Source organism: Streptomyces sp. NPDC059917, assembly GCF_042730635.1.
GTDB lineage: Bacteria > Actinomycetota > Actinomycetes > Streptomycetales > Streptomycetaceae > Streptomyces.
Window position 1 is genome coordinate 56,806 of the sequence record NZ_JBHWLC010000027.1, and the last position, 40,542, is coordinate 97,347.

The 40,542-nt window shown below is 73.5% G+C and carries 11 protein-coding genes and 1 pseudogene (1 of these 12 only partly in view); 4 read left to right on the forward strand and 8 right to left on the reverse strand.

The annotated features are described in order from the left end of the window. Window positions 1–1,056, forward strand: the 3' portion of a protein-coding gene (locus ACFWAR_RS17960) for an aldehyde dehydrogenase family protein (protein ID WP_385778138.1). Its footprint begins 468 nt before the window's first position; the window shows 1,056 of its 1,524 coding nt (coding positions 469–1,524); the start codon falls outside the window, past its left edge; its stop codon occupies window positions 1,054–1,056. Between the two features lie 51 nt (window positions 1,057–1,107). On the opposite strand, the gene ACFWAR_RS17965 is transcribed toward ACFWAR_RS17960, so the two are convergent. Continuing rightward, window positions 1,108–2,034 carry a DMT family transporter gene (locus ACFWAR_RS17965; RefSeq protein WP_385778140.1) on the reverse strand — a complete coding sequence of 309 codons (927 nt, stop codon included), beginning with the start codon at window positions 2,032–2,034 and terminating at the stop codon, window positions 1,108–1,110. An 83-nt stretch (window positions 2,035–2,117) separates the two neighbouring features. Here ACFWAR_RS17965 and ACFWAR_RS17970 point away from each other — a divergent pair, with 83 nt between their 5' ends. The 3 genes from ACFWAR_RS17970 (at window position 2,118) to rfbB (ending at window position 5,236) form a co-directional block, all read left to right on the forward strand. After that, window positions 2,118–3,053, forward strand: coding sequence for a LysR substrate-binding domain-containing protein (locus ACFWAR_RS17970; RefSeq protein ID WP_385778142.1), 936 nt, complete (start codon window positions 2,118–2,120; stop codon window positions 3,051–3,053). 296 nt (window positions 3,054–3,349) lie between these two features. Next, window positions 3,350–4,219 carry a glucose-1-phosphate thymidylyltransferase RfbA gene (gene rfbA / locus ACFWAR_RS17975; protein WP_385778145.1) on the forward strand — a complete coding sequence of 290 codons (870 nt, stop codon included), beginning with the start codon at window positions 3,350–3,352 and terminating at the stop codon, window positions 4,217–4,219. Between the two features lie 42 nt (window positions 4,220–4,261). Beyond that, complete coding sequence (gene rfbB / locus ACFWAR_RS17980) at window positions 4,262–5,236, forward strand: dTDP-glucose 4,6-dehydratase (protein WP_385778148.1); 975 nt, start codon at window positions 4,262–4,264, stop codon at window positions 5,234–5,236. Between the two features lie 72 nt (window positions 5,237–5,308). Here the strand turns inward: rfbB and ACFWAR_RS17985 are convergent, their stop codons facing one another. The 7 genes and pseudogenes from ACFWAR_RS17985 to ACFWAR_RS18015 all read right to left on the reverse strand — a co-directional run. After that, window positions 5,309–6,892 carry an ATP-binding cassette domain-containing protein gene (locus ACFWAR_RS17985; protein ID WP_385778150.1) on the reverse strand — a complete coding sequence of 528 codons (1,584 nt, stop codon included), beginning with the start codon at window positions 6,890–6,892 and terminating at the stop codon, window positions 5,309–5,311. Then, window positions 6,889–8,568, reverse strand: coding sequence for a hypothetical protein (locus tag ACFWAR_RS17990; protein ID WP_385778153.1), 1,680 nt, complete (start codon window positions 8,566–8,568; stop codon window positions 6,889–6,891). The genes ACFWAR_RS17985 and ACFWAR_RS17990 overlap by 4 nt, the downstream gene beginning before the upstream one ends. Beyond that, complete coding sequence (locus ACFWAR_RS17995) at window positions 8,565–10,358, reverse strand: carbamoyltransferase (RefSeq protein ID WP_385778155.1); 1,794 nt, start codon at window positions 10,356–10,358, stop codon at window positions 8,565–8,567. Before ACFWAR_RS17995 ends, ACFWAR_RS17990 begins: the two co-directional genes overlap by 4 nt. A 113-nt stretch (window positions 10,359–10,471) precedes the next feature. Further along, complete coding sequence (locus ACFWAR_RS18000; protein ID WP_385778157.1) at window positions 10,472–20,458, reverse strand: SDR family NAD(P)-dependent oxidoreductase; 9,987 nt, start codon at window positions 20,456–20,458, stop codon at window positions 10,472–10,474. A 60-nt stretch (window positions 20,459–20,518) separates the two neighbouring features. After that, window positions 20,519–31,408, reverse strand: a pseudogene (locus ACFWAR_RS18005) (type I polyketide synthase); the annotation flags it as partial. Window positions 31,409–31,494: 86 nt separating this feature from the next. Further along, entirely contained in the window at window positions 31,495–38,043 is a 6,549-nt protein-coding gene (locus ACFWAR_RS18010; protein WP_385778159.1) for an SDR family NAD(P)-dependent oxidoreductase, read from the reverse strand. A 147-nt stretch (window positions 38,044–38,190) separates the two neighbouring features. Further along, window positions 38,191–40,542: SDR family NAD(P)-dependent oxidoreductase (locus ACFWAR_RS18015; protein WP_385778162.1), on the reverse strand; the 2,352-nt coding region annotated here is incomplete at its 5' end.

Here is a 40,542-nt window from a genome sequence, read left to right on the forward strand (position 1 = left end):
GGCGTGGTCGCCCAGATCATCCCGTGGAACTTCCCGATCCTGATGGCGGTGTGGAAGCTGGCTCCGGCGCTGGCGGCGGGGAACACGGTGGTCCTCAAGCCCGCGGAGCAGACCCCGGCCTCGGTGCACTACTGGCTGAGCCTGGTCGCGGACCTGCTGCCGCCGGGCGTGGTCAACATCGTGAACGGCTTCGGCGAGGAGGCCGGCAAACCGCTCGCCTCCAGCCCGCGCGTGGCGAAGATCGCCTTCACCGGCGAGACCTCCACGGGCCGTCTGATCATGCGGTACGCGGCCGAGAACCTGAAGCCGGTCTCGCTGGAGCTGGGCGGCAAGAGCCCGAACATCTTCTTCGACGACATCTGGACCGTCGACGACGAGCTGCGCGACAAGGCGCTGGAGGGCTTCGCGATGTTCGCCCTCAACCAGGGCGAGGTGTGCACCTGCCCGTCGCGCGCCCTCATCGAACGCGGCCGCTACGGGGACTTCCTGGACGCGGCCATCGCCCGCACCGAACTGATCGTCCCCGGGCACCCGTTGGACACCGACACGATGATCGGCGCCCAGGCCTCGGAGGAGCAGCTCAAGAAGGTCCTGGCCTACCTGGAGATCGGGCAGCAGGAGGGCGCCAAGATCCTGACGGGCGGTCGGCGCATCGAACCGGGAGGGGAGCTGGCCGGCGGGTACTACGTACAGCCGACGATCTTCGAGGGCGACAACCGCATGCGGGTCTTCCAGGAGGAGATCTTCGGCCCGGTGGTCTCGGTGACCTCCTTCCAGGACTTCGAGGACGCCATCCGGATCGCCAACGACACCCCGTACGGCCTGGGCGCTGGCGTGTGGACGCGCGACGTGAACACCGCCTACCGCGCGGGCCGGGCGATCCAGGCGGGCCGCGTCTGGCAGAACTCCTACCACGCGTACCCCGCCCACGCGGCCTTCGGCGGCTACAAGCAGTCGGGCGTGGGCCGCGAGACCCACAAGATGATGCTGGACCACTACCAGCAGACGAAGAACCTGCTGGTGAGCTACTCGCCGAAGAAGCTCGGGTTCTTCTAGGGGTCCGGCGGAGCGGGGCGCGGGTGTGCCGCGGGCGGTGGGCGGAGGTCGTCAGCGGGGTGTTTGTCGGCGTGCGGCTCCGATGCCCGCCGTGACGACGAGTACGGTGCCCGCCGCCTGGACGACGGTCGGGGTCTGGGCGATGAGGAGCACCCCGGCCAGCAGGCTCACTGCGGGCTCCAGTCCGGCAAGGGTGCCGTAGGTGGTCTTGGTCATGCGCTGGAGCGCCTTCATCTCCAGCAGGAAGGGGACCAGCGGCATCAGTACGGCGATGCCCGCCGCCGCGGCGGCCACCTTCCAGTCGAGGTTCACGACCGCCCCCGGCGCCCCGAACGGCGCGGCGACGACCGCGGCCACCGTGAGGGAGAGGGCGAGACCGTGCTGCGCCGAGAACCTGCTGCCGACGTGCGCGGTGCCGATGACGTACAGCGCCCAGCAGACGGCCGACCCCAGCCCGAAGAGGACTCCCGCGGAGTCGGTCGCGCCGGTCCAGGGCGAGGTGAGGAGCAGGACACCGGCCGCCGCCAGCGCCAGCCACGCCAGCTCCCTGGGGCGCCGGGACCCGGCGACGGCCACGGCCAGCGGTCCGAGGAACTCCAGCGCCGTCGCCGTACCCAGTGGCAGCCGGGCGGCGGACTCCGAGAACAGCAGCATCATGCCCGCGCTGACCGCTCCCAGGGCCACGGTGACGAGCAGGTCGGCCCGGGAGGCCGCGCGCACCACGCGCCACAGGGACCGGCCGGTGAAGGCGAGCAGGAACACGGCGGCGAAGGAAAGGCGCAGCCAGGTCGTACCGGCCGGGCCGAGGGAGTCGAACAGCTCGGTCGCCAGGGCGCCGCCGGTGTGCAGCACCGCCATGGCGACGAGGAGGAGCACCGCCCCGGGCAGACCGCGCGGCCGGTCGGCGGCGGGCGGCGTCGGGCCGGGGGTGGCGGCGACCGGGTGAGGTGCCACGACGGGGGCGGCGGAGGCGTTCATCCCGCCATTGGAGCGGGAGCCGTTCCCTGCTGTCCACGGGCTAATAGTGGCGCCAATGGCCACCATTGGCGGATGATCGCCGTATGGCACCCCAGGACGTGCGCCCGCTTCCGGATCTCGGCCGACTTCGGCTGCTCGTGGAGCTGGGCCGCCTGGGCACCATGGCCGCGGTGGCCACGGCCACGGGGTACGGGACCTCGGCCGTCTCCAAGCACCTGGCCGTGCTGGAGACGGAGGTCGGCGCACAGCTGCTGAGGCCGGTGGGACGGCGGGTCCGGCTGACGCCCGCGGGCGAACGGCTGGCGGAGCACGCGGTCGCCATCCTCGCCGCGGTGGAGGAGGCGCGGGCGGAGCTGAGCGGCGGGGCCGAGCCGGCGGGGCGCGTGCGGCTCGCGAGCTTCTTCACCGCGGTCGAGCCGGTGGTGCTGCCCATGCTCGCGCGGCTGGGGACGGCGTATCCGCGGATCGAGGTCGAGACCTACGAGCACGAGCCGGACCACACCATCGCTCTCGTGCGCTCGGGCGCCATCGACCTCGGCGTGGTCTACCACTACAGCCTGGTGCCGCGTACGGTCCCACCGGAGCTCAGCGTCCGGCAGGTGGAGGAGCAGCCGCTCTTCCTCGCGGTCCCCGCCCGTCACGCGGACGCCGGGCGGCCCGTCGCGCTGACCGAACTGCGGGACTTCGCCGGAGCGGGATGGATCGCCAATTCGCGCGGCACCGATGACGACGAACTCGTCCAGCGGGTGTGCGCGATCGCCGGTTTCGCGCCGCGCATCGCGCATCGCATGGACAGCCTGCACCTGGTGAACAGCCTCGTCGGGGCGGGCCTCGGAGTGGCCCTGCTCGCCGAGTCGGGAATCGAGCGGGACCGTACCGATGTCGCCTTCCGGCCCCTCGACCCCCTGGCCGGTACCCGCCGCACCTCGCTCCTGGTGCGCTCCGGCCAATGGTCCTGGCCTCCCCTCGCAGCCGTGACCTCGCTCATCACCGAGCACATGGCGCGAGGCCGGGAATAGGGCGCTTTTCAGGCCACTGGCCGATATACAACGGCCTTACCGCGAACGTCGCCACCCTGCCGAATACTTAGGCATGAACGGGGCGAAGAGAAATCGCGCGGGCGCCGCGAGAGAGTCCAAGGTCACGTTGACAGCGACGAGCCGGAACTCTACGCTCGCATTCAAGCAACGGAAAGATCAAGTCGCTCTGAGCACATTACGCCACCTCGAGAGACTTCGTTAGCGGCAGCGCCCAACGCGGACTGAGCCGACTTTCCCTACCCCATTATTCCAGCAACTTACGGAAATGTGGTCGCATGAAGGGCATAGTTCTGGCCGGAGGCGCCGGCACCCGGTTATATCCATTAACCCACGCCGTCTCGAAGCAAATGCTTCCGGTGTACAACAAGCCGTTGATCTACTACCCGCTCTCGGTGCTGATGCTGGGGAAGATCCGAGACATCCTGATCATTTCCTCCCCCCAGTACTTACCCGCCTTCCAGGAACTCCTGGGAGACGGCAGCCAGCTCGGAATAAATATCGAGTACGCCGAGCAGGCGGAGCCGAACGGAATTGCCGAGGCCTTCATCATCGGAGCCGATTTCATCGGCTCGGATCCGGTGACGCTCGTATTGGGCGACAACATCTACCACGGCCCCGGATTCGGCAGACTGCTCCAGGCGGAGATGGAGAATCTCGACGGCTGCGTGCTGTTCGGCTATTCGGTCGGCGACCCCGAGCGCTACGGCATCGGCGAGGTCGATGCCGACGGGCGCTTGATCTCCCTCCAGGAGAAGCCGATCGCACCCAAGTCCGACCTGGCCATCACGGGTCTGTACGTGTACGACAACGACGTGGTGGACGTGGCCAAGAACGTCCGCCCCTCGCCGCGCGGCGAGTTGGAGATCACCGATGTGAACCGCGTCTACCTGGAGCAGGGCAGGGCCAGGATGGTCAACCTCGGGCGCGGTTTCGCCTGGTTGGACACCGGTACCCACGACTCGCTGCTCCAGGCCTCGCAGTTCGTCCAGACGCTGGAGCAGCGCCAGGGCGTGCGGATCGCGTGTCTGGAGGAGATCGCCTTCCGCATGGGCTTCATCGACGCCGCGGCGTGCCACGAACTCGGCAGTCAGCTGGCGAAGACGGATTACGGGAAGTACCTGATGGAGATTTCTCAGCACCACTGATGTCTCCCCCTCCCCAACCGACTCCACATGAAGAGGTGGCCCATGCGCATACTTGTCACCGGGGGTGCCGGGTTCATCGGCTCGCACTTCGTCCGGCAGACCGTGCAGAACGATTACCCGGAACTGGCCGGATCCGAGGTGACCGTGGTCGACAAACTGACCTACGCGGGCAGACGAGAAAATCTCGCACCGGTGTCCGCGAGCCCCCGCTTTCGATTCGTCGAAGGCGATATCTGCGACACGCGCCTGATGACGCAATCGATGCGGGGCATGGATCTCGTCGTGCACTTCGCCGCCGAGTCCCACGTCGACCGTTCCATATCCGGGGCCGAGGAATTCGTACGGACCAACGTGCTGGGTACGCAGGCACTGCTGACCGCCGCATCGGACACCGGGGTGGGCAAATTCGTCCACGTGTCGACCGACGAGGTGTACGGCTCCCTGGGCGCCGACGAAGAGCCGTGGACGGAAGAGAATCCGCTCGCCCCGAATTCCCCCTACGCCGCGTCGAAGGCGTCCGCCGACCTCATGGTGCTCGCTTTTCACCGCACCCACGGGCTACCGGTGTGCCTCACTCGGGGATCCAACACCTACGGCCCGTACCAGTACCCGGAAAAGATTATTCCGCTGTTCGTTTCCCGTCTGCTGGCCGGACAGAAAGTGCCGCTCTACGGCGACGGCGAGAACATTCGTGACTGGCTGCATGTCCACGACCACTGCCGGGGCATCGCACTGGTGGCCGCGGGCGGAAAGTCCGGGGAAATCTACAACGTCGGTGGCGGAACGGAACTGACCAACCGCGCGCTGACCGAGCGGTTGCTCGAACTGGTCGGCGCGGACGCCTCGATGGTGGAACGGGTGGCCGACCGCAAGGGTCACGACCGGCGGTACGCGATGGACATCTCCAAGATCTCCGACACCCTGGGCTACCGGCCCGCGGTGGACTTCGACGAGGGCCTCGCGGCGACGGTCGACTGGTACCGCCGCCACCACGGCCTCTGGCAGGGCGCCGCGTAGTCCCGCCCCGCCTCCACGAAGAGGGGGCCGGGTCACCGCCGTGCAGGCGGTGACCCGGCCCCCTCTCCCGTTTCAACCCGACACGGCGACGCGTGCGGTGGCTCGGGAGCCCTGCACCTCCACCAGCCGGTCGCACGACGGGAGTTCGCCGCCGGTGCCCGTCAGGAGCCAGCACGTGCGGTCCTGGGAGAGCCCGGTGAACAGCGCGGCCAGCTGGGGGTCGGCGTCGAACGGGTCCGTACCGGCCGTCGCGTCCACCACCACCAGGGAGGGATCGCCGGCCAGGGCGCGCAACAGCGCCAACCGCCAGCGGTCCGCCGCGGAGAGCGGCTCGATGGACGGCTCGGTGGACGGCTCGCTCGGCGGCTCGGAAGCGGTGTCCCGCGCGGCCACAGCGGCGCGCAGCCGGTTCAGGCCGTCCGGTACGCCGGGCCGGTCCGCCAGCCGGTCGGGGAAGGAGTCGAGCAGCCGGATGGCCTCCTCCCGCGTGTGCCCCGGGTCCTGCGGGTCGACCCGGGCGATGTGCCGGTCGACTACGGACGGGGCGAGGGCGCTCACGTCGACCCCGCCGATCCGCACCTGGCCGGACGTCGGCGTGACGTCGCCGGTCAGCAGGTCGCCGAGCAGCAGCCGGGTGCCGTCGGGGGTTCCGACGAGCGCCGTGGTCGTACCGCCCGGGATCTCGAACGAGACCGTGTCGAGTACGGTCGCCCCCTCGACCCGCAGGCTGACGCCGTCGAAGACGAGGTCCGTGCTGTCGGGCCAGTCGGCTCCCGGCCGGACCTCCTGCGGGCCGGTCCCGCCGGTGTCCAGCAACTTGCCGATGGTGGACATCACTTCACGTGCGTTCATGACGGTGCTGGTCAGCAGGACGGCTTCCATCATGGGCCGGTAGGTGAGTACCGACAGCACGATCAGCGCGACGCCCCTGGTTCCCGAGAGTCCGTCGCCGGAGACGGCCGCCGCGCAGACGCCGACGGCGGCGCACGCGGCGAGCTCGACCGCCCGCCACAGCAGGACCTCGCCGGTGGCGGTCGCCAGGAAGCCGCCCGAGCGGCCCGCACCCTGCTGCTCGTAACTCCTGCGGAGCCACTCCGCCCCGTCGGGCTCCTCCTTGCGGGACAGCAGCCGGGCCGCGAGCAGGGAGCACAGGGCCAGCGCGAGCAGCCCCGCCGCCAGCGTCAGAGCGATCTTCAGGTTGACGAAGGCGCTGATGACGATCACGGTCAGTGGTGTGGCGGCCGCGGCCACCAGCGGCCGCATGACATGGGCGGGAAGTCCCATCAGGACCACGACCGCGGTGCCGTCGAGCGCGGCCAGCCGGTCGGAGCGGCTCACTCCGAGCGCGCGGTTGGGCAGTTTCGCCGTGTGCTCGGCGACCTCCCTGTGCAGGATGGTCACCAGTGCGGCGCCCAGCTCGTTGCCGAGGGGCACGCTGCGGTAGTGGAGCACCGCGTACACCAGGCCGACGACCGCGAGGGCGGCGATCCAGCCCCAGGGCGCCGCCGCACCGGGGGTGAGCAGGGCCTCCGTGATGGGCACCACGAAGGTGAAGGCGACGCCCTGGACGACGGCGCCCAGGAGCAGGAACAGGCACAGCGACGTCAGTCCCCGTCTCCCCGAGACCTGCAAGAAGCGAGCGAGCACGGCCCTCATCGGGGCACCTCCTGGAGCGCGGGGGACCCTGCGGACCCGGTGGACGGGGCCACGGGGTCCGCAGCACGGCGCGGTCCCCCGACGGGGGCGAGCAACCCGGCGTACGGGCTGCCGGGACCGGTCAGCTCGTCGTAGCTGCCCGATGCCACCACCTTCCCGGCTTCGGTCACCACGAGCGCGCCGTCGACGACCGCGGGCGGCCCGGTGGCGACGACCACGACGGTCGCCCGGTCGCGCAGGTCGGCGACCGCCGCCCGGACGGTGTCCGGGGAGCCGGGGAAGGCCCGTTCGTCGAGCAGGACCACCTCGTGGTCCGCGGCGAGCAGCCGGGCGAGCGCGAGCCGCTGGAGCTCGGGGTACGACTGCGGCGCCTCGGCGCCCGCGATCGCCGCGTAGCCCCGGGGCAGCGCGGCGATCGTGTCGTGACAGCCGGCGGTGCGCGCGGCGCGTTCGGCCGCCGCGGCGTCGGTGTCCGTACGGTCGGCGGTGAGGTACGCGCCTATGGGGCCGATCACCACGGCCGGGTCGACCTCCACCGCGGCGAGCCGCTCCGCGGGGGTGTCGGCGAGCAGCCGGTCGATGACCGAGTCCGCGCCCGCGTCGGTGGTGGCGACGACGGTCAGCACCCCGCGCTCGGGCAGCTCCAGGGCGGGGCCCGGGACCGGCTCGGCCTGCGCCGCCGCACCGTCGGCGGTGTCGGGCGTACCCGTGGCGGCCGCGGCGCCGGATGCGAACCGGCCCAGGCGGGCCGCGGCCTTCTTGCCCTCCCCCAGCTCCTCGACGAAGTAGGTGATGGCCAGCAGAGGCGCGGCCAGTCCCGCGCCGACCAGCAGGAACGGGATCAGGTCGGCGGGGTCCAGCCACTGCGAGCGGGTCAGCAGGGTTCCCCCGAACAGCACGAAGACGAGCACGGTCAGGGGTGAGAAGGCGATCTCGGCCAGCGCCCGGCCGCCCAGCAGGGAGCCGATGCGGACCAGGAAGAACTCGCTGAACCGATCCGTGACGTCGGCCAGTCGGGCGGCGGAGCGCCGGGTCGCGGCGGCGGTGCGGGCCCGCGTGCCGGCCGGGTTGACGCGGTCCGGCAGGCCCACGGTGGGGCGCACCTCGTCGATGCCGCTGATGCTCGCCGCGTAGTCGCTCGCCATCTCGCGGAAGAACCGTGCGGAGATGAAGCCGAAGACGCCGAAGCCGATCAGGATCGGCGCCAGGGTGATGAGGGCCATCAGCCAGTCGACCCAGAACAGGTAGCCGATCGACAGGGCGAACACCAGGCAGGCCGACAGGAGTTCCGATCCCGCCCGGCCCACCATGACGCCCGTGGAGACGATGTCACGGCCCAGTGTGGTGCCGTGCTCCTTCCAGGCGGCGTGCAGCGGCCGGGCCGCGCGGGCGCCGCGCAGCCTGCCGGTGACCGCGCGGAGCAGTGCCTCCTGGGTACGGGCCCCCGCCTCCTTGCTCAGGACACGGCCCATCAGCTGGGCCGCTAACCCGGCGACCGCCGCGGCGGCGACCACGAGGACGAGCCGGCCGATCCGGCCGCCGTCGGGGTCGCCGTCGAGGAGTTCCCTGCACACCTCGATGACGGCCAGGACGGGGCCGACCGTGGCCACCGCCCCGACCGCTTCCAGAACGAGTGCCGTCCGGGCGCGCCAGACGGTTCCGGTGGGTGCGCTCATCGCTTGGTGACCAGGTAATCGCCGAGGACCAGGAAGTCGATGTCGGTGCTGAGGAAGCACTCGACGGCGTCCTTCGGGGAGTTGACGACCGGCTCGCCCGCGACGTTGAAGGAGGTGTTGACCAGGCACGGCACGTCGGTGCGCGCGGTGAACTCGCGCAGCAGCTCGGCCAGTCGGGGGTTGCTGTCGTCCGTCACGGTCTGGATGCGCGAGGTGGCGTCGACGTGCGTGGCGGCCGCGATGGTCTGCGTGTACTCGGGCTTCACCGGGAACACGAAGGTCATGTACGGCGAGCGCTCCTTCTTGCCCATCTCGAAGACCTTCGGCGCGTTCTCCTCCAGGACGATGGGGGCGAACGGGCGGAACGGCTCGCGGTGCTTGACCCGGGTGTTGATGATGTCCTTCATGTCCGCGTGGGACGGGTTGGCCAGGATGGAGCGGTTGCCGAGCGCGCGCGGGCCGTACTCGGTACGGCCCTGGAACCAGCCGATGACGGTCTTGCCGCTGAGCAGCTCGGCGGTCTTCGCGACGATCGCGCCGTCGGGGTGCTCCTCCCAGGTGACGCGGTCGGTGTAGGCCTCCAGGGTGGCGAGGGCCTCCTCGGCCGTGTACTCGGGGCCGAGGTAGGGCGTCTTCACGGGCACGAGCGGGACGTTCTGCTCGCGGACGACGTGGGCCGCCGCGCCGATGGAGATGCCCGGGTCGCTGGCGCCGAAGCTGACATCGGCGCGCTCGAACGGCAGGTCCTCCAGGAGCTTGGTGTTGTTGACGCAGTTGAGCGCCACACCGCCCTCGTAGATGAGGTCGCGCAGGTCGGTGACGTCGGCGAGGGCGCGCAGCTGGTGGGCGGTGACCACTTCGAGGGCCTGCTGGGCGGCGCTCGCGACCCGGACCTGGAACTCGAACTCGCCCCGGTTGTCGTCGTTGCCGCCGAAGATCTCGTCGAAGAGGGCGAGGTAGGCGCGGGGGCCGCGCGGGTCGTTGGCGAGGGCCAGGGAGTAGCGCCCGGGGCCGTCGAAGGTGACGACGTGGTTCAGGATCGGGTTGTCCTCCTGCGCCGGCGGCTCGCCGAACCCGCCGAGGCCCATGACCTTGTACTCGTCGTTGTTCGGAGTGAAACCGAGGTAGCGCGTGATCTCGGCGAAGAGCTGGGCGATCGAGTTCGCGGAGTCGATCGTGAACTGCTCGAAGACCTTCACCTCGCCGTCGCGGACCTCGCCCATGATGGCGCTGTCCGACTCGCCCTGGCCGTCGCTGATGATGAAGGCGGCGTCGTCGAAACCGGCGAAGGCGCGGCCGCAGGCGAGGTGTGCCCGGTGGTGCGCGACGGTGACGAGCTTGTCCTCGGCGAGCTCGAAGCCGGTGTTGCGGGCGAAGTCCTCGAGGATCGCGGTCTTGCCGAGCATGCCGGTGTAGAGCTCGCCGAAGTCGGACAGGGCCTTGAACTTGTACTCGGGCGGGATCGGCGCACCGGCGATGGTGGAGATGGCGGTGTCGGCGAACTCCGGGGTGAACCGCCAGCCGAAGGCGTAGTAGTCGACGTCGGCGAAGTCGAGCCCGGCCTGGTCGAGGACCCAGCGCATGGCGTTGATCGGGAAGGCGGAGGTCTTCTTCTGGCGGTTCATGCGCTCTTCCTCGACGGCGGCGACCAGCTTGCCGTCGATGAAGAGGGAAGCGGCCGCGTCGTGGCCGAGGAAGCTGTGGCGGTCGACGCTGTCCTGCGTGTAGCCGTAGAGCTTGCCGAAGATGTCGGCGGCGCGGGAGAAACCGTTGTAACCAAGAACTATCACTGCGCTGTCTCCTCTAGAACACGGATCTCTGTGAGCCGCGGTGTTCATGTGGTGGCCGGTGGAATCGGCCGTGGGAAGGGGCGGGGCAGAGCCGCGCTCTGCCCCGCGGTGGTTCAGATGTCCCGTTCCGCGAGCCATCCGCGGATCGCGGCGGTGGTCACGGCGATGTGGTCCTCCATGAGCGTGAAGTGGTCGCCCGGAGTGGTGACCAGCGTGTGCGGAAGGGACCAGGCGGCCCGCCAGCCGTCGTCGTCGAAGCCGTCGGCCTGGTACGGCAGGGGCTTCTCGGCGCCGACGAAGAGGGTCGGGGCCTTGGTCTCGGTGAGCGCGTACTCGTCCATCAGCGTGTGGTAGTGCCCCATCGCGCTGAGGCGGACGCCGGCCAACGCGCCGCTGCCGAAGAGGTGTTCGCGGGCGAAGAGGCCCTCCAGCATGGCCCGGCTCAGCTCTGCGGAGAACTGCGTACCGGCTTGGAAGGTGTCCAGGACGACGGTACCCGAGGGGCTGAGCCCCTCGCGCTCCGCCCGCGCGGCGAGGGCGTGGCCGATCAGCCCGCCCGCGGAGTGCCCGAGGAGTACGAAGGGCCGCGAACCCACGGCCGAGCGCAGTGCCTCGACCTGGAGACCGAGGAAGGCGTCGAAGGACTCCGGCACCAACTCTCCGTCCCTGAAGCCCGGGTTGACCAGCACCATCACATCACGTTCGCCCTGGATCTGCTGGGCGAGCCCGACGTACTGGAGAGGTCCCGCGGTCGCCGTGATGGCCGGGACGCAGACGAGAACCGCGCGGTCCTCGTCGCCCCTGGCGAGCCGGACGGGCTCCTGCAGGTGCTCCGCCGCGCTCTCCTGCCCGAAGGCGGCCCGCAGCCGGCCCGCGGCCCGGATGAGGTCCATGCCGGTCGACCCCGCCCTGCCGAGGGCGTGGGACTGCCGGTAGAGCGCCTCCAGGCTGTCGGAGGGCGAGGCGGGGGCGGCCGTGCCGGTGGGGCCCGCGTCGCCCGGCTCCGGTCCGGTGCCGATGAGGTCGACGAGGTGCGCGGCGAGGAGCGCCGTGGTCGGGTGCTCGAAGAGGGTGGCCGCGGCGAGCTCCAGGCGCAGCAGCGAGCCGAGCCTGGTGCGTATGTCGATGCCCGCCATCGAGTCCACGCCCAGGTCGAGGAACTCGGCTTCCACGTCGATGACTTCGGCGTCGCCGTGGCCGAGGACCGCGGCGAGCTCGGTACGGACGAGGTCCTCGACGAGCCGGGCCCGCCGGTCGGGCTCGGCGGCGAGGACGCGCGCGACGGCGCCCTGCCCCGTGTGCACGGGGCGGGCGGCGGGTCGCCGGGCGGGCGCCGCCGGGGTGGGGGCCTCGGCGTCCCGGGCGCGCCGGAACCCGGCGGTGGGCACCGCCCGAAGGGTCAGCCCGCGGGCCTCGGCGACCGGGCGACCGGTGGTGTCGGCCAGGTGGAGGCCGAGGGCGCCGTCGCCCGCGTCGGACAGCCGTACGCGCAGGCTCGTGTGGCCGGTGGCGTCGAGGACCCGTACGCCGCTCCAGGTGGCGGACAGCCACACCCGCGCGCCGTCCGGGTCCGCGTCCGTGTCCGCGTCCGTGTCCGTGTCCGTCGGTTGCTCGGCGGTGCGCGCGTGCAGCGCGGCGTCGAGCAGGGCCGGGTGCAGGCCGCCGAAGCCGTGCCCGGCGGCGAAGGCCTCGTCGGGCAGCGCCACCTCCGCGAGGAGGTCGGCGCCGCTGCGCCAGGCGGCGCGCAGCCCGCGGAAGGCGGGTCCGTGGAGATGGCCCCGCTCCTCCAACGCGGCATAGAGCGCGGTGGGTTCGAGGGCCTGGGCGCCGGGCGGCGGCCAGGTGCCGGACAGGGCGCGGAACTCCGAGGTGTCCACGGGGCTCGGCAGGACCGGCCCGACGACGGCGCGGGCGTGGCGGGTCCACTCCCCCGTCTCCTCCCCGGCCGCGGGTTCGGGCCTGGAGTGCACGGTCAGGGCACGCAGGCCCGCCCCGTCCGCCGCGCCGACCTGGACCTGGACGTGTACGGCGGCGTTCGGATCCAGGACCAGGGGGGCTTCCAGGGCGAGTTCGGCCACCCGGGCGCAGCCGAGCCGGTCTCCCGCGTACAGCGCCCAGTCGAGCAGGACGCTGCCGGGCAGCACGACGGTGTCCGCGACCGCGTGGTCGACGAGCCAGGGGTGGGTGGCCTGCGCGAGCCGTCCGGTGAGCAGGGCCGTGTCGCTCCCCGCGGGCTCGACCACACCGGCGAGGAGCGGGTGGTCGGCGGCCGTGAGCCCCACCGTGCCCGCGTCGCCCGCGGGCGTGGAAACGTCCAGCCAGTAGCGCTGGTGCTGGAAGGCGTACGTGGGGACGTCGGCGGGGCGCGCCGACGAGTCGAGCAGGGCCGCCCAGTCGACGGCGCCGCCGCGCGCCCACAGCGCCGCGGCGGTCGACAGCAGCGCGGGGCGGGCCCGGCGGCCCTGCCGCAGGGCGGCGGTGACCAGGACGTCGGGGCCTTCGGCCGCCGTGGCCTCCTCGACGGCGGTGGTCGTCGCCGCGGGGACGAGGGTGCCCAGCTCGACGAAGGCCTCGACGCCGTCGCCGAGGAGCGCCTTCACCGCGGCGTCGGGACCGGCCGGTTCGCCCAGGGTGCGGTACCAGTGCTCGGCGTCCAGGTCGCCGGCGGCGAGGCGTGCCCCGGTGGCGGCGGAGTACATCCGTACGCGTCCGTCGCGCGCGGTGACCCGGGCCGCCAGGGCCCTCACCTGCTCGCGCAGGGCGTCGGGGTGCTCGTGCTCGGTGAGCAGGCGCCCCTGTCCGGCGGCGAGCAGAGCGCCGTCGGTGCGGGACAGGAAGCCGGCGGCGCAGGCCGCGGCGATCTCGCCGCCGCCGAAGCCGACGACGGCGGCGGGGGTGATGCCGACGGCCGACCACATCTCGGCGAGCGACACCGTGGCCGCCCACAGGGCGGGGCGGGCGACGGCCGGGTCGGTCAGCCTGCCGGGCTCCTCGCGCAGGACGTCGAGGAGGGCGAAATCGGTGTGCGGGGCCAGGGCGGCGGCGCACTCGTCCATCGCCGAGGCGAACGCCGGTGAGAAGCCCAGGAGTTCGCGGACCGCCTCGGCCAGCCCTTCGGCCCGGTCGGGGAAGACGAACGCGGTCCTCAGCGATGCGCGGGCCACGCCGCGCGCGCCGCCGTCACCGGGATCGGCCCCGGCCGCGAGGGTGTCGAGAGCGGTCGTGAAGCCGGTGACGTCCTCGCCGAGGACGACGGCGCGGTACTCGAAGGCGGTACGAGCGGTGGCCAACGCGACCGCCGTCCCCGCCAGGTCCACATCCCCCGCCACGACGTGCTCCCGCAACCGCGCCGCCTGCGACCGCAACGCGGAAGCCGACTTCGCGGACAGCACCCACGGCAGCACACCCACGGCCTCCCGGCCTGCCGGGGCCGCTTCCTCGGCCGCGGGGGCCTCACGCGGGGCCTCCTCCAGGATCACGTGGGCGTTCGTACCACTGATCCCGAACGAGGACACACCCGCACGCCGCACACCCTCCCCCGGCCACGCGACCAACTCCGTCGCCAACTCCACGGCACCCGAAGCCCAATCGACATGACTGCTCGGCTCGTCCACATGCAACGTCGGCGGCACCACCCCGTGCCGCATCGCCAACACCATCTTGATCACACCCGCGACACCCGCCGCGGCCTGCGTATGACCGATGTTCGACTTCACCGAACCCAACAACAACGCACGCCCACCCGAACGCTCCTGGCCATACGTGGCCAACAACGCCTGCGCCTCGATCGGATCACCCAACGAGGTCCCCGTACCGTGCGCCTCCACGACATCGACCTCGGCGGCGCCCACACCGGCGCTCGCCAACGCCTCTCGGATGACCCGCTGTTGAGAGGGGCCGTTGGGCGCGGTCATGCCGTTCGACGCGCCGTCCTGGTTGACGGCGGTGCCCTTGACGACGGCCAGGACGCGGTGACCGTTGCGGCGGGCATCGGAGAGACGCTCCACCAGGAGCATCCCCGCGCCCTCGCCCCACGCCGTGCCGTCCGCGCCCTCGGCGAACGCCTTGCACCGGCCGTCGACGGCGAGACCGCCCTGCTTGCCGAACTCCGCGAAGACGGTGGGGGTCGACATCACGGCGACGCCGCCCGCGAGCGCCAGGTCGCACACGCCGCTGCGCAGCGCGGTCACGGCCATGTCCAGGGCGACGAGGGACGAGGAGCACGCGGTGTCGATCGTCACCGCGGGGCCCTCGAAACCGAAGGTGTAGGCGATGCGGCCGGAGGCGACGCTGCCCGCGGTGCCGTTGCTGAGGTACCCCGCGATCTCCTCGGGGATCTCCTGGAGCCGTGCCACGTAGTCGTGGTGCATCAGGCCCGCGTACACGCCGGTCCTGCTGCGCCGGAGGCTCGTCGGGTCGATGCCCGCGCGCTCGATGGCCTCCCAGGAGGTTTCGAGGAGCAGCCGGTGCTGCGGGTCCATCGTGGTGGCCTCGCGCGGCGAGACGCCGAAGAATCCGGCGTCGAACTCGGCCGCGTCGTAGAGGAATCCGCTCTCGCGGACGTAGGTCGATCCGGTGCGGCCGGGCTCGGGGTCGTAGAGGCGCTGGAGGTCCCAGCCGCGGTCGGTGGGGAAGCCGCCGATGCCCTCGCGTCCGCCCGCGACCAGGTCCCACAGCTCTTCGGGCGAGCCGACGCCGCCGGGGAAGCGGCAGGCCATGCCGACGATCGCGATGGGATCGTCGTCGGTGGCCCGCACCTCGACGACGCGTGCGCCGCGCTCCGCGGGCTCCGCGAGGGCCTCGCCCAGGAAGGCGGCGAGCGCCTCGGGGCTCGGGTAGTCGAAGACGAGGGTGGTGGGCAGCTGGACCTTGGTGAACTCGGCCAGGAGGTTGCGGAGTTCGACGGCGGTCAGCGAGTCGAAGCCGAGGTCGCTGAAGGAGCGGTCGGGCGCGATGCCCTCGGGCGTGGTGTGGCCGAGGACGGTGGCGACGTGCCCGCGCACCAGGTCCACGAGGGCGGCGGAGCGCTCGGCCGCCGACAGGCCGAGCAGTCCCTCCTGCCATGCCGAGGAGGCGGCCGCGGGGGCGGCGGAGGCGCGCCGCGGGGCGGACCGGACCAGGGAGCGCAGCAGCGCGGGCGGGTCGCTCTGGCCGCGCAGGTCCAGGCGTACGGGAACGACGACCGGCTCTTCGCGCCGCACCGACGCGTCGAACAGGGCGAGGCCCTCGTCGGCGCTGATGGCGCGCAGGCCGCCCCGGCCCAGCCTGCCCATGTCGGCGTCGCTGAGCTTCCCGGTCATGGCGCTGGGGTCGGCCCACAGGCCCCACGCGAGCGAGTGCGCGGGCAGCCCCGCCGCGCGGCGGTGCCGGGCGAGCGCGTCCAGGAAGGCGTTGGCGGCGGCGTAGTTGGCCTGGCCCGGGGATCCGAAGATGCCCGCGGCCGAGGAGAACAGGACGAACAGGTCGAGGTCCCGCTCCCGGGTGAGCTCGTGCAGGTGCCACGCGGCATCCGCCTTGGGCTCCAGCACGGTGTCCAGGCGCTCGGCGCTCTGCGCGGTGACCATGCCGTCGTCGAGGACGCCCGCGGCGTGCACCACGCCGCGCAACTCGGGCAGGGACGCGATGAGTTCGGCCAGCGCGGACCGCTGCGAGACGTCGCAGGCGACGAGGCGCACCTCGGCGCCCGCCGCGCGCAGCTCCTCGGCGAGTTCGGTGGCTCCCGGGGCGTCGCCGCCGCGCCGCCCGACGAGCACCAGGTCGCGGACGCCGTGGGCGGTGACCAGGTGGCGGGCCACGGCGGAGCCGATGACGCCGGCGCCGCCGGTGACCAGGACGGTGCCCTGCCCTGTGTACCCGGGCGAGGCATCGGCGTCGGTCGCGGTGCGCACCAGCCGCCGTACGAAGACGCCCTCGCCGCGCACGGCGATCTCCGTCTCCTGGTCGGCGAGCGCGGCGCGCACGGCGGGCCAGGGGACGTCGGCGGGCCCGGTGCCGGGGGCCAGGTCGAGCAGCGCGAACCGCTCGGGGTGCTCGGAGCGCGCCGAGCGGACCAGGCCGTGCACCGCGGCCTGGACCGGGTCCGCGCCCTCCGCGGGGTGCACTTCGACGGCGCCGCTGGTCAGTACGGTCAGCCGGGCCGGGGCGGCGGCGGCGTGCGCGAGCCAGGCCTGGATGCGCGCCAGGGCGTGGCCCGCTCGGGCCCGTACCCCTTCGGGGGTGTCGGTGTCGCCGTCTCCCGTGCAGTCCAGGAGGACGGTGTCGGCGGCCGTCAGCTCTTCGAGGGCGGTGTCCGGTCCCCAGAGCTGCGGAGCCGCTTGTCCGGCGGCGTCCGGTGCGCCCGCCGTGCGGGGTTCCCAGGCCTCGGTGAACAGGGACTCCGCGACCAGGGCGCGCCTCGGGGAGACGGGGGTCGCCGAGACGGGCCGCAGCACGAGTTCGTCGATGCCGACGACGGGGGCGCCGGTGGCGTCGGCGATGCGTACGCGGACGGCGGCGGTGCCCACGGTCGTCAGGCAGACGCGGACGGTGCGGGCGCCGCTCGCCCACAGCCGTACGCCGCACCAGGCGAACGGCACGCGTGAGGTGTCGTCGGCGCCGTCGGCCGCGCCGCCGAGGCCGATGACGTGCAGGGCCGCGTCCAGCAGGGCCGGGTGGACGCCGAATCCCGCGACGTCGTCCGCCGCGGCCTCGGGCAGCTCCACGTCCGCGAAGAGGTCGGTGCCGCGCCGCCAGGCCCCGCGCAGTCCCTGGAAGGTGGGGCCGTAGGCGTAGCCCTGTTCGGCGAGGGCGGGGTAGAAGTCCTCGATCTCGACCGGGGCCGCACCGCGGGGCGGCCACACCGGGCCGGTGACCGCGCCGAAGTCGTCGGCGGCCGGGCCCTGGTCCAGTGGGGCGACCACGCCTTGGGCGTGCCGGACCCATTCGCTCTCCAGGCCGCTCGTGCCGTCGTCGGACGGTTCGAGGCGCGAGTGCACGACGACGGGGCGGTGGCCCTCGTCGTCGGCGGGGCCCACGCCGACCTGGATCTGCATCGCGTCCTCGGGGGTGAGGACGAGCGGGGTCTCCAGGGTGAGGTCGTGGATCCGGCCGCAGCCGACGTTCTGCCCGGCGCGCAGGGCGAGTTCGACGAAGGCGGTGCCCGGCAGGAGCACGGCGCCCAGGACGGCGTGGTCGGCGAGCCAGGGGTGGGTGGTGAGCGAGAGGCGGCCGGTCAGCACGCAGCCACCGGCGGAGCCGCCGTCGGCGATGCTCACGGCGGCCCCCAGCAGGGGGTGGTCGAGTCCGGCGAGTCCGGCGCCGCTCACGTCGCCCGCGCGGTGCGGGGAGACGCGGGGCCAGAAGCGCTCCCGTTCGAAGGGGTACGTGGGCAGGTCCTGGCCCGCGGGTACGGCGGGCAGCAGCGCGCGCCAGTCCACGTCGGCGCCACCGGCCCACAGGGCGCCGACCGCCCGCAACAGGGTCGCGACCAGGGGCCGTTCGCGGTGGGCGACGGAGGTGACGGTGGTGGAGCGGTCCGCGGAGAGGCTGTCCTCCAGGGGCCGGGAGAGCACGGTGTGCGGGCCGATCTCCAGGAAGGCGTCCACGCGCGGCTCCGCGACGCGCACGGCGTCCTCGAAGCGGACGGCCTCGCGGGCGTGGCGCACCCAGTAGTCCGGTGACGTGATGTCGTCCGCCGCGAGTTCACCGGTGACGGTGGAGACCATCGGGACGGTGGGGCGGGAGAAGGTGAGGCGCGCGAGCACGGAGCGGAACTCGTCGAGCATCGGTTCCATGAGCGGCGAGTGGAAGGCGTGGCTGACCTGGAGCCCGCGATGGCGCCGCCCCTCCCGCGCGGCGGCCTCGGCCACCAGGTCGACGGCGTCCGACGCGCCGGACACCACCACGGCGGAGGGGCTGTTGACGGCGGCGATCGCCACCTGCCGCCGGTGCTGCTCGGGCAGGGCGCGCAGCCATGCGTCGGCCTGTGCCCGGGTGGCGTCGAGAGCCAGCATGGCTCCGCCGTCCGGGAGTCGCTGCATGAGGTCGCCGCGGGCCACGGCCAGCGTGACCGCGTCCTGGAGGGAGAGCACTCCGGCCACGTGGGCGGCGGCGATCTCGCCGATGGAGTGGCCGAGGACGACGTCCGGGCGTAAGCCCCACGTCTCCAGGGTGCGGAACAGCGCGACCTCGACGGCGAAGAGGCCGATCTGGGTGTAGCGGGTCCGATGGATCAGGTCCGCGTGGTCGGTCGGGCGGCCTGCGGAACCGGCGAGCACCACGTCCGCGAGCGGCACGTCGAGCTGCGGGTCGGCGGCTTCGCAGACGGCGTCGAACGCCGCGGCGAAGGCGGGGAGCCCCTCGTACCACTGGCCTCCCATCCCCGCCCACTGCGCGCCCTGTCCCGCGAAGACGAAGGCGGTCCTGGCGCCGGGCCGGGCCGTGCCACGGACGAGGTGGCGGCCCGCGGTGCCCTTGTCCGCGAGGGTGTCGAGGGCGGCGGTGAAGCCGGTGACGTCCTCGCCGAGGACGACGGCGCGGTACTCGAAGGCGGTACGAGCGGTGGCCAACGCGACCGCCGTCCCCGCCAGGTCCACGTCGCCCGCCGCGACGTGCTCCCGCAACCGCGCCGCCTGCGACCGCAACGCGGAAGCCGACTTCGCGGAGAGCACCCACGGCAGCACACCCGCGGCCTCCCGGCCTGCCCGGCCTTCGTCCGGGGTCGCGTCCGGGGCTACGTCCGGGAGCGCTTCCTCGGCCGCGGGGGCCTCGCGCGGGGCCCCCTCCAGGATCACGTGGGCGTTCGTACCGCTGATCCCGAACGAGGACACACCCGCACGCCGCACACCCTCCCCCGGCCACGCGACCAACTCCGTCGCCAACTCCACAGCACCCGAAGCCCAATCGACATGACTGCTCGGCTCATCCACATGCAACGTCGGCGGCACCACCCCATGCCGCATCGCCAACACCATCTTGATCACACCCGCAACACCCGCCGCGGCCTGCGTATGACCGATGTTCGACTTCACCGAACCCAACAACAACGCACGCCCACCCGAACGCTCCTGGCCATACGTGGCCAACAACGCCTGCGCCTCAATCGGATCACCCAGGGAGGTGCCCGTACCGTGCGCCTCCACCACGTCCACGTCGGACGCGGCGAGGCCGGCGTTGGCGAGCGCCTGGCGGATCACCCGCTGCTGCGAAGGGCCGTTGGGCGCGGTCATGCCGTTCGACGCGCCGTCCTGGTTGACCGCGGTGCCCTTGACGACCGCGAGGACGCGGTGACCGTTGCGGCGGGCGTCGGAGAGGCGCTCCACCAGGAGCATCCCCGCGCCCTCGCCCCACGCGGTGCCGTCCGCGCCCTCGGCGAACGCCTTGCAGCGGGCGTCGACGGCGAGGCCGCCCTGCTTGCCGAACTCCGCGAACACCCCGGGGGTCGACATCACGGTGACGCCGCCGACCAGGGCCAGCGGGCAGTCACCGGCGCGCAGCGCGCGGGCCGCGAGGTGCAGCGCCACGAGGGAGGCCGAGCAGGCGGTGTCGACCGTCACGGCAGGGCCCTCGAAGCCGAGGGCGTAGGAGATGCGGCCGGAGACGACGCTGGGGGCGTTGCCGGTCAGGAGGTGGCCGAGGGACTCGTGTCCCGCCTGGCTGAGCATGCCGGGGTAGTCGGCGCCGTTGACGCCGATGAACACACCGGCCTTGCTGCCGTGCAGGCCGGTGACGTCGATGCCCGCGCGTTCGAAGGTCTCCCAGGACGTCTCCAGGAGCAGCCGCTGCTGCGGGTCCATCTCCAGGGCTTCGCGCGGGGAGATGCCGAAGAAGGAGGCGTCGAATTCGGTGGCCGTGTCGAGGAAGCCGCCCTGCGGACGGGTACTGCCCTCGAACCGCTGCCAGCCGCGGTCGTCGGGGAAGTCGCTCATGGCGTCGACACCGTCGTGCAGCAGGTCCCAGAACTCCTCGGGCGTGCCGGCCCCGCCCGGGAACCGGCAGCCCATGCCGACGATCGCGATGGGCTCGCGCTCGGCCTCCTCCAGGTCTCGGACTCGGCCCCTGGTGCGCTTCAGGTCCGCCGTCACCCGCTTCAGGTACTCGACGATCTGCTCTTTGTCAGCCATGTCCGAAACCCCTCGTTGTGCAGAACGTGCTTGTGGGCCGTGCGTGCAGCCGTGCGTGCATCAGCTCAGCCCGATCTCGTCGTCGATGTAGCGCAGCAGCTCTTCCTCGCTGACCTCGCTCAGCTCGTCGGCTCCCGCGTCCTGGGCCCGGCCGCCGCCCGGCGCGGTGCCGGCCAGCGTCCTGGAGCGTTCCCGCCAGCGCAGGAGCAGGGTCTCCAGGCGGGCCGTCAGCTTGTTGACCTCGGCCTCGTCGCGCTCGTCGTCGAGCATGGCTTCGAGACGTTCGACGCTCTCCCTGCCCCACTCCTCGGCCTGCGTCTCGGGCAGCAGGATCGTGAGCAGGTGGTCGGTGAGCGCCTCGGGCGTCGGGTAGTCGAAGACGAGCGTGGTGGGCAGCCGCGTACCGGCCGTCCGGGCCAGGCGGTTGCGGAGTTCGACGGCGGTCAGCGAGTCGAAGCCGAGCTCCGAGAACGGCCGGGTGGCCGAGATCTGGTCGCCCGTACCGTACTTGAGGACCCCGGCGATCTGGCCGCGCACGGTCTCCAGGAGGGCTTCCTGCCGCTCGGCCGCCGGGAGCGCGGCGAGGCGGCCGCGCAGTGCCTGCGCGTCGTCCGGTGCCATGGCGCGGCGCGGAGCGGACCGCACCAGGCTGCGCAGCAGCGCGGGCGTGTCCTCGCCGCCGCGCAGCTGGGCGCGGTCCAGCTGGACCGGCGCCGAGTGCGGCAGACCGCTTGCGAGCGCGCGGTCGAAGAGGGCGAGTCCTTCCTCCGTGCTGAGCGGCAGGACACCGCCGGCGTTCATCCGCCGCAGCCCGGCTTCGCCGAGGGTGGCGGTCAGTTCGCTGGTCTCCTCCCACAGACCCCACGACAGGGACTGCGCCGCAAGACCCTCCGCACGACGACGCACCGCCAACGCGTCCAAGAACACGTTCGCCGCCGCGTAGTTCGCCTGACCCGGCGAACCGAACACACCCGCGGCCGACGAGAACAACACGAACAACCCCAACCCAAGACCCCGCGTCGCCTCGTGCAAATACCACGCCGCATCCACCTTCGGCCGCAACACCGAAGCCAACCGCTCCGCCGACAACCCCGTCACCACACCGTCATCCACCGCACCCGCCGCATGCACCACACCACGCAAATCAGCAATACCCGCCACCAACTCACCCACCGCCACACGATCAGCCACATCACAAGCCACCACCCGCACCACAGCACCCAACCCCACCAACTCAGACACCAACTCACCCACACCCGGCGCCCCTTCACCACGCCGACTCACCAACACCAACTCACCCACACCATGCACAACCACCAAATGCCGCGCCACCGCAGCACCCACCACACCCGTACCACCCGTCACCAACACCGCACCACCCGACCACGACACACCACCATCGCCGGAACCCACAGCAACAGCACCAGCATCCGCACCCACCACAACCAACCTCGGCACATAAACAACCCCACCCCGCAGAGCCAACTCCGGCTCCCCCGCAGCAACAGCCGCAGCCACGACGGAGACAGGAACACCCACCGCATCCGAATCCGCGTCCACCAGCAGGAAGCGATCAGGATGCTCGGCCCGCGCCGAACGCAGGAACCCCCGCACAGCGGCCTGGGTGAGGTCCACGGAGTCGGTGCCCGAGACGGCGACGGCGCCGTGTGTGACCACGACGAGCCGTGCGTCGGCGAGCGCCTCGTCGGCGATCCACCGCTGGGCTCGCGCGAGGGCGGCGGTCACCGCTTCGCGGACCCGCTGCGGCAGGTGCTCGTCGTCGTCCTCCCGCTGCCCGGGGACGTCGAGCGCGGTCGCGTCCAGCAGGACGAGCCGCACGCCGTCCGCGATGGCGGCCTCGATGTCCTGCGCCGACCGCGTGCCGTCCCACAGGATCGAACGCGGCGCCTGGGCGGGCTCGTCGAACGCACGCCGCTCCCAGCTCACTTCGTAGAGCGAACGCGCCGCGGTGGCACCCGCCGAGCGGAGCCGGGCCGCGGTGAGAGGACGCAGCTCGACCTTGTCCGCGCCGAGCAGCGGGACGCCCTCGGTGTCGGCAACTCGCACCCGCAGGGCTCCGTCGCCGGTCGGGGACAGCAGGACCCGTACGATCCGAGCGCCCTCGACCGCCTCCGGGCCGGTGGCGGTGTCGAAGCCGCTGGCCCGCCCCCGCACGCCGTGCCAGGCGGCGGGCTGGAGGGCTCCGGCGGTACCGGGGCCGTCCGCGTCGGCGAGGCGCCAGGCGTGGCAGACGGCCTCCAGGAGCACCGCGCGCGGCGCGAGTCCTTCGACGGCCCGCTCGGGCAGCTCGACCTCGGCGTAGACGTCGTCGCCCGTGCGCCAGGCGCCGCGCAGCCCCTGGAGGGCCGGTCCGAACTGCTGGCCCGCGGCGAAGAGTTCGCCGTAGAGCCCGGTCGTGTCCGCCGGGGTGGCATCGGTCGGCGGCCAGGTGCCCGCGAGCGGTGCGTACGCCTCGTCGGCCTCCTCGACCGAGGGGCGCAGCTCGGCGGTGGCGTGCAGGGTCCACTCCGCGGTCGCGTCGCCCTCGGGCTGCGCGTGGACGGTGAGGCGGCGGTGCCCGGAGTCGTCGGGCTCCGCGGCCATCACCTGGACGCGGACGGCGCCGTCGGGAGCCTGGAGCAGCGGTTCGTGCTGCTCCAGTTGCGCGACACCGGGCAGGCCGAGGCGGTCCGCGGCGTACAGCGCCCAGTCGAGCAGGGCGCCGGCGGGCAGTACGGGCGTGTCGAGCACGGTGTGCTCGGCGGGCGAGGCCGCGGCCGGGGTGGTGAGCCTGCCGGTGAACAGGATGCTGTCGGTCCCGGCGGGGACGACGGCCGCGGCGAGCACCGGGTGGCCGGTGGCCTCCTGGCCGACACCGCCCGGGTCCCCGAGGTCGTTCGGCGCGTCGAGCCAGTAGCGCTCCCGCTGGAAGGCGTAGGTGGGCAGGTCGACGGCGTCGGCCCGCCGGTCCGGGGCCGGGGCGAGAGCGGTCCAGTCGACGCCGAGGCCCCTGGTCCACAGGGCGGCGGCGTTGCGGAGCAGGGCGGTGCGCTCGTGCTCGTCGCGGCGCAGGGTGCCGGTGACGACGACCTCGCGCCCCCCGGCCCGCAGCGCGGTGTCCTCCAGGGCGGCGGTGGTCACCGGGTGCGGGCTGATCTCGACGAAGGTGTCGACGCCGCTTTCCATGAGGTCGGCGACGACCTGCGCGAAGCGCACCGGCTGTCGCAGGTTGCGGTACCAGTACTCCGTGTCGGCCTCCCCGTCCCGCACGTCCTCGCCGGTGACGGTGGAGCGCCAGGTCACCTGGGTCGGCGCCGGGCTGATGTCGCCGAGTTCCTTGAGGAGGCGGTCCTTGATGAGCTCGACCTGGGGCCCGTGCGAGGGGTAGTCCACGGGGATGCGGCGGGCGCGGATCCCGTCGGCCTCGCAGCCGTCCAGGAGCTGCTGCAGGGGGCCCTCGTCACCGGCGACGACGACCGCGCCGGGGCCGTTGACGGCGGCGATGACCACGCCGGGGGCGGCTTCGGCGGCGCCGTCGGGGTTCGTGTACCGGTCGATGAGTGCCTGGGCCTCGTCGGCGGGCACGGTCAGTGAGGCCATGCCGCCGCGACCGGCGAGCTCCTCGGCGATGACGCGGCTGCGCAGGGCCACGAGACGGGCGCCCTCGGCCAGGGTCAGGGCGCCGGCCACGCAGGCCGCGGCGATCTCTCCCTGGGAGTGGCCGACGACCACGGAGGGCGTGATGCCGGAGCGCTGCCAGACCTTCGCGAGGGAGACCATGACGGCCCACAGGGCGGGCTGCACCACGTCGACGCGCGCCAGGGCCTGCTGGTCGCCGAGGACGTCGAGCAGGTTCCAGTCCGCGTGCGGCGCGAGCGCGTCGGCGCACTCGCGCAGGGCTCCGGCGAACACCGGCGACGATTCCATCAGGCCGAGCGCCATGCCGGTCCACTGGGCGCCCTGGCCGGGGAAGACGAACGCGACCTTGGCGCCGGGGCGCACGGTCCCGGAGACGAGCCCGGGGGCCTCGGCGTCCTGGCGGACCAGGCCCGCGAGGCCTTCGGCGAAGCCCTCGGGGTCGGCGGCGAGGACGACCGCGCGCTCGTCGAAGGCGGTACGGCCGCCGATGAGCGCGGCGGCCGTCGCCGCGGGCTCGGCTCCCGCGGCCGCGAAGGCGCGCAGCTGCTCGGCCTGGCCGCGCAGCGCGGCGGGGGACTTGGCCGAGACGGGCCACGGCAGTACGGCGCCTTCGGCGGCGGCGAGCACGGGCTCGGGCCGCTCCGCGTCGGGCTCCGGCTCCGCGGCCTCGGGGGCCTGTTCGAGGATGACGTGGGCGTTGGTTCCGCTGATGCCGAAGGAGGACACGGCCGCCCGTCGCGGCCTGCCCGTCTCGGGCCAGGCCACGGCCTCGGTCACCAGCTCGACGGCGCCCGCCGTCCAGTCGATGTGCTCGCTGGGCCGCTCGGCGTGCAGGGTCCGGGGCACGGTCCCGTGCCGCAGGGCGAGCACCATCTTCATGACGCCCGCGATACCGGCGGCGGCCTGGGTGTGGCCGATGTTGGACTTCACCGAACCGAGCAGCAGCGGCCGGTTGCCGCCGCGCTCCTGGCCGTACGTGGCGAGGAGCGCCTGCGCCTCGATCGGGTCGCCCAGGGAGGTGCCCGTGCCGTGCGCCTCCACCACGTCCACGTCGGACGCGGCGAGGCCCGCGTTGGCGAGCGCCTGGCGGATCACCCGCTGCTGCGAAGGTCCGTTGGGCGCGGTCAGACCGTTCGACGCGCCGTCCTGGTTGACGGCCGAGCCCTTGATGACGGCGAGGACGCGGTGTCCGTTGCGCAGGGCGTCCGAGAGCCGCTCGACGAGGACCACGCCCGCGCCTTCGGCGACGCCCATGCCGTCGGCCGCGTCGGAGAACGCCTTGCAGCGGCCGTCGTGCGCGAGGCCGCGCTGACGGGTGAACTCGGCGAAGATCGTCGGGGTCGACATCACGGTGACACCGCCGGCGAGCGCCAGGTCGCACTCGGCGCGCTGCAGGGCGCTGACGGCCATGTCCAGCGCGACCAGGGACGAGGAGCAGGCCGTGTCCACGGTGACGGCGGGGCCCTCGAAGCCGAGGGTGTAGGACACCCGGCCGGTGGCCACGCTGCCCGCGTTGCCGTTGCTGAGGAAGCCCGCGACGTCCTCGGGCACGGAGCGCAGACGGGCCGCGTACTCGTGGTACATCAGGCCGGAGAACACCCCGGTCCTGCTGCCGCGCAGCTCCGTCGGGTCGACGCCCGCGCGCTCGATGGCCTCCCACGACAGCTCCAGGAGCATGCGGTGCTGCGGGTCCATGGTCACGGCCTCGCGCGGGGAGATCCCGAAGAAGGAGGCGTCGAAGTCGGCGGCGTCGTGCAGGAAGCCGCCCTGGTCCACCAGGGAGGTGCCGGGGCGCTCGCCGGTGGGGTCGAAGAACGAGTCGAGGGCCCAGTCGCGGTCCGTCGGGAAGCCGCTGATGCCCTCGCCGCCGTCGACGAGCATCTGCCACAGCTCGTCGGGCGAGTCGACGTGGCCGGGGAAACGGCAGCTCATGCCGACGATCGCGATGGGCTCGTCGTCCGCGACGACCCGTGCCACCTCGCTGCGCTGCCGCGCGGCCGTGCCGGCCAGGAGAGCGTGCAGGTGGGCGCCGAGCGCGGCCGGTGTCGGGTAGTCGAACACCAGGGTCGCGGGCAGCCGGTTGCCGGTGAGGTCGCCCAGCCGGTTGCGCAGCTCCACAGCGGTCAGGGAGTCGAAGCCGAGGTCCTTGAAGCCGCGCTGGGCGTCGACCGCGTCCGCGCCGGAGTGGCCCAGAACGGCGGCCACTTGGGCCCGGACGAGGTCGACGAGCATGCCCTCGCGGCCGTCCTCGGGCAGCGCCTCGTACTGCGCGCGCCAGCCACGGCCCCCGGGGGTTGCGGTGGTGCGGCGCGCGGGGGTGCGCACCAGGGCCCGCAACAGCGCGGGCACCTGCTGGCCTTCGGCGCGGGCGCGGGACAGGTCGAGGCGTACGGGAACCAGGTGCGCGGCGTCGAGGGCGAGCGACCGGTCGAAGAGGGCGAGGCCCTCCTCGGTACCGAGGGCCCGCAGTCCGCCGCGGCCGAGCCGGGCCTTGTCGGCTTCGCCGAGGGTGGCGGTCAGTTCGCTGGTCTCCTCCCACAGACCCCACGACAGGGACTGCGCCGCAAGACCCTCCGCACGACGACGCACCGCCAACGCGTCCAAGAACACGTTCGCCGCCGCATAGTTCGCCTGCCCCGGCGAACCGAACACACCAGCGGCCGACGAGAACAACACGAACAACCCCAACCCAAGACCCCGCGTCGCCTCGTGCAAATGCCACGCCGCATCCACCTTCGGCCGCAACACCGAAGCCAACCTCTCCGCCGACAACCCCGTCACCACACCGTCATCCACCGCACCCGCCGCATGCACCACACCACGCAAATCAGCAATACCCGCCACCAACTCACCCACCGCCACACGATCAGCCACATCACAAGCCACCACCCGCACCACAGCACCCAACCCCACCAACTCAGACACCAACTCACCCACACCCGGCGCCCCTTCACCACGCCGACTCACCAACACCAACTCACCCACACCATGCACAACCACCAAATGCCGCGCCACCGCAGCACCCACCACACCCGTACCACCCGTCACCAACACCGCACCACCCGACCACGACACCCCACCACGGCCGGACTCCACAGCAACAGCAACAGCACCAGCATCCGCACCCGCCACAACCAACCTCGGCACATACACAACCCCACCCCGCAGAGCCAACTCCGGCTCCCCCACGGCAACAGCCGCAGCCACCACAGAGACAGGAACACCCACCGCACCGGCGTCCGCATCCGCAGCCACATCCGCGTCCACCAGCACGAACCGGTCAGGATGCTCGGACTGCACCGAACGCAGGAAGCCCCGCACAGCGGCCTGCACCGGGTCGGGCAGTTCCTCGGGCTCGATGCCGACGGCGCCGCGGGTCAGGACGACGAGCTTGGCCCGGGCGGGCGTCTCCCGGGCGAGCCACTCCTGGACGCGGGCCAGCACGAAGCCGGTCATGGCGTGGGTCGCGGCCGGTACGTCGTCGCCGCCGGGCACGTCCTGGGCGGTGCAGTCGAGGAGCACCAACTCGGGTTCCCCGGCCAGTACTTCGGCGAGCGGGGTGCCCGGAGTCCAGGAGACGGTGAGAGGTGCGGCGGCGGTCGCGGGCTGCCAGGCGTCCCAGCGCGGGACGTACAGCGACCGGCTCGGGTCCGCCGCGCGCACGTCGGTGGCGGAGAGCGGGCGCAGCACGAGCTCGTCCACGGAGGCGACGGGCGTGCCCACGGCGTCCGTGGCCAGCAGCCGTACGCCGTCGCCACCGGCCGCGGTCAGCCGGACGCGCAGCGAGGTGGCGCCGTCGGACCAGGTCTGTACGCCGGACCAGGCGAACGGGAGGCGCACGGCGCCCTCGTCCCCGAACAGGCCGCCCAGGCCCATGGCGTGGAGGGCGGCGTCGAGGAGAGCGGGGTGGGCGAGGAAGTCGGCGGCAGCCGCCTCCTCGGGCAGGGCCACCTCGGCGAACACCTCGCCGCCGCGGCGCCAGACGGACTGCAGGCCCTGGAAGGCGGGGCCGTACTCGTAGCCGCTCTCGAACAGCGCGCCGTAGAAGTCGCCCCGCTCGACGGAGGTGGCGCCGGCGGGCGGCCAGGCGCCCTGGAGGTCACCGAACTCCGCCTCGACCAGCGGCTCTTCGGCCGTGAGGGTGGCGGTGGCGTGCCGGATCCACTCGGCGGGCTCGGCCTGGTCGGCGGTGCCGGTCCTGGAGTAGATCGTGGCGGTCCGCGCGCCGGCTTCGTCGGCCTCGGCCACCTGGACCTGGAGGGTGACGCCGGTGTCCGCGGTGAGGGTGAGGGGGCGCTCCAAGGTGAGCTCCCGCACGCGGCCGCAGCCGCTCTCCCGGCCTGCGGCGAGGGCGAGTTCGAGGAAGGCGGTGCCGGGAAGGAGCACGGTCCCGAGCAGGACGTGGTCGGCCAGCCAGGGGTGGGTCGGCAGGGAGATCCGGCCGGTGAAGACGGCCGCGCCGGACTCGGCGGGGATCGTGACGGCGGCGAGCAGCGGGTGGGCGACGGGGTCGAGGCCGATGCCCGCGGCGTCCCCGGTACCGGCGGGACCCTCCATCCAGAACCGGCGCCGCTGGAACGGGTACGTCGGCAGTTCGACCGCGTCGGCCGGGCGGGCCGGGGTCGCGGTGGCGGCCGCGCCCTCCAGGAAGGTGTCCCAGGAGAGGGCGACCCCGCGGGTCCACAGGGTGGCGGCGGCGCGGGTCAGCGCCGTGCTCTCGTCCTGGTCCCGGCGGAGCGTCCCCGAGACCACCACGCCGTCGTGGCCCGCCGCGGCCGCGAGGTCCTCGATGGCGGGGGCGATCACCGGGTGCGGGCTGATCTCGACGAACGTGTCGACGCCGCGGTCGAGGAGGGCGCCGACCGTCTCGGCGAAGCGCACGGGCTCGCGCAGGTTCCGGTACCAGTACCGCGCGTCGGCGCTGCCCCCGGCGAGGGGCTGCACGGTCACGGACGAGTACATCGCCACGGACCCGGCGCGGGGCGCGATGGGTGCGGCGACCTGGAGGAGCCGGTCGCGGATGCTCTCGACGTGCGGGGTGTGGGACGCGTAGTCGACCGGGATGGTGCGGGCACGGACACCGGCGGCCTCGGCGGCCTCGGAGACCTGGGCGAGCACCTCGGGGGCGCCGGCGACGACGGTCGCGCCGGGGCCGTTGACGGCGGCCACCCATACGCCGTCGCGTCCGGCGAGGAGTTCGGCGGCGCGCTCGGCGGAGGCGGCCAGGGAGACCATGCCGCCCTGCCCCGCGAGGTCCTCGGCGATGGTGCGGCTGCGCAGCGCGACCAGGCGCGCCCCGTCCTGGAGGGAGAGGATGCCGGCGGCGCAGGCGGCGGCGATCTCGCCCTGGGAGTGCCCCACCACGACATCGGGCGTGACGCCCGCGGCCTGCCAGAGCCTGGCGAGGGAGACCATGACGGCCCACAGGGCGGGCTGCACCACGTCGACGCGCGCCAGGGCCCGTTCGTCGCCGAGGACGTCGAGCAGGTTCCAGTCCGTGTGCGGCGCCAGCGCGTCGGCGCACTCGCGCAGGGCCTCGGCGAAGACCGGGGAGGACTTGAGGAGCCCGGTGGCCATGCCGGTCCACTGGGCGCCCTGGCCGGGGAAGACGAACGCGACCTTGGCGCCGGGGCGTGCGATGCCGTGCACCAGGCCGGGCGCGTCCGCGGTGCCCTCGGCGAGCGAGGCGAGGGCCGCGGGGCGCTCGTCGCCGAAGACGACGGCGCGGTGGGTGAAGGAGGCGCGGGTGCGGACGAGGGCGGCGGCCACGGCGTCCGCGTCGGGGGCGGTCGCGTCGGCGAGGAAGGTGCGCAGCCGGTCGCCCTGGTCGTACAGCGCGGCGGCGTTCTTGGCGGACAGCGGCCAGGGGGCGGGGACGCCGGTGAGCACCGGGGTCGCCGCGTCGCCCGGGGCGGGCTCCTCGGCCTGCGGCTCCGCGGCCTCGGGGGCCTGTTCGAGGATGACGTGGGCGTTGGTTCCGCTGATGCCGAAGGAGGACACGGCCGCCCGTCGCGGCCTGCCCGTCTCGGGCCAGGCCACGGCTTCGGTGACCAGCTCGACGGCGCCGGCCGTCCAGTCGACGTGCGGGGTGGGCTCGTCGACGTTCAGGGTGGGCGGCACCACGCCGTGCTGCAGGGCGAGCACCATCTTCATGACGCCCGCGACACCGGCCGCGGACTGCGTGTGGCCGATGTTGGACTTCACCGAACCGAGCAGCAGCGGGCGGGCTTCCGGGCGGTCCTGGCCGTACGTGGCGAGGAGCGCCTGGGCCTCGATCGGGTCGCCCAGGGTGGTGCCGGTGCCGTGCGCCTCCAGGACGTCGATGTCGGACGCGGCGAGTCCGGCGCTGGCGAGCGCCAGGCGGATGACCCGCTGCTGGGAGGGACCGTTGGGCGCGGTCAGGCCGTTCGAGGCGCCATCCTGGTTGACCGCGGAGCCGCGGATGACGGACAGGACGCGGTGGCCATTGCGGCGCGCGTCCGAGAGCCGCTCGACGAGCAGTACGCCGACGCCCTCGCCCCAGGCGGTGCCGTCGGCACCGGCCGCGAACGCCTTGACGAGGCCGTCCTGGGAGAGCCCGCGCTGCTTGCTGAACTCGGTGAAGGCGTCCGGCGTCGCCATCACCATCACGCCGCCCACCAGGGCCAGGGAGCTCTCCTTGTTGCGCAGCGACTGCGCGGCGAGGTGCAGCGCGGTCAGCGAGGAGGAGCAGGCGGTGTCGACGGTGACGGCGGGCCCCTCGAACCCGTACGCGTAGGAGAGGCGGCCGGAGAGGATGCTGGAGGCGCTGCCGGTCAGCAGGTAGCCCTCGCTGTCCTGCGTGGTGCCCACGTTCGAGCCGTAGCCGGACAGGACGCCGCCGACGAAGACGCCCGCGCTCTCGCCGCGCAGCGTGCCCGGGTCGATCCCGGCCCGCTCGAAGGCCTCCCAGGAGGCTTCCATGAGCACCCGCTGCTGCGGGTCCATGGCGAGGGCCTCGCGCGGGGATATCTCGAAGAACTCGGCGTCGAAGTCCGCGGCCCCGTCGATGAATCCGCCCTTGCGGATGTAGGAGCTGCGCGGGCGCAGTCCCTCGGGGTCGTAGAGGGCCCCCAGATCCCATCCGCGGTCCGCGGGGAAGTCCGCGATGCCCACGCGCCCCTCGGCGACCAGCTCCCACAGGTCCTCGGGGGTCCGCACCCCACCGGGGAACCGGCAGCTCATGCCGATGACGGCGAGCGGCTCACGGGCGGCCTCCTCTACGGCGCGCAGCCGTGCGTAGGAGTCGCGCGCGTCGGCAACCGCCTGCTTCAGGTACTCGCGGAGCTTCTGCTCGTTCGACATCCAGTCCTCTTCCGATCCGGCAAATTTCAGTCAGCTGGGGGATTCGCATGGCGGCGGGGTGGCCCGCCCGCCGGTCAGCTGGACCACGGCTTGTTGTCCATGAGCGCGAACAGTTCCGCGTCGCTCGCGTCGGTCAGGCTGGTCGAGTCGGCCACGGTCTCGGGTCCGGACCACTTCGCGAGGACCGCCCGCAGGCGCACGGTGAGGTCGGCGCGCCTCGGGTCGTCCTCGGTGACCTCGTCGAGCAGCGCCTCCAGGGCGGTGAGCCGGGTCGCGGCGAGCGCGGCCGGGTCGACCTCCGGGAGCAGTTGCTGCTTGAGGTGGGCCGCGACGGCCGCGGGCGTGGGGTGGTCGAAGAGCACGGTGACCGAGAGCCGCAGGCCGGTGCGGGCGTTGAGCCGGTTGCGCAGCTCGACGGTGGTGAGCGAGTCGAAGCCGAGGTTCTTGAACGGTCGCTCGGCGCCCACGGTCTCGATGTCCTCGTGACCGAGGACCACCGAGGCCTGTCGGCGCACCTCCTCGACGAGCAGCTCCTCGCACTCCTTCGGGGACAGCCGCGCCAGTCGCTCGGCGAGCCCGCCGCCCGCCCCGGCCTCCGCGGCGGCGGACGCCGTCCGCTTGGCGGGGGCCTTGACCAGGCCGCGCAGCAGGGGCGCGACGTCGCCGGTGAACCTGGAGGGGTCCAGCTGCACGGGGACGGTGTGGGTGTGGTTGTCGCCGGTGGCGGCGTCGAAGAGGGCGAGGCCGTCGGCGGTGGACAGGGCGCGCACACCGGTGCGTGCCATCCGGTCGAGGTCGGCCTGGCCGAGCTCGCCGGTGATCCCGCTGGTCTGCGCCCACAGCCCCCAGGACAGGGACTGTGCGGGGAGTCCGAGGCGGCGGCGGTGGTGCGCGAGGCCGTCCAGGAAGGCGTTGGCCGCGGCGTAGTTGGCCTGGCCGGGCGCGCCGAACACGCCGGAGGCGGAGGAGAACAGCGCGAACAGGGCGAGGTCCTTGCCGCGGGTGAGTTCGTGCAGGTGCCAGGCAGCGTCCGCCTTGGGGCGCAGCACCGTGTCGAACCGCTGGCGGTTCAGGGCCGTGACCACTCCGTCGTCGATGACGCCCGCGGCGTGCACGACGCCCCGCAGGTCGTCGATGCCGTCCAACAGGCCCACGAGGTCGGCGCGTACGGCGACGTCGCAGGCCACGACGCGGGCGGTGGCGCCGAGTTCGGCGAGCTCCGCGACGAGTTCGGCCGCGCCGGGCGCCTCGGGGCCGCGGCGGCTGGTGAGCACCAGGTCCGTGACTCCGTACCGCTCGGCCAGGTGGCGGGCCACGGAGGCGCCGAGGGAGCCGGTGCCGCCGGTGACCAGGACCGTGCCGTCCAGGGTGGCCGTGGGGATGGTGAGGGCGACCTTGCCGACGTGCTTGGCCTGGCTGAGGTAGCGGAAGGCCTCGGGTGCGCGGCGGGCGTCCCAGGTGGTCACCGGCAGCGGGGAGAGCACGCCCTCCTCGAAGAGCCGCGCGAGGTGGGTGAGCATCTCGCCGATGCGTTCCGCGCCCGCCTCGCCGAGGTCGAAGGAGCGGTAGAACGTGCCGGGCCAGGAGGCGCTCACGGCCTGCGGCTCGCGGATGTCGGTCTTGCCCATCTCGATGAACCGGCCCTCGGGGACCAGGAGGTCGAGCGAGGCGTCGGTGAACTCCCGGGCCAGGCAGTTGAGGACGACGTCGACGCCCCGGCCGCCGCTGGCGGCGCGGAAGGTGTCGGCGAAGTCCAGGGTGCGCGAGGAGGCGAGGCGTTCGGCGGGGATGCCGCCGGCGCGCACGGTCGGCCACTTGGGCTCGCTGGCGGTGGCGTACACCTCGATGCCCCAGTGGCGCGCGAGCTGGACGGCGGCCATGCCGACACCACCGGCCGCGGCGTGGACGAGCAGCGACTCGCCCTCCTTGATGCGGGCGAGGTCCTGCAGCGCGTAGTAGGCGGTGAGGAACACGGTGGGCACGGCGGCGGCCTGGGCGAACGACCAGCCGGTGGGGATCGGCGCGATGGTGCGGGCGTCGGTGACCGCCAGCGGTCCCGCGTACGAGCCGTTCAGCAGGCCCATGACGCGGTCGCCGACGCGCACGCCGGTGACGCCGGGGCCGACCTCGGCGACGAAGCCCGCGCCCTCGGAGCCGAAGGCCATCTCGGTGAAGGACTTGGCGACGTCGACGACGCCGAGGGCGAGCAGGACGTCGCGGAAGTTCACGCCGGTCGCCCGGACCTCGACGCGCACCTGGCCGTCGGCCAGCGGCGCCTCGGCCTGCGGGCACGACACGAGCCGCAGTCCTTCGAGGGTGCCGCTGCCGTCCACGTCGAGGCTCCACGCGCCGTCGGCGGGCGGGACGAGGGTGTCGGCGGGCACCACGCGGGCGAGCCGGGGCGCCAGTGGGGCGCCCGCGCGCACCACGCTCTCCGTCTCCCCCGCGGCCAGGGCGGCGGCGACGGCGGCGGACAGGGCGGCGGCCGAGCGGGCGTCGTCGTCCAGGTCGATCTGGACGATCCGGCCGGGGTTCTCGGAGCAGGCCGAGCGCACCAGGGCGCGGACCGCGGACTGTACCGGGTCGATGCCGTCGCCGGGCAGGGCGGCGGCTCCGCCGCGGGTGACGACGGCGAGGGTGGCGGCCTCGGTCTCCTCGGCGGCGAGCCAGGCCTGCAGCGCGTCGAGGACGGAGCCGGTCACCTCGCGGATGGCGGCCAAGGGGTCACCGGCTCCCGCGGGCACGGGGAGCAGCACCACACCGGGCAGTTCCTCGCCGGTGCGTACGCTCTCGCGGAGCGCGGCGAGGTCGGCGAAGCGGACGGTTCCCTCGGCGTCCGGGGCGGGGTCGCCCGCGCTCCCGAGCACGGCCGGGCTCTGCCCGGACCGGGCGGGGGCCTCGGGCACCGCGACCCAGTCGAGGCGGAACAGGCCGTCCACGTGCGGCCGTTGGCGGACGTCGGCGCCGGCCACGGGCCGCGAGGTGAGCTCGTCGACGGTGAGCACGGGCAGGCCCGTGGAGTCGGTCATCGTCAGGGACAGGGCACCGGCGCCGTTCGGGGTGATCCGGACGCGGGCCGCGGTGGCTCCGGTGGCGTGCAGGCGCACCCCGCCGAAGGAGAACGGCAGCCGGGGCTCGACGCCGCTCTCCTGGTGGAGGGCGGTGGCGATCTGGCTGTGCAGGGCCGCGTCGAACAGGGCGGGGTGCAGGCCGAAGCGGGCCGCGTCCGCGCCGCCCCGCTCGTCCAGGGCGACCTCGGCGAAGAGTTCGTCGCCGCGCCGCCACAGGGCGCGCAGCCCCTGGAAGACGGGGCCGTAGGCGTAGCCCCACCCGGTCAGCCGCTCGTACAGGCCCTCGACCGGGACCGGGGTGGCGTCGGCGGGCGGCCAGGCGGACTGCTCGGCCGCGGCCGCGGCGGCGGGCTCCGCGCTCAGGGTGCCACTGGCGTGGCCCGTCCACTCCTGCGGGCCGCCGTCGGCTCCGGCGGGGCGGGAGAAGATCCGCACCTGACGGGCACCGGCTTCGTCGGCCTCGCCGACGGTGACCTGGACGTCGACGCCGGGGCCTTCCGCGGCCAGGGCCAGCGGACTCTCCAGGACGAGTTCGGCGATCTGGTCGCAATGGGCGTACTCACCGGCGCGCAGGGCGAGTTCGACCAGTGCGGTACCGGGTACGAGGACACGGCCGAGGACCTGGTGGTCGGCGAGCCAGGGGTGGGTGCGGGTGGAGATCCTGCCGGTGAGGACGTAGCGGTCGCCGTCGGCGGCCTCGACGCCCGCGGACAGCAGCGGGTGCCCCACGAGGGAGAGTCCGGCGCCGGAGACGTCGGCCGCGCCGCCGGTGCCCCCGGAGAGCCAGTAGCGGCGGCGCTGGAAGGCGTAGGTGGGCAGGTCGACGGCGTCGGTGGCGTCGGCGGCGTACACCGCGTCCCAGTCGACGTGGACGCCGCCGGTCCACAGCTGGGCCAGGGAGGTCAGGAGCCTGCGGGTGCCGCCGTCGTCCCTGCGCAGGGTGCCGGTGACGGTGGCGGCGCGGGCGCCCGCCGGCTGGTTCGCGACCGTGTCCTGGACCGCGGTCAGCAGGACCGGGTGCGGGCTGACCTCCACGAAGGCGGTGTTGCCCTCGTCCAGGAGCAGCTGGATGGTCTCGTGGAAGCGGACGGGCTCGCGCAGGTTGCGGTACCAGTACTCGGCGTCGAGGCTCTCGCCGGGCACGGGCCCGGCGGTGACGGTGGAGTACACCGGGGTGTCCCCGGCGCGCGGGGCGACCGGCGCGGCGAGGTCGAGGAGCTGTGCGCGCACCCGTTCGGTGTGCGGGGTGTGGGACGCGTACTCGATGCCGACCTTCCGCGGCCGCAGCCCGGCGGCCTCGGCCTCGGCGGTCACCTCGGCGAGCGCGTCGAGGTCGCCGGCCACGACGGTGGACTCGGGGCCGTTGGTCGAGGCGATCCACACTCCGGCCCGGTCCCCGATGAGCGCGGTGGCCCGCTCGGGCGTCGCGGAGAGCGCGTACATGGCGCCCTTGCCCGACAGGTGCTCGTGGAACACCCGGCTGCGCAGGGCCACGAGGCGGGCGCCGTCCGCCAGCGACAGCGCACCGGCCGCGCAGGCGGCGGCGATCTCGCCCTGCGAGTGGCCGACGACGGCGGCGGGTACGACGCCCAGGGAGCGCCACAGCCGCGCGAGGGAGACCATGACGGACCACAGCACGGGCTGGACGATGTCGTCGCGCTCCAGCTTCTCGCCGCCGCGCAGCAGTTCGAGCGGGTCCCAGTCGAGGTGCGGGGCCAGCGCGTCGGCGCATTCGCGCATCGCGTCGGCGAACACCGGGGAGGCGGCCATGAGGTCGATGGCCATGCCCGCCCACTGGGAGCCCTGGCCGGGGAAGACGAACACCACCTTCGCGTCGGACGAGGCGGCCTCGCCGATCGTGGCGTGCGCGGAGGTCTCCTGCCCGGCGACGGCGTCGAGTGCGCGGAGCAGCCCGTCCCGCTCCCCCGACAGGACGACGGCACGGTGGCGCAGCGCGGTGCGCCGCAGGGCGAGCGCGCGGCCGGTGCCGAGGATGTCCGCGCCGGGGTCGGCGGCGAACTCGCGCAGCCGGGCGGCCTGTTCGCGCAGGGCGCCGGGGGTGTGGCCGGAGACGACCCACGGTACGGTGGCGCCGCGCGCGGCGAGCGGCGCGGGGGTCTCGGAGGGCGTCGCGGCGGAACCGGGCTCGACGGCCCCGACCGCGTCGTCCTCGAACTGCTCCAGGATCACGTGGGCGTTGGTGCCGCTCACGCCGAAGGCGGAGATGCCCGCGCGGCGCGGCTGTCCGGTGCTCGGCCAGTCGGTGACCTCGGTGACGAGGCGGACGTCGCCCGTCTTCCAGTCGACGTGCGGGGTGGGCTCGTCCACGTTCAGGGTGGGCGGCACGATGCCGCGCTGGAGGGCGAGCACCGTCTTGATGACGCTGGCCACGCCCGCGGCGGCCGCCGTGTGGCCGATGTTGGACTTCACGGATCCCAGGAGCAGCGGGCGGCCTTCGGGGCGGTCCTGGCCGTACGTGGCGAGCAGGGCCTGGGCCTCGATCGGGTCGCCGAGCGTGGTACCGGTGCCGTGCGCCTCGACGACGTCGACCTCGGCGGCGGCCAGGCGGGCGTTGCCGAGGGCCTGGCGGATGACGCGCTGCTGCGCGGGGCCGTTGGGCGCGGTCAGTCCGTTGGACGCGCCGTCCTGGTTGACGGCGGATCCGCGCAGCACGGCCAGGACGCGGTGGCCGTTGCGACGCGCGTCCGAGAGTCGCTCGACGAGCAGTACGCCGACGCCCTCGCCCCAGGCGGTGCCGTCGGCCGCGGCCGCGAAGGCCTTGACGCGGCCGTCGGAGGCGAGTCCCTGCTGCTTGGTGAACTCGGTGAACATGCTGGGCGTCGACATGATCGTCACGCCGCCCGCGAGGGCCATCGTGCACTCGCCCTTGCGCAGGGAGTGCGCGGCCAGGTGCAGCGCGACCAGTGAGGAGGAGCAGGCCGTGTCGATGGTGAGCGCCGGGCCCTCGAAGCCGAAGGTGTAGGCGATGCGGCCGGAGGCGACGCTCGCGGCGTTGCCGATGCCCATGAAACCGGCCAGCTCGGGCTGGTTGTTGCCGAGCATCAAGGTGGCGTAGTCCTGGCCGTTGGTGCCGACGAACACACCGGTCCTGCTGCCGCGCAGTTGGCGGGAGTCGAGCCCGGCCCGCTCGATGGCCTCCCAGGAGGTCTCCAGGAGCAGGCGCTGCTGCGGGTCCATGGCGAGGGCCTCGCGCGGCGAGATCCCGAAGAAGTCCGCGTCGAAGTCGGGGGCGTCGTGCAGGAACGCGGCGGCGCGGGTGGCCGATCCCGCCTCCTGACCGGGGCCGTCCTCGAAGAGCGCGTCCAGGTCCCAGCCGCGGTCCGTGGGGAACTCGCTCACGCCGTCGGCCCCTTGGAGCACCAGCTGCCACAGCTCCTCGGGGGAGCCGACGCCGCCGGGGAACCGGCAGCCCATGCCCACGATGGCGATGGGCTCCCGCTCGGCGTCCTCGACCTCGCGCAGTCGGCCGCGGACCTTGTGGAGGTCGGCGCTGACCCGCTTGAGGTAGTCGAGAGTCTTGTCCTCATCCATGGTGGATCCCATTTCGTGTGTCGCGCCGCATCGGCTCGTGCCGCTCGCCGCTCGGGCGGGCGGTTGTGCCGGGGTGCGCCGGCTCGTTCGTGCTCAGGGGCCCGCCGTCGTGCGCCGGCCCGTTCGTGTTTCGGGGACTGCCGTGGTTCACAGGCCGAGCTCGTTCTCGATGAAGTCGAAGACCTCGTCGCGCGACGCGGACCGCAGGTGCTCGGCCGCCGTCTCGCGGGGCGCCTCCGAGGACCAGCGCCCCGCCAGGGCCGCCAGCCTGGCCAGGATGTCCGGCGAGGGGGCGGCCTGGGCCGCGACCGCGGCGAGCCTTCCCTCGAGCCGGTCGATCTCGGCCAGCACGGACTTCTCCGACAGTTCGTCCTCGCCCAGTTGGGAGCGCAGGTGCTCCGCGAGTTCGGCCGGGGTGGGGTAGTCGAAGATCGAGGTGGCCGAGACGGCGAGTCCGGTGGCCGCGGCCAGCCGGTTGCGGAACTCGACCGCCGCGAGCGAGTCGAAGCCCACGTCGCGGAACGGCTTGTCCGCCTCGATCGCCGCGATCCCCGTGTGTCCGAGCACGGCCGCCGCGTGGGTACGGACCAGCTCGGTCAGCGCCTGCTGCCGCTCGGCGCCGGAGAGCCCGGAGAGGCGTCGGACGAGCTCGGCGGCGCCGTCCTCGGCGGGCTCGGCGGGTGCCTGCCCGCGCAGCGCCTCGGGAATGTCGGACAGCAGGGTGCTGGGCCTGGTCGAGGTGTACGACAGGGCGAACTTCTCCCACTCGACGTCGGCCACCGTCAGGCAGGTCACCCGCTGGTCGATCGCGTGCCGGAGCAGGGCCAGCGCGGTGTCGGGCGCGAGCGCCCGCACGCCGCGTCGGCGCAGGTGCGCCTCGGCGTCGTCCTGCGCCGCCATGCCGCCCTCGCTCCAGGGCCCCCACGCCACCGAGGTGGCGACGGCGCCGCGCGCCCTGCGCCGCTCCGCGAGCGCGTCGAGGTAGGCGTTGGCCGCTCCGTAGGAGCCCTGTCCCGCGCCGCCCCAGACGCCGGCCGTGGAGGCGAACAGCACGAAGGCGTCCAGCTCGGTGTCGGCGAAGGCTTCGTCGAGGTGGCGCGCGCCGTCGGTCTTGCCCGCGCTGATGGCGCGCACCTCGTGCGCCGGTGTCCCGTCGATGCGGGTGGACTGGGAGACGCCGGCGGTGTGCAGCACCGACGTGACGCGCACGCCGTCGGCGGCGAGCTCGCCGAGCAGTGCGTCCAGCGCGCCCCGGTCGGCGACGTCGCACGCGGCGATGGTCACCCTGGCTCCGAGGCCCGTCAGTTCGGCTTCCAGGTCCGCCGCCCCGGGAGCCCCGCGGCCCCTGCGGCTGGTCAGCACCAGGTGTTCCGCGCCCGAGCCGGCCAGCCAGCGGGCCACGTGGGCGCCCAGGGCGCCGGTGCCGCCGGTGACCAGGGCCGTGCCGCGCGGGGTCCAGCCCACGCTGTCGGCCGTGACCGCGAGGGGGGCGCGCCGCAGTCGCCGGGCGAGGATTCCGCCGACGCGCAGCGCCACCTGGTCCTCACCGGTGGTCCCGGCCAGGACGGCGGCCAGCCGTGCGGTGTCCCGTGCCCCGAACTCCTCGGGCAGGTCGATGAGACCGCCCCAGCGTTCCGGGTGTTCCAGCGCGGCCACCCGGCCGAGGCCCCACACCTGGGCCTGGCCCGGCCTGGTCGCCTCGGCGCCGACGGCGACGGCGCCCCGGGTGACGCACCACAGGGGTGCCGGCACGTCCGCCTCGCCCAGGGCGCGCACCACAGCGTGGGTGGCGGCCAGCAGCCAGGTGTCGTCCGGGGCCTCCGCCAGCGCGAGGAGGGACAGCACTCCGCGCACGGGTGTGTCCGCGACCACCGCGCGGATCCGCTCGGCGAGGGCGTCGGGGTCCGTGGCGCCCTCCGGGTCGGCGGACACGTCCACGGTCACGATGTCGAGGCCCTGTCGCTCCAGCGTCGCCGCGCACGCGGCGGCCGCCGTGCCGCCCGCGGTGATCTTCAGCCAGGTGCCGGTCGGTTGTGCGGCCGGTTCGGCGAGGGAGCGCCAGTGCACGTCGTAGCAGAGCGCGCCGAGGTCCGAGCGCTCCTTGGACCTGCGGCGCCAGTCGGCGAGGACCGGCAGGATCTCCCGCAGCGGCGCCTGCCGCTCCCCCTCGTCGACGCCCAGGGTGCGGGCCAGGACCTCGATGTCCTCGCCCTCCACCGCGGACCAGAAGGCCTGGTCGAGCTCGGAGGTGTGCTCCCCACCGGTGGCGGCGGGGGCGTCCAGCCAGTAGCGCTGTCGGTTGAAGGCGTACGTGGGCAACGCGACCCGCCGTCCGGGACGCAACTGCGGCCACGAAACCGCAGCACCCCGCGCATACAACCGCGCCAAACCCTGCCCGAACGAGGCCAACTCGCCCTGCCCGACCCGCACCGCGGGAACCGCGACGACACCCTCACCACGACCCTGCACCAAACCGGACAGCACCGCCTCCGGACCGAC

Excerpts from the sequence above, each read along its gene's own strand:
- ACFWAR_RS17965 (WP_385778140.1), bottom strand. The coding sequence starts at position 2,034 with ATGAACGCCTCCGCCGCCCCCGTCGTGGCACCTCACCCGGTCGCCGCC.
- ACFWAR_RS17970 (WP_385778142.1), top strand. The coding sequence starts at position 2,118 with ATGGCACCCCAGGACGTGCGCCCGCTTCCGGATCTCGGCCGACTTCGG.
- rfbA (WP_385778145.1), top strand. The coding sequence starts at position 3,350 with ATGAAGGGCATAGTTCTGGCCGGAGGCGCCGGCACCCGGTTATATCCA.
- rfbB (WP_385778148.1), top strand. The coding sequence starts at position 4,262 with ATGCGCATACTTGTCACCGGGGGTGCCGGGTTCATCGGCTCGCACTTC.
- ACFWAR_RS17985 (WP_385778150.1), bottom strand. The coding sequence starts at position 6,892 with ATGAGGGCCGTGCTCGCTCGCTTCTTGCAGGTCTCGGGGAGACGGGGA.
- ACFWAR_RS17990 (WP_385778153.1), bottom strand. The coding sequence starts at position 8,568 with ATGAGCGCACCCACCGGAACCGTCTGGCGCGCCCGGACGGCACTCGTT.
- ACFWAR_RS18000 (WP_385778157.1), bottom strand. The coding sequence starts at position 20,458 with ATGGCTGACAAAGAGCAGATCGTCGAGTACCTGAAGCGGGTGACGGCG.
- ACFWAR_RS18010 (WP_385778159.1), bottom strand. The coding sequence starts at position 38,043 with ATGGATGAGGACAAGACTCTCGACTACCTCAAGCGGGTCAGCGCCGAC.